The sequence below is a fragment of the Mesorhizobium qingshengii genome (assembly GCF_900103325.1).
In the GTDB taxonomy this organism is placed as follows: Bacteria; Pseudomonadota; Alphaproteobacteria; order Rhizobiales; family Rhizobiaceae; genus Mesorhizobium; species Mesorhizobium qingshengii.
The window spans coordinates 1-55167 of sequence record NZ_FMXM01000014.1 but is presented as its reverse complement, the minus strand read 5'-3'; the positions used below and the strand labels follow the sequence as shown (position 1 = coordinate 55167).

At 64.0% G+C, this 55167-nt stretch carries 56 protein-coding genes, 1 tRNA gene and 3 pseudogenes (1 of these 60 only partly in view); 19 read left to right on the top strand and 41 right to left on the bottom strand.

Going from position 1 to position 55167, the window contains the following annotated elements; all coding sequences use genetic code 11:
* From BLS48_RS21555 to BLS48_RS21535, 5 genes are all read right to left on the bottom strand, one after another.
* A protein-coding gene (locus BLS48_RS21555) for an FAD/NAD(P)-dependent oxidoreductase (protein WP_091581807.1) crosses the window boundary here: on the bottom strand, positions 1-531 show its start. The gene continues 837 nt to the left of window position 1, outside the view; only the first 531 of its 1368 coding nucleotides appear in the window; its start codon is at positions 529-531; its stop codon lies beyond the left edge, outside the window.
* Positions 528-830 (bottom strand): (2Fe-2S)-binding protein, encoded by a 303-nt coding sequence (locus BLS48_RS21550; protein WP_091581804.1) that lies wholly within the window; start codon positions 828-830, stop codon positions 528-530. Before BLS48_RS21550 ends, BLS48_RS21555 begins: the two co-directional genes overlap by 4 nt.
* Complete coding sequence (locus tag BLS48_RS21545; protein ID WP_091581801.1) at positions 827-2812, bottom strand: hydantoinase B/oxoprolinase family protein; 1986 nt, start codon at positions 2810-2812, stop codon at positions 827-829. The genes BLS48_RS21550 and BLS48_RS21545 overlap by 4 nt, the downstream gene beginning before the upstream one ends.
* A 4-nt stretch (positions 2813-2816) precedes the next feature.
* Positions 2817-4901 (bottom strand): hydantoinase/oxoprolinase family protein, encoded by a 2085-nt coding sequence (locus tag BLS48_RS21540; protein ID WP_091581798.1) that lies wholly within the window; start codon positions 4899-4901, stop codon positions 2817-2819.
* Between the two features lie 90 nt (positions 4902-4991).
* The gene (locus BLS48_RS21535) at positions 4992-5897 is read right to left on the bottom strand and encodes a LysR family transcriptional regulator (RefSeq protein WP_091581795.1); all 906 of its coding nucleotides are present in this window, start codon (positions 5895-5897) and stop codon (positions 4992-4994) included.
* A gap of 110 nt (positions 5898-6007) precedes the next feature.
* Here BLS48_RS21535 and BLS48_RS21530 point away from each other — a divergent pair, with 110 nt between their 5' ends.
* On the top strand, positions 6008-7126 hold the full coding sequence (locus tag BLS48_RS21530) for an NAD(P)/FAD-dependent oxidoreductase (protein ID WP_091581792.1): 1119 nt from the start codon (positions 6008-6010) through the stop codon (positions 7124-7126).
* Between the two features lie 591 nt (positions 7127-7717).
* Here the strand turns inward: BLS48_RS21530 and BLS48_RS21525 are convergent.
* Positions 7718-9787: an oxidoreductase gene (locus BLS48_RS21525; protein WP_091581789.1), complete on the bottom strand. Its 2070-nt coding sequence runs from the start codon at positions 9785-9787 to the stop codon at positions 7718-7720.
* Positions 9788-10059: 272 nt separating this feature from the next.
* Between BLS48_RS21525 and argE the strand changes: the two genes are divergently transcribed.
* On the top strand, positions 10060-11226 hold the full coding sequence (gene argE, locus BLS48_RS21520; protein WP_091581787.1) for an acetylornithine deacetylase: 1167 nt from the start codon (positions 10060-10062) through the stop codon (positions 11224-11226).
* A gap of 75 nt (positions 11227-11301) precedes the next feature.
* Here argE and BLS48_RS21515 read toward each other — a convergent pair whose 3' ends face one another.
* The 11 genes from BLS48_RS21515 to BLS48_RS21470 all read right to left on the bottom strand — a co-directional run bounded on the left by BLS48_RS21515 (position 11302) and on the right by BLS48_RS21470 (position 21748).
* Entirely contained in the window at positions 11302-12237 is a 936-nt protein-coding gene (locus BLS48_RS21515; protein ID WP_091581784.1) for a LysR family transcriptional regulator, read from the bottom strand.
* 50 nt (positions 12238-12287) lie between these two features.
* Complete coding sequence (locus BLS48_RS21510; RefSeq protein ID WP_091581781.1) at positions 12288-13778, bottom strand: aldehyde dehydrogenase; 1491 nt, start codon at positions 13776-13778, stop codon at positions 12288-12290.
* Between the two features lie 26 nt (positions 13779-13804).
* Positions 13805-14479, bottom strand: a complete 675-nt coding sequence (locus tag BLS48_RS21505) for a DUF1028 domain-containing protein (protein ID WP_091581778.1) — start codon at positions 14477-14479, stop codon at positions 13805-13807.
* Positions 14480-14484: 5 nt separating this feature from the next.
* Positions 14485-14901, bottom strand: a complete 417-nt coding sequence (locus tag BLS48_RS21500) for a RidA family protein (RefSeq protein WP_091582090.1) — start codon at positions 14899-14901, stop codon at positions 14485-14487.
* A gap of 44 nt (positions 14902-14945) precedes the next feature.
* Positions 14946-16220: a flavin-containing monooxygenase gene (locus tag BLS48_RS21495; RefSeq protein WP_091581776.1), complete on the bottom strand. Its 1275-nt coding sequence runs from the start codon at positions 16218-16220 to the stop codon at positions 14946-14948.
* A gap of 147 nt (positions 16221-16367) precedes the next feature.
* Positions 16368-17972, bottom strand: a complete 1605-nt coding sequence (locus BLS48_RS21490; RefSeq protein WP_091581773.1) for a GMC family oxidoreductase — start codon at positions 17970-17972, stop codon at positions 16368-16370.
* Positions 17973-17977: 5 nt separating this feature from the next.
* Entirely contained in the window at positions 17978-18781 is an 804-nt protein-coding gene (locus BLS48_RS21485) for an ABC transporter ATP-binding protein (protein ID WP_091581770.1), read from the bottom strand.
* A gap of 13 nt (positions 18782-18794) precedes the next feature.
* Positions 18795-19661 carry an ABC transporter permease gene (locus BLS48_RS21480; RefSeq protein WP_091581765.1) on the bottom strand — a complete coding sequence of 289 codons (867 nt, stop codon included), beginning with the start codon at positions 19659-19661 and terminating at the stop codon, positions 18795-18797.
* A gap of 74 nt (positions 19662-19735) precedes the next feature.
* On the bottom strand, positions 19736-20725 hold the full coding sequence (locus BLS48_RS21475) for an ABC transporter substrate-binding protein (protein WP_091581762.1): 990 nt from the start codon (positions 20723-20725) through the stop codon (positions 19736-19738).
* A 338-nt stretch (positions 20726-21063) separates the two neighbouring features.
* Complete coding sequence (locus tag BLS48_RS36595; RefSeq protein WP_280142536.1) at positions 21064-21186, bottom strand: hypothetical protein; 123 nt, start codon at positions 21184-21186, stop codon at positions 21064-21066.
* 322 nt (positions 21187-21508) lie between these two features.
* Positions 21509-21748 carry a VOC family protein gene (locus tag BLS48_RS21470; RefSeq protein ID WP_208604652.1) on the bottom strand — a complete coding sequence of 80 codons (240 nt, stop codon included), beginning with the start codon at positions 21746-21748 and terminating at the stop codon, positions 21509-21511.
* Positions 21749-21824: 76 nt separating this feature from the next.
* Here BLS48_RS21470 and BLS48_RS21465 point away from each other — a divergent pair.
* A pseudogene (locus BLS48_RS21465) lies at positions 21825-21962 on the top strand (enoyl-CoA hydratase-related protein); the annotation flags it as partial.
* 195 nt (positions 21963-22157) lie between these two features.
* Here the strand turns inward: BLS48_RS21465 and BLS48_RS21460 are convergent.
* From BLS48_RS21460 to BLS48_RS36255, 6 genes and pseudogenes are all read right to left on the bottom strand, one after another.
* Entirely contained in the window at positions 22158-22364 is a 207-nt protein-coding gene (locus BLS48_RS21460; RefSeq protein ID WP_091581760.1) for a hypothetical protein, read from the bottom strand.
* Between the two features lie 243 nt (positions 22365-22607).
* On the bottom strand, positions 22608-24062 hold the full coding sequence (locus BLS48_RS21455) for an aldehyde dehydrogenase family protein (protein WP_091581757.1): 1455 nt from the start codon (positions 24060-24062) through the stop codon (positions 22608-22610).
* Positions 24059-25333, bottom strand: a complete 1275-nt coding sequence (locus BLS48_RS21450) for an NAD(P)/FAD-dependent oxidoreductase (RefSeq protein ID WP_091582086.1) — start codon at positions 25331-25333, stop codon at positions 24059-24061. The genes BLS48_RS21455 and BLS48_RS21450 overlap by 4 nt, the downstream gene beginning before the upstream one ends.
* A gap of 60 nt (positions 25334-25393) precedes the next feature.
* Positions 25394-26563 (bottom strand): alanine racemase, encoded by a 1170-nt coding sequence (locus tag BLS48_RS21445; RefSeq protein WP_091581754.1) that lies wholly within the window; start codon positions 26561-26563, stop codon positions 25394-25396.
* Between the two features lie 132 nt (positions 26564-26695).
* Positions 26696-26923 (bottom strand): annotated as a pseudogene (locus BLS48_RS36260) (GNAT family N-acetyltransferase); the annotation flags it as partial.
* Between the two features lie 157 nt (positions 26924-27080).
* Positions 27081-27347: pseudogene (locus BLS48_RS36255) on the bottom strand (GNAT family N-acetyltransferase); the annotation flags it as partial.
* 328 nt (positions 27348-27675) lie between these two features.
* On the opposite strand from BLS48_RS36255, the gene BLS48_RS21435 reads away from it, so the two are divergent.
* Positions 27676-28611: an ornithine cyclodeaminase family protein gene (locus BLS48_RS21435; RefSeq protein ID WP_091581751.1), complete on the top strand. Its 936-nt coding sequence runs from the start codon at positions 27676-27678 to the stop codon at positions 28609-28611.
* A 910-nt stretch (positions 28612-29521) separates the two neighbouring features.
* Here the strand turns inward: BLS48_RS21435 and BLS48_RS21430 are convergent.
* Positions 29522-29597, bottom strand: a tRNA-Ile gene (locus BLS48_RS21430).
* A gap of 134 nt (positions 29598-29731) precedes the next feature.
* Between BLS48_RS21430 and BLS48_RS21425 the strand changes: the two genes are divergently transcribed.
* Positions 29732-30445 carry an SIMPL domain-containing protein gene (locus BLS48_RS21425; protein ID WP_091581748.1) on the top strand — a complete coding sequence of 238 codons (714 nt, stop codon included), beginning with the start codon at positions 29732-29734 and terminating at the stop codon, positions 30443-30445.
* Positions 30446-30726: 281 nt separating this feature from the next.
* Here the strand turns inward: BLS48_RS21425 and BLS48_RS21420 are convergent, their stop codons facing one another.
* Together BLS48_RS21420 and BLS48_RS21415 are read right to left on the bottom strand one after the other, a co-directional pair.
* The gene (locus BLS48_RS21420; protein WP_091582084.1) at positions 30727-31083 is read right to left on the bottom strand and encodes a hypothetical protein; all 357 of its coding nucleotides are present in this window, start codon (positions 31081-31083) and stop codon (positions 30727-30729) included.
* A gap of 263 nt (positions 31084-31346) precedes the next feature.
* On the bottom strand, positions 31347-31793 hold the full coding sequence (locus BLS48_RS21415) for a YcgN family cysteine cluster protein (RefSeq protein WP_091582080.1): 447 nt from the start codon (positions 31791-31793) through the stop codon (positions 31347-31349).
* A 198-nt stretch (positions 31794-31991) separates the two neighbouring features.
* Here BLS48_RS21415 and BLS48_RS21410 point away from each other — a divergent pair, with 198 nt between their 5' ends.
* Together BLS48_RS21410 and BLS48_RS21405 are read left to right on the top strand one after the other, a co-directional pair.
* The gene (locus BLS48_RS21410) at positions 31992-34241 is read left to right on the top strand and encodes an OmpA family protein (RefSeq protein WP_091581744.1); all 2250 of its coding nucleotides are present in this window, start codon (positions 31992-31994) and stop codon (positions 34239-34241) included.
* A gap of 323 nt (positions 34242-34564) precedes the next feature.
* Positions 34565-35080 (top strand): TIGR00645 family protein, encoded by a 516-nt coding sequence (locus BLS48_RS21405; RefSeq protein ID WP_091581741.1) that lies wholly within the window; start codon positions 34565-34567, stop codon positions 35078-35080.
* 108 nt (positions 35081-35188) lie between these two features.
* Here BLS48_RS21405 and BLS48_RS21400 read toward each other — a convergent pair whose 3' ends face one another.
* Positions 35189-36055: an SDR family oxidoreductase gene (locus BLS48_RS21400; RefSeq protein WP_091581739.1), complete on the bottom strand. Its 867-nt coding sequence runs from the start codon at positions 36053-36055 to the stop codon at positions 35189-35191.
* Positions 36056-36233: 178 nt separating this feature from the next.
* On the opposite strand from BLS48_RS21400, the gene BLS48_RS21395 reads away from it, so the two are divergent.
* The gene (locus BLS48_RS21395; protein WP_091581736.1) at positions 36234-36500 is read left to right on the top strand and encodes a type II toxin-antitoxin system VapB family antitoxin; all 267 of its coding nucleotides are present in this window, start codon (positions 36234-36236) and stop codon (positions 36498-36500) included.
* Positions 36497-36886, top strand: a complete 390-nt coding sequence (locus BLS48_RS21390; protein ID WP_091581734.1) for a type II toxin-antitoxin system VapC family toxin — start codon at positions 36497-36499, stop codon at positions 36884-36886. Before BLS48_RS21395 ends, BLS48_RS21390 begins: the two co-directional genes overlap by 4 nt.
* 6 nt (positions 36887-36892) lie before the next feature.
* On the opposite strand, the gene BLS48_RS21385 is transcribed toward BLS48_RS21390, so the two are convergent.
* Positions 36893-37522: a helix-turn-helix transcriptional regulator gene (locus BLS48_RS21385; protein WP_091581731.1), complete on the bottom strand. Its 630-nt coding sequence runs from the start codon at positions 37520-37522 to the stop codon at positions 36893-36895.
* 8 nt (positions 37523-37530) lie between these two features.
* Complete coding sequence (locus tag BLS48_RS21380; RefSeq protein WP_091581728.1) at positions 37531-38403, bottom strand: S1C family serine protease; 873 nt, start codon at positions 38401-38403, stop codon at positions 37531-37533.
* Between the two features lie 168 nt (positions 38404-38571).
* Here BLS48_RS21380 and BLS48_RS21375 point away from each other — a divergent pair, with 168 nt between their 5' ends.
* On the top strand, positions 38572-39522 hold the full coding sequence (locus tag BLS48_RS21375; protein ID WP_091581726.1) for a S1C family serine protease: 951 nt from the start codon (positions 38572-38574) through the stop codon (positions 39520-39522).
* Between the two features lie 9 nt (positions 39523-39531).
* On the opposite strand, the gene BLS48_RS21370 is transcribed toward BLS48_RS21375, so the two are convergent.
* Positions 39532-39957, bottom strand: a complete 426-nt coding sequence (locus BLS48_RS21370; RefSeq protein WP_091581723.1) for a VOC family protein — start codon at positions 39955-39957, stop codon at positions 39532-39534.
* Between the two features lie 66 nt (positions 39958-40023).
* Here BLS48_RS21370 and BLS48_RS21365 point away from each other — a divergent pair, with 66 nt between their 5' ends.
* Positions 40024-40650 carry a TetR/AcrR family transcriptional regulator gene (locus BLS48_RS21365; protein WP_091581720.1) on the top strand — a complete coding sequence of 209 codons (627 nt, stop codon included), beginning with the start codon at positions 40024-40026 and terminating at the stop codon, positions 40648-40650.
* On the opposite strand, the gene BLS48_RS21360 is transcribed toward BLS48_RS21365, so the two are convergent.
* The gene (locus tag BLS48_RS21360; protein WP_091581717.1) at positions 40583-41539 is read right to left on the bottom strand and encodes a LysR family transcriptional regulator; all 957 of its coding nucleotides are present in this window, start codon (positions 41537-41539) and stop codon (positions 40583-40585) included. The two genes, BLS48_RS21365 and BLS48_RS21360, sit on opposite strands and share 68 nt — an antisense overlap.
* A gap of 108 nt (positions 41540-41647) precedes the next feature.
* On the opposite strand from BLS48_RS21360, the gene BLS48_RS21355 reads away from it, so the two are divergent.
* From BLS48_RS21355 to BLS48_RS21345, 3 genes are all read left to right on the top strand, one after another.
* Complete coding sequence (locus BLS48_RS21355; protein ID WP_091581715.1) at positions 41648-42286, top strand: FMN-dependent NADH-azoreductase; 639 nt, start codon at positions 41648-41650, stop codon at positions 42284-42286.
* Positions 42287-42452: 166 nt separating this feature from the next.
* The gene (locus tag BLS48_RS21350) at positions 42453-42692 is read left to right on the top strand and encodes a CopG family ribbon-helix-helix protein (RefSeq protein WP_091581712.1); all 240 of its coding nucleotides are present in this window, start codon (positions 42453-42455) and stop codon (positions 42690-42692) included.
* A gap of 2 nt (positions 42693-42694) precedes the next feature.
* Positions 42695-42988, top strand: a complete 294-nt coding sequence (locus tag BLS48_RS21345) for a type II toxin-antitoxin system RelE/ParE family toxin (protein WP_091581709.1) — start codon at positions 42695-42697, stop codon at positions 42986-42988.
* Positions 42989-43008: 20 nt separating this feature from the next.
* Here BLS48_RS21345 and BLS48_RS21340 read toward each other — a convergent pair whose 3' ends face one another.
* A complete protein-coding gene (locus BLS48_RS21340) occupies positions 43009-43308 on the bottom strand; it encodes an AzlD family protein (protein ID WP_091581707.1) in 300 nt (99 codons plus the stop codon).
* Positions 43305-44039 (bottom strand): AzlC family ABC transporter permease, encoded by a 735-nt coding sequence (locus tag BLS48_RS21335; protein WP_091581704.1) that lies wholly within the window; start codon positions 44037-44039, stop codon positions 43305-43307. The genes BLS48_RS21340 and BLS48_RS21335 overlap by 4 nt, the downstream gene beginning before the upstream one ends.
* Positions 44040-44212: 173 nt before the next feature.
* On the opposite strand from BLS48_RS21335, the gene BLS48_RS21330 reads away from it, so the two are divergent.
* Together BLS48_RS21330 and BLS48_RS21325 are read left to right on the top strand one after the other, a co-directional pair.
* Entirely contained in the window at positions 44213-44671 is a 459-nt protein-coding gene (locus BLS48_RS21330; RefSeq protein ID WP_091581701.1) for an Lrp/AsnC family transcriptional regulator, read from the top strand.
* 191 nt (positions 44672-44862) lie between these two features.
* Positions 44863-46065, top strand: coding sequence for an MFS transporter (locus BLS48_RS21325; protein WP_091581698.1), 1203 nt, complete (start codon positions 44863-44865; stop codon positions 46063-46065).
* Between the two features lie 127 nt (positions 46066-46192).
* Here the strand turns inward: BLS48_RS21325 and BLS48_RS21320 are convergent, their stop codons facing one another.
* Together BLS48_RS21320 and BLS48_RS21315 are read right to left on the bottom strand one after the other, a co-directional pair.
* On the bottom strand, positions 46193-47326 hold the full coding sequence (locus BLS48_RS21320; RefSeq protein WP_091581696.1) for an NAD(P)/FAD-dependent oxidoreductase: 1134 nt from the start codon (positions 47324-47326) through the stop codon (positions 46193-46195).
* 39 nt (positions 47327-47365) lie between these two features.
* Positions 47366-48034 (bottom strand): peroxiredoxin, encoded by a 669-nt coding sequence (locus BLS48_RS21315; protein WP_091581693.1) that lies wholly within the window; start codon positions 48032-48034, stop codon positions 47366-47368.
* A gap of 143 nt (positions 48035-48177) precedes the next feature.
* On the opposite strand from BLS48_RS21315, the gene BLS48_RS21310 reads away from it, so the two are divergent.
* Positions 48178-49884: an AfsR/SARP family transcriptional regulator gene (locus tag BLS48_RS21310; protein WP_091582078.1), complete on the top strand. Its 1707-nt coding sequence runs from the start codon at positions 48178-48180 to the stop codon at positions 49882-49884.
* Positions 49885-50103: 219 nt separating this feature from the next.
* Positions 50104-50577, top strand: coding sequence for a VOC family protein (locus tag BLS48_RS21305; protein ID WP_208604654.1), 474 nt, complete (start codon positions 50104-50106; stop codon positions 50575-50577).
* A 26-nt stretch (positions 50578-50603) separates the two neighbouring features.
* Here BLS48_RS21305 and BLS48_RS21300 read toward each other — a convergent pair whose 3' ends face one another.
* Both BLS48_RS21300 and BLS48_RS21295 read right to left on the bottom strand, forming a co-directional pair.
* Complete coding sequence (locus BLS48_RS21300; RefSeq protein ID WP_091582075.1) at positions 50604-50903, bottom strand: HlyU family transcriptional regulator; 300 nt, start codon at positions 50901-50903, stop codon at positions 50604-50606.
* 113 nt (positions 50904-51016) lie between these two features.
* A complete protein-coding gene (locus BLS48_RS21295) occupies positions 51017-51721 on the bottom strand; it encodes a PadR family transcriptional regulator (RefSeq protein WP_091581687.1) in 705 nt (234 codons plus the stop codon).
* Between the two features lie 271 nt (positions 51722-51992).
* Between BLS48_RS21295 and BLS48_RS21290 the strand changes: the two genes are divergently transcribed.
* Positions 51993-52250: a DUF2798 domain-containing protein gene (locus BLS48_RS21290; protein ID WP_091581684.1), complete on the top strand. Its 258-nt coding sequence runs from the start codon at positions 51993-51995 to the stop codon at positions 52248-52250.
* A gap of 61 nt (positions 52251-52311) precedes the next feature.
* Here the strand turns inward: BLS48_RS21290 and BLS48_RS21285 are convergent, their stop codons facing one another.
* The 4 genes from BLS48_RS21285 to BLS48_RS21270 form a co-directional block, all read right to left on the bottom strand.
* Complete coding sequence (locus BLS48_RS21285; RefSeq protein WP_091581681.1) at positions 52312-52926, bottom strand: GyrI-like domain-containing protein; 615 nt, start codon at positions 52924-52926, stop codon at positions 52312-52314.
* Between the two features lie 101 nt (positions 52927-53027).
* Complete coding sequence (locus BLS48_RS21280; RefSeq protein WP_091582072.1) at positions 53028-53420, bottom strand: thiol-disulfide oxidoreductase DCC family protein; 393 nt, start codon at positions 53418-53420, stop codon at positions 53028-53030.
* A 5-nt stretch (positions 53421-53425) separates the two neighbouring features.
* Positions 53426-54484: a DMT family transporter gene (locus BLS48_RS21275; RefSeq protein WP_091581679.1), complete on the bottom strand. Its 1059-nt coding sequence runs from the start codon at positions 54482-54484 to the stop codon at positions 53426-53428.
* Positions 54485-54633: 149 nt separating this feature from the next.
* Entirely contained in the window at positions 54634-54927 is a 294-nt protein-coding gene (locus tag BLS48_RS21270) for a GYD domain-containing protein (RefSeq protein WP_091581675.1), read from the bottom strand.
* Between the last annotated feature and the right edge of the window lie 240 nt (positions 54928-55167).

The window sequence follows — 55167 nt, the reverse complement described above, 5'->3', positions numbered from 1 at the left end:
AGCCTTTACAAGTTGGGCGCCGACCAGCGTCAGCAAGGGCCCAGATCCGATGAGGACGATCCGCCGCCCAAGGGCCACGCCCTGCGCCTTGAGCGCGATCTGCGCCGCACCAAGGCTGTAGACACCGGCGCTCTGCCAGCCAGGGACCGGAGCGACACGGTCGGATGCGCCGGTGGCAAGGATCAGGCGATCGTAGCTGACCACCTGCACGCCGCTCTCCCCCAGCACGTGCAGACGCCCCTCATGGATGGCGATGACCGAACTCGCCGCGCAATGGCTAAGACGCCCCTCTTCGGCCAGCCGGTCGAAGAGCGCATGCAATGCGCCCGCCTTCGCCGCCTCCGGCCCGTAGAGTTGCTCCGCTGTGCGGGTAAAACCGGCAGGCGGGCGGCGATAGATCTGGCCGCCCGCGCGCTGCCCTTCGTCGATCACCACCGGATGGAGCCCGGCCTCGACCAGCGTCGCGACGGCCCTTATGCCGGCTGGACCGGCGCCCACGATCACGATCCGCGGCGACAAGGCCTCGCTCACGGCCAGTTCTCCAGTGGCGTCGTGCGCAACCGCATGCCTTCAGTGATCAGGGTCGAACACGCCCGGATGCGCGGTCCCTCGTCCTGCCACACCCAGCAATCCTGGCAAGCTCCCATCAGGCAGAACCCGGCTCGCGGCTCCGGTCCGAACTCGGACTTTCGCAACGCATGCCCTGAAGCGAGCATCGCGGTCAGCACGGTGTCGCCCGCAAGCGCGCCACGCATCTGCCCATCAAGAAAGAAATGCACCTCTGCCCGGTCGCTCTCCGCCAGCCGGACGATGCGGCCGGCCGTGATCATTCCGCTGCCTCTCGCACCGGGTCAGGACGAGGCAGTTCGGGGAACCGTTCGCACACAGCGTCGAACGCAGCCTGGACGCCTTCCGCCCCCGAGCGCCCCTTCATGCGACGGAAGATTTCCGTCTTGGTGAAGAACCGCCAGTGGATCGGCAAGTCCCTTAGTATGGCGGTGAGACGGTTATAAGCGGCCGGCGTCCACTGCGCTTCGTAGCCCTCGCGCTCCGGACCGAAATGGAAATGGCCGCCGGCCGGCACTTGCCGCGCGCGCAGCCTGTCCGTCGCCTGTTCGTCGACCTGGCCGCCGTGGATGACGACCCCATAGTCGCGTTCGGCAGCAGTCGTCGAGACATAGCCGCGCCGCACATCCTGCGCGACCCGCCAGGATTCGCGTTGATGCGGATCGCCGCGCCCGCCGCCTCCGGCGGAGCGGATCTCGAGCACGTCGCCGGGCTGCAGCACAGTGGTGTCAATGTTGCCCAGCCGCCGCTCGTGCTCGGTCGCCGGATTGACGACCATGTCCGACAGGCCGGCCGCCTTGCCGCCCAGCACGCCCCAGGGACGAAAGAAGCTGCGGTCGCGGTTGCGCGCCGTGATCCTGGAATCAGGGGCAAAGACGCGGAACGCCATCTCGGTCGCCAACCCGCCGCGCCAGCGACCCGCCCCACCGCTGTCCCTGGCGAGCCCGTATTTCACGAATTCGACCGGGGTCTCGGTCTCGGTGATCTCGATCGGCGTGTTCTTGAGATAGGCGGCATCCGCGCCCGATCCGTTGGTTCCGTCACGATGCGGCATCGCGCCGCCGCCCCCCACCACGGGGTTCACCGCTGTGATGACGGTCCGGCTGGTGCGCTCGTCCGTGGTCATGACGTTGACGATGCAGTTGTTGCCGGCCGGAGCCGCGGGAAGGCGCCCCGGAACCGCTTGCGAGAATGCACCGAAGATAACCGACCGCAACCGGGCGCAGGTGAGCGAGCGCATGCCCACGGCGGCGGGGTGTACCGGGTTCAGCACGGAGCCCCGGGGCGTGATGCAGGTAAACGGCCGGGTGAGGCCCGTGTTGAGCAGGATCTTCGGGTTGAGCGTGTAGAGCACGTAGTAGACACCCACCAAAAGCATGGTGTGTCGCGGGTCGCCACCCGAAGGCACGTTGAGCGAGGAGCCGAGCTGCGGATCCGAGCCGGTGAAGTCGAGCACCGCCTCGTCGCCCTTGATCGTCAGCGTCAGCTTCAGCCGGCACGGATTGGCCTCGACCGAATCCTCGTCGGCATAGTCGGCAAACTCCCATCTGCCGTCGGGCATGGAGCGCAGCACGTCACGCGCCTGTGCCTCTGCATGGTCGAGAAGCGCGGAAACGCCCTCGATGAAGCCGGCCTTGCCGAACTTCCGCACCATCGCCTGGATCTTGCGCTCGCCGGTGTTGAGCGCGCCGACCAGCGCCTTGATGTCACCGATGTTGAGGTCGGGCTTGCGCACATTGGTGCTCATGATCCGCAGGATCGTCTCATCCAGCACGCCTTCCCTCACCAGCTTCATCGGGGGAAAGCGGATGCCTTCCTGATGGATTTCGGTCAGCGCCCGGCTGAGCGAGGCCGGCACCGCCCCGCCCATGTCGGTGTTGTGGATGTGCCCTCCGGTCCAGGCGACGATCTCGCCGTCGACAAAGACCGGCTTCCACAGATGCGTGTCGGGTGCGTGCGTGGCGACGTGGCCGGAATAGGGATCGTTGGTGAAGGCAACGTCTCCCGGCCGGTAATCGTCGACCATCGCGATGGCGCGGTGATACGAAAGCCCCGGATACCAGGTGGCGCCGAGTTCCATCGGCACGGCGAATGTCGCGCCTGAACGGTCCATCAGCATCACCGTGAAATCCTGCGTCTCCTTGACGAAGGCGGAGTGCGCGGTGCGGTGCAGCGTGTGGGCCATGTTCTCGGCGGCCGCGCGGGCGTGGTTCGCCAGTACCTGAAGGTTTGTCCGGTCAAACAAGGCATCACTCCGGGAAGGTCAGCAAAAGGTTGAGATGGCGGTCGACCCGTGCCTGCGCTCCAGCGGGAATGGCGAAGGTGGTGTCTTCCTGAACGACCACGGCGGGCCCGTGGAACGTGCTGCCGGGTAGGAGCGTCTGCCGGTCGTGAAGGTCGACGGTTTCGACGCTCAGGCCCGTATAGACCGGGAGCCGGCGCGCCGGGATAGCCGGGGCATCGATCTCGTCGATCTCCGGGAAGGAGAGTTTCGGCCCCGCGCCTACGGCCGATAGCCGAACATTCACAAGTTCGATCTCGCCCTGCGGGTCGTGGAAATCGTAGAGCCGCTCATGGGTAAGATGGAAGGCCTGCTCGATGGCAGCCACATTGCCGTCCGTCAGCCATTCCGGAAGAAGGACGACCTCGATTTCATAACTCTGCCCGATATAACGCATGTCGCAGGAGAGACTGAGCTCCGCCGCCGCATCGTGCCCCTGCGCCGCAAGCCAGTCGCGGCCCTCACGCGCGAGCGCTTCGAAGGCCTCGCGAATTGCGAGGAGCGTCGCCCCCGTCAGCGGGCTGAAGATGGTGCGAATAAAGTCCCCGCGCAGGTCCGCCACCAGTCCGCCCAGCGCCGACACCACGCCGGGACGGCGCGGCGCCATGACACGCTTCATCCCGAGCTCGCGGGCAAGGAAAGCGCCAAGCATCGGGCCGCCGCCGCCGAAAGGCATCAGTGTGAAATCGCGCAAGTCCACGCCGGCGCGTGAAGCGAGTTTCTCAACCTCGACGAACATCTCCGACACCGCGATGTCGAGGATCGCCTGCGCGGCCTGCTGGACTGGGCGGCCAAGCCGGGCGGCAAGGTCGCCGATCACGCGATGCGCCAGTTTGGTATCGATGCTGAGCTGGCCGTAGGCCATTTCGCTGTGACCGAGCCATCCGCACACCACCATGGCGTCCGTCACCGTCGCCCGTTCGCCGCCACGACCGTAGCATGCAGGTCCTGGCGTCGAACCGGCCGACTCCGGCCCGACCCGCAGCACCCCCTGCGCGTCGACACTGGCGATCGAGCCACCGCCGACACCGATCGAGCTCACCGATACGGAGGGGATATGCAGCGGAAATTCCCCGATCAGCTCGCCGGTGCCGAACTGCGCCTCGCCGCCGATGATAAGCGCGAAATCGGCCGAGGTGCCGCCGATGTCGAGGGTAAGAACCTTGTCTTCGCCTGCCTGACGCGCCAGCCACGAGGCGCCGATGACGCCCGAGGCCGTTCCCGACAAAAGCATGTTGACGCAGGCGCGCTTGCCTTCGGCGGCGTTCATCAGCCCGCCATTCGACTTCGTCAGCATCGGGCGGGCCGGCACGCCGTGCTCCTTCAGCCGCTCTTCCAGCGCCGTCAGATAGCCGGAGACGCGCGGATGGACATAGCCATTGAGGATGGCGGTCGAGCTGCGTTCGTATTCGCGGATGACCGGCCAGACCTCGGCCGAGGAGAAGATGAAGAGATCGGGTGCAAGACGCGCGATCGTCGCCTTCACGGAAGTTTCCTGCGCGGCATTGCGCCAGGAATGGAGGAACGACACGATGATCCCTTGCGCCCCGTTCGCTTTCGCCACTGCCACCGCCCTTTCCACCGCCGCCATGTCCGGCGCCTGGGATTCGCTCCCATCGGCACGCATGCGGGCCGGAATGCCGAACACCATGTCACGCGAGATCAGCGGGTCCGGCCGCGAGCAGAACAGCGAATACATGTCCGGCATGCGAAGCCGCGCCAGTTCGATGACGTCCTCGAAGCCGGCATTGGTGAACAGCGCCAGCGGTGCGCCTTTGCGCTGGATGATCGTGTTGATGCCAACAGTCGTGCCGTGCACGAAGCGCGTCATACGGGTAGGATCAAAGCCTTCACGTTCAGCAAGAAGCCTGAGACCCGTCATGAGCTCGGCGCCTGGATCCTCCGGCGTCGTCAGCACTTTCAGCGAGGCTACCCGTCCGGAACGGGCTTCCAGCGCGCAGAAATCGATGAATGTCCCGCCGATATCGACGCCGACCTTCCAGTCGGCTTCGTTTTGCGCCTCATCCGCCGTGCAAGCGATGGCACCGTCCATGACGCGTCCCTTCCTGTCTGCCTGCAGGAAGTTGGCATGGCCGGGTGGGAGAGGTCCAAGACGTATGATGGGCAAGGATATAAGTCTTGCTTATGCCTTTGCCTTGTCACCGCCCAGCACGGTGGAGCAAGCCGCACGGATCTGGTCGCGCATCATCTCATCGACCCGAGAAAGGGCCCGTGTGCGCGAGGTCAGCAGCGCGATCGGAAATTCCGGCCCCGCTGCGAGTGGCCTGACGGCAAGCCCGGCAAACTGATGCCAGGGCAGCAGTGCGTCGACGAGCGCGATGCCCAGGCCAGCCTGGACGAAGCCAACGGCCGAGATGGAGACATCGATCTCGAGCGACGGCGAAAGCGTCACACCTTGCGCGCGCGCGGCATGGGCCAGTTCGTCGGCGGGTCGGGTGTTTCCGCGATAGGATATCAAGTCCTCGCCGACGAGATCAGCGAGCGCCAGCTCGGTCTTCCCGGCCAACGCATGCCCGGTGGGCAGCAAGCAAGCAAAGCCGACGCTGCCGACCACTTCCGCCTCGATGTCGGGAGGCAGGCGGTCGTCCATGGCCACGCCGAGGCTGACATCACCGGCGCGCAGCATGTCGATGATTGCAGCGATCGGCGCGCTATGAGCACGCAACATTATGTTGGGATGCTGGGCCCGGAATTTGGTGAACGCACGCGGCAAGATAGCCATGGCTGGCGGCGGTGAGGCAGCGACCCGCACAAGTCCTGCCCGACCAAGGCGTAGATCGGTGGTCTTGCGGCGCAAGCCTTCAAGCCCCGCCGACAACCGCTCGGCATCGGCGAAAATCTCGAGCGCCTCCGGGGTCGGCCGCAGCCGGCCCTTGACCCGCTCGAACAACGTGAAGCCGAGTTCGTCCTCGGTGTGGATCACGATCTGGCTCAAAGCGGGCTGGGAGATGTTCAGCATCCGGGCCGCGGCGGTCACGGTGCCCGCGCGCATGACGGCGATGAACACTTCGAGTTGCCGGGCCCGCATTGCCACTCCATAGGTAAAGCTTATGGCTCTTGTCCAAACCCATCTTTGACGCAATGCCGCGGCGCGGACAAGATCGAGTAGGAGAAGGCTGCTTTTCGCAAGGAACCGCTATGGATGTGATCGTGCTGGGCGGCGGGCTTATGGGGACGGCTTCGGCCTATTTCCTGGCCCGGCGCGGGGCGCGCGTAACGCTGGTCGATCGCAACCGGATCGGTACCGGAGCGACCGTCGCCTCCTTCGGCAACATCCGGCGCACGGGGCGCCATCTGTCCCAGCTTCCGCTGGCCCATCGCTCGCTCAGGCTGTGGGCCGAGGCCGAAAAAATGCTTGGCCGCGACGTGGAATTCCGCGCCACCGGTCATATCCGGCTGATCTTCGATGAAGATAGCCTCACCGACATGCGGGCCTATGCCGAGGCAGCGCGGCCCTGGGGGCTTGAACTGGAGGAGCTCGGCCCGCGCGAGATTCGCGCCCATTTTCCTGGTCTCGGTCCTGATGCAATCGCGGCGTCGTTCTCGCCGCACGATGGCAGCGGCAATCCGCGGCTGATCGCCCCCGCCTTTGCCGAGGCCGCCCGCAAGCTGGGTGCACAAATCGTTGAGGGAACTGAGGTTGAGAAGATCACCCATACGGGCTCCGGTTTCCTTGTCGCCAGTTCGAAAGGCGCATTCGCCGCCGACTGCTTGCTCAACACCGCCGGCGCCTGGGGCGCGCGCATCGCCGCGCAGTTCGGCGAAGCGGTACCGCTCGACGCCCATGGCCCGCAGATGGGCGTGACGGAGCCGCTGCCGCATCGGATCCTGCCGGTGGTCGGCATCTGGACACGCGACAAGAACCATGGCGCCTATCTGCGTCAGGTCGAGCGGGGCAACATCGTCTTCGGCGGCGCAGCCGAAAGGGTGTCGGTGAACCTCGATCCAGGCCATGCGGTCGCCGATCCCATGCGCCTTCCGTTGCAATTGCGCGCCGTCGCGCGGCTGTTGCCGGCAATCGCGCAGGTCGCGGTCATCCGCACATGGTCCGGCTGCGAGGGCTATGTACGGGACATGCTGCCGGTCATCGGACGCTCGGCGACGACGCCGGGCCTGTTCCACGCCTTCGGCTTCAGCGGACACGGCTTCCAGCTCGGTCCGGGCGTGGGCGACGCAATGGCCGAGTTCATCACGACCGGCCGTTGCGAAACGCCGCTCGACGATTTCAGGGTCGATCGCTTCGGCCGCGCCGCCTGAAGGTCAGCTGCCGACATTCACGCAGTTTGGCTCCTTTTCCGCAAAAAAGAAGGCGGGATGATTACTCTCGCGCCCTCGGGTATGACATCTCAAGCGGGCGTGGCACTCCAGGCACGAAGATTTCCTCGATGGTTCTGCCGACCGGCGATCAGCCCTGGCTCCGGAGGGCATGCACGATCGAAATCACGACCGCCCAATTGTACATCGTTGCCGCCGATTGCCGCCGCATCGTTGCAGCATCTTTCGAAGCCTAGAGCGTTGAGCTACCTGTGACGGGGGCCATCAACGAGACGGAGAAAACTGACGAACGGGCCCAAAACCATTTTACCGAGAAGCCACAGACTTACCCGATAGAACTCGATTCAGCCTTTAGGATTAAGCATAACGTATTGATATATAATAATATGGTGGGCCCGGAGGATGTACGAAAACTGTTGATTCTATTGCGTTTTTCGTGGGCCAAAATAAGAAAGTTTCCCGTATCGTTGCGTATTGTCTTGCGATTGATCCCGACATCAGATTTCGACACGCTAGCGCGAAACAGTATCGGCTTGTGGCGACGTCATTTCCCTATCAAGCCATGCCATCGGCCTACCCCGCCGCCAAAGCCGTCACTTCACGGCGGAACGGCAGCGCATCACCAATATCGTCTTCGTCCAGTTCGCGCGCGAAGCGGTGTCCGGCATAGGTCGCCCAGGCGATCGGACCTGGCGCCTCCGCATCGCCTATGACCTTGATCGAGCGAATGCCATTGTCGGCCCATTCGTCGCGCCGGGCTTTCAGGTCGCACCAGACCTGGTCGTCCTGTTGGCGCGACGTCACCAGCACCACAGCGTCGGCGGCAATGTCGCGTTCGGCACCGGTGTAGGCGCAGGCGGTGGCAACGCCTCCCGGCACGACGCGCGTCACGGTCCGGTTCAGCACGATCTCGACGCCGAGCCCGGCCAGACGGCGGTGGATGGCGCCCTGCTCCAGCGTGTTGCGGGTCCAGTCCGACACATAGGCGGACGGCGTCACTAGCGTCACCCTAGCGCCATTGCGCGCCATCAGCTCGGCCAGAACGCCACCCATATAGTAGTGGTCGTCGTCGAAGATCACGACGGTGCCAGTCGGCACATTGCCGCCCATCAAATCGTCCGGCGTGTAGACCGGCATGGCCAGATCCATCGGCATCGGCACGACATGCGCGCGCGCCACGCCGTCGCGGCGCCATGTCGAGCCGGTGGCGATGGCGATGTTTTGAAAGCCGAAGGCCAGGATCTCGTCGGCAGACAACCGGCTTTCGAAATAGATGTCGACATTGGCCATCTGGCTGAGCTGATACTGGCGATAGTCGCGCACGCGGCCCCAGGCGGAAAGGCCAGGCAAGAGGCACTCGCGCGCCACGCGGCCGCCGAGCTCGGCCCCGGCCTCGGCGAGGGCCACCTGATAGCCGCGCAGGCCGAGCGCGCGTGCAGCCTCCAGCCCGGCAGGACCGGCACCGACGATCAGCACGCTGTCGCTGTCGCCCTTGGCCTGCATGCGTTCGGGATGCCAGCCCTTGCGCCACTCCTCCATGAAGGTCGGATTCTGCGTGCAGCGCGAGATCGACATGGTCATGTCGCCGGTAATGCAGATGTTGCAGCCGATGCACTCGCGAATGTCCCCGATCCGCCCCTCTTCAACCTTCTTCGGCAGGAAGGGATCGGCGATCGACGGCCGCGCGCAGCCGATGAAATCAAGCGTACCGGACTTGATCATCTTCACCATCACATCGGGCGACGTGAAGCGCCCGACGCCAACCACCGGCTTCGAGGTCAGCTTCTTGATGCCGGACACCAGGCTCTCCTGGGCGCCCTCCTCCTTGAACCGCGACGGCCCGGAGCAGTCCTCCCAAGCGCCATGCGCCAGATCCCAGAGATCGGGTAGGTCCGCATGCATCTCGATCATGTCGCGCACTTCCGAATTGGCAAAGCCAAGTTCGCCGATCATCTCGTCCAGCGACAGCCGCAGCGTCAGGCCACAGGTGTCGCCGATGGCGTCCCGCCCTTCTTCGATCAGCTCCCGCATCAGCCGCGAGCGGTTTTCCAGCGAACCGCCATACTCGTCGCTGCGCTGGTTGGTGGCGGTGGACAGGAAATGCTGGATGATGCCGAAGCCATGCGCACCGTAGAGGCAAACCAGGTCAAAGCCCGCCAGCCTCGCCCGTTTGAAGGCATTGCGGTGCCAGCGGCGCAGGTCGCGAATATCCTGCTTGTCCATGGCGCGCGCCTGCACCGGATCGTTGGTGAAGGTCCGGATCGGCAAGGCCGACGGTCCTCGCGGCACTTCCTTGGTGTAGAGGTTGGGACCGTTGATGCCTGAATAGGCGAGCTGGATGCCGGCCAGCGCGCCATGCTGGTGCATTGCCTTGGCCATCTTTGCCAAGGCCGGGATATCGGCGTCATCCCAGAGCCTGAGTTCGATGAAGGGCGTGATCTCCGAAGTGTGGTGCATCTCGGTCTGCTCGGTGAAGATGACGCCCCAGCCGCCTTCCGACTTGATACGCCGCATCTCGGCCGCGGCCGAAGGATCGCGATAGCCGCCGCCATTGCAATGCGGCACCTGATAGAAGCGGTTCTTGGCGGTCACCGGACCGATCTTCACGGGCTCGAACAGAATGTCGTAGCGTGGATCGCGCATGGAACTTGCCTTCCTGCCAGCGTCGCCTTGCAACCTGCCCGATCATGGTTCGAGCCGAGGCGCAAGCCGGCCAGCCAGTGGGTTGATGCCGTGAGACCATTCATAAGTTGCGGCAGGCTCCGGGAAACTAGAGATTTCTTCTGTGCCGGTTAGGACGCGCCTAATCGCACCCCGGGATTAGCGTGCACTGAATCCCGGCTGAGCCAAATGCGACTTCAAGCCCGCGGCCACGCGATGCTAGAAGTGCCGACGGCAAACGAGACACAATACGCATGGACAGCATCCATATCCTTGAAAAGCTGATCGCCTTCCCGACGGTGAGCCGCGACTCGAATCTCGCCCTCATCGGCTACGTGGCGGACCTGCTGGACGCGCATGGCGTGCCTTGCCAGATCATCCACAGCGAGGACGGCCACAAGGCCAATTTGTTTGCCACCATCGGACCGGCCGACGCTTCCGGCATCATGCTGTCCGGTCACACCGACGTCGTTCCCATCGACGGTCAGAACTGGACGCTGCCGCCCTTCGAGATGACGAAACGCGACGGCAAGCTTTATGGGCGCGGCGCAGCCGACATGAAGGGCTTCGTCGCCTGCGCGCTCTCGGCCTGCCTCAAGGCCTCGAGAATGACGCTGCGCACGCCGCTGCACCTGGCACTCTCCTACGACGAGGAGATCGGCTGCATCGGTGTGCGCAGCCTGATCGACATGCTGCAGGCGGCCCCGCAACGGCCCTTGCTATGCATCGTCGGCGAGCCGACCAGCATGCAGGTTGCGACCGGCCACAAGGGCAAGCTTGCGGCGCGCGCCATCTGCAGGGGACGGGAAGGCCATTCGGCGCTGGCCCCCTTGGCACTCAATGCCATTCATCTGGGCTGCGACTTCGTCTCCGCACTGCGCCAAGAACAGGATCGGCTGGCGCGCGATGGCGCACGCGACGGCGACTACGACATTCCCTACACTACCATCCACGTGGGCAAGATGAATGCCGGCGTGGCGCTCAACATCGTGCCGAACCTCTGCCAGCTCGACTTCGAGATCCGCAATGTCGCGGCCGACAATCCCGACCAAATCCTCGATGGGTTGCGCGCGGCGGCAGCGCACATTGCCGCTGCGGCTTCAACGATCGCGCCAGCGGCGGCCATCGACATCGATATCACCAACACCTATCCAGGGCTGGACACGCCGGCGAACTCGCAGGCCGTAGCCTTCGTCAAATCGTTGACCGGCGCCAACGATACCATCAAGGTTGCCTTCGGCACCGAAGGCGGATTGTTCAGCCGCGACCTCGGCACGCCGACCATCGTGTGCGGACCGGGCTCGATGGCGCAAGGGCACAGACCGGACGAATTCGTCAGCGTCGAACAGATGCGCCGCTGCGACGACATGCTGGACAATCTGCTGCGGCGGCTTGCCGGTCACCGGCTTCAGACTGCCTGATAGGCCGTCGCGGGATCTCTTCGTTTTGACGCAATTCCTGTGGGAAAACCGTTCCACACTTTTCCTGGAATTGCTCTATTCCACGACCCGCCCGCTGCCGAACACGCCCTGTTCGACGACGAAACGGCGGCAATGATCGATGAATGCCTGCACCGTCTGGGTGCGGTGCTCGGCGTTGGGCAATGCAACCCCCATGGTCAGAGGCCGCAAATCCCCCTCCAGAGGCACGAAGACCAGCGGCTTGCCGTCTGGCGCCAGCGTGTTGAGCGGCCGCATGTTGGCGATGCCATAGCCGAAGCCGTTCGCAACCATCGAACGCATTACCGCGATGTCGCCGGTGCGCTCGGCAATGTTCGGCCGGATTCCCCGCGAATGAAAGGCCGAGAGGAAATATTCGCGGCTATATGGCAGGTCGAGCAGCACCATCGGCTCGTCGGCCAGCTCTTCCGGCGTGATGGAAGCCTTGCCGGCGAAGCGGTGCCCCTGTGGCAGCATCACATAGGCCGGCACCAGCATCAGCGGTTCGAACGTCGTGTCCTGCGACAGTTCTAGATCGTAGGTCAGCGCCGCGTCGATCTCGCCCCGTTGCAACATTTCGAGCAGCTGACCCTGGTTGCGTTCGAACTGCCTGAACCGCACCTCGGGATAGGCGCGCTCGAACTTCATGCGCAGGGTCGGCATGACGATCTGCGCGAAGGTTAGCAGGCATCCGACCGCCAGCGGCCCACGCACCTTCTCGGCGATGTCGCCCGCAATATCGTGCAGAGCGTCGGCGTCGGCTAGCAGCCTGGCGGCCTCCTTGAGGAAAACGCGCCCGCCAGCCGTAAGCGACAGGCCATGCGAATGCTTGCGCACAAAAAGCTGGACGCCGAATTCGGCCTCGAGCTGCGCGATCGACGCCGAGATCGAAGGCGGCGAAACATTGACCTGCTCGGCCGCCTTGGTAATGGAACCGGCTTCGCCGACGGCGACGAAATATTCCAATTGTCTCAGGGTGAAGCGTAGCGGCATGGGCTTCTATGTTGCCGGTTTGGGCGCCGCGATCAAGCGCCCGCGCGGCTTCAGTACTTGATCCATGTCGTTTTCAGCGCGGTGTACTTGTCCAGCGCATGCAGCGACAGGTCGCGGCCGAAGCCCGATTGCTTGACGCCGCCGAACGGCGTCATCGGGCTCAGCGCATCGACCGTGTTGACGGAAACCGTGCCGGCGCGCAGCCGCCCGGCAACGCGGTGCGCCCGCGAAAGGCTGTCGGTCCACAGCGAGGCGGCGAGCCCGTACGGGCTGTCATTGGCGACGCGGATGGCCTCCTCCTCATCGTCGAAGGCAATGACCGAAAGCACAGGCCCGAATATCTCATCCCTGGCAATCGGGTCGTCATGGGCGACATTGTCGAAGATGGTGGGCTGTATGAAGCTGCCGCGGCCGTCGACCGTGACCCGGTCGCCGCCGGCAACCAGACGCGCGGTCTTCTTGCCGGCCTCGACGAAGCGCATAACGTTGGCGGCGTGGCGGGCATCGACCATGGCGCCCATTTTCGAGGCCGGGTCGAGTGGATCGCCGGGCTGAGTGGCCGCCGCGCGCTCAGCCAGTTTCTCCACGAAGGCATCCTTGATGGAGCGTTCAACGAGCAGGCGCGAATTGGCCGAACACACCTCGCCCTGGTTGAAGAAGATGCCGAACGCCGCCATGTCGGCCGCCGCATCGAGATCACCGCAATCGGCGAAGACGAGGTTCGGGCTCTTGCCGCCGGTCTCGAGCCAGACCTGCTTCATGTTCGACTGACCCGAATATTGCAGGAACATCTTGCCGACCGCGGTCGATCCGGTGAAGGCAAGGCAATCGACATCCATGTGGCGGCCGAGCGACTGTCCGGCCGTTTCGCCAAGGCCGGGCACGACATTGAGCACACCGGCGGGCAGGCCCGCCTCCATGGCGAGTTCCGCCAGCCTGAGCGCCGAGAAAGGCGACTGCTCCGCCGGCTTCAGCACCACGGAATTGCCCGCCGCCAGCGCCGGCGCGCATTTCCAGGTCGCCATGTCGAGCGGGAAATTCCACGGCACCACGGCGCCGATCACGCCGAGCGGCTCGCGCCGCACCAGCACCAGATCGTTGCCGCCGGTCGGCGCCACTTCGTCGTAGATCTTGTCGATGGCCTCGCCATACCACTGGAAGATCGCCGCCGAGCCCGGCACATCAACTGTGGCGGCATCCGTGACGAGCTTGCCCATATCGAGCGATTCGAGCAGGGCAAGCTCCTGCAGGTTTTCGCGCAACAGCCTCGCCAGCCGCAGCAGCACCTCCTTGCGGTGCGCCGGGCTCGCGCGCGACCACACACCGGCCTCGAAACTGCGGCGTGCCGCGGCAACGGCCAGATCGACATCTTCCTCGCCGCACGACGCCACCTCGGCCAGCGTTTCGCCGGTGGCCGGATTGATGCTGGCGAAGGTGCGGCCCGAACGCGCGGGCACCGTCTTGCCGTCGATGAACGCCTTGTCGCGAAAGCGGATCGCGGATGCCTTGCCGATCCAGTCCTTGTGACTGGGTTCGCTCATGCGGACGCCTTCCCCCTGCGTACTGGCTACTCGTCGCCCGGCACGCCATAGCTCGGCGCGTCGGACGGATTGATCGCGCGGGTCACATAGGCATCGAGCTGCGGCTTGTAGCGATCCCACAAGGCCGCCAGCTCGTCGATCGGGCAGGCCTCGCTCCAGTCGCAGCGCAGGTCCGCGACCGGCCATGCGACCTCGCGCACCAGCTTCATTCCGGCCGAATGGACCGGGCCCGCCTCGCCCCCCCCCTTCAGCGCAGCGCGCATGGTCGCGATCAGGCGGTCGCCGAGATGGCCTTCCGAGGCCAGGAAAGCCTCGACCATGGCTTGCGGCACGCCATCATGGGCCAGCATGTTGCCGCCGCAGGCGACATTGTCCGCACGCGCTTCCGCCCAGATACCGAGCGCCTTGGGCCCAGAATGGATCGCCGTGGTCCCGGCGGCATCGACAGCCAGCACCTGCCGGTAGTCGCTCCAGGCGCCGGTGCGCTTCAGGATGGCAACCGCCTCGGCGGCCGAAGCACCGCGCGCCAGCAGTTCGAGCCCTCTTGTGCCGAGCGTCGGATCGGTGACGTTCTGGCTGGCGACCGCGCCGACGCCCGCTTGCGCATAGGCGCAGCGCGCCGCCACCGCCGGAGAGGAGGACGACACCGCGACGCCGAACATGCCGGTGCGGCTGCATCGCGCGACAATGGAAAAGGTCATTGGGATCAGTCCGGGATGACGGCGGTGCCGTCGATCTCGACCAGCCAGTCCGGCCGCGCCAGGGCCTGCACGACGAGGCCGGTCGAAACCGGATGCACGCCTTTGATGTACTCGCCCATGGTGCGGTAGACCGCCTCGCGATGGCGCACGTCGGTGATGTAGACGACTACCTTGACCAGATGCTCCATGGTGCCGCCGCACTCCTCGATGAGCTGCCTGATGTTCTGCATCACCTTGTGCGTCTGCTCAGCCGGATCGTGGCTGCCGATATTCTCAGCGGTGTCGAGATCCTGCGGACACTGGCCACGCAGATAAACCGTCCGGCCGCCCCGCGTGACGACCGCCTGGCACAGATCATTGTCGAGCTTCTGCTCGGGATAGGTGTCCTTGGTGTTGAACTTGCGAATTCTCGTATGCGCCATCCTGGTCTCCATCAGATCGGGCTCGTGGCTGTTGTCAGCGGCGGTCAGGCGTCCACTGTCTCGCGCCGTGCTGCAGCGTGATAGGCCAGATATTTGCGCTGCGTCGAAATCCGGTCCGCGAGGTGCTTGGCATCATGCCAGACACCCCAGATGAAACTCGATCCTCTTCGCGACTGCCAAGGCAGGCCTAGAAAATAGATTCCAGGCTCGGTCGAGACGCCGCGCTGATGCCTTGGCCGGCCCTTCTCGTCAAAGGCATCGACCTTCAACCAGCTGTAATCGACGGCAAAGCCAGTCGCCCAGATGATCGCCGCTATCCCGGCGCCAGCCAGATCGAGCTCACGAAGCGGGTTGGTCAAGCAGTCGGGATCCGGGTCGATCCGCCGGGCCGTGGGCTCCTCCGGGAGGTCGAGACCGTTGCGCGCGACATAGGCGTCGGCCTCGTCCAGCAGCGACATCAGGTTGGCGTCACCGCGGGCAATGTTCTTCGCCAGATCGGGCGCAAAGGTCAGCACGCCATCCTGATATGTTTTGGTCATGCCGACCAGGGTAAGCCCCTGCGCGGCCAGCCGACGGAAATCGATCGTTTCGCCGCCACGCGCGCCGCTCACCGCGATCGTGACATGTTCCGTGCCAGGCCCTGGAGTTTCAAGATCCCATTTGCCGAGAACGCCAAGCCACCAGCAGAAATCACGGCCGCGATAGGCTCGCGGCGGGCGATCGTGCGGGCCGACCGAGAGGTAGACGCGCCTGCCAGCGCGCTGGAGTTCATCGGCGATCTGCACGCCTGACGATCCCGCCCCGACCACCAGCACCGCGCCCTTCGGCAACTGTCTGGGGTTGCGGTACACGCTGGAATGAATCTGCAGAATGCCGGCATCGCCGGGGACAAGGGCGGGGATGACGGGGATCTGGAAAGGTCCGGTCGCGGCGACGATGCTGTTGGCTTCGATCAGCCCATCCGACGTTTCGACGCGGAAGCCGGGTCGACCGACATTTCTTTGCGCGAGCTTGACCTCGACGCCGCAGCGGATCGGCGCATTAATCTGCCGTGCATAGGCGGCGAAATAGTCCGCAACCTCCTCCTTGGAAGGAAAACCGTCGGGACCCGTCACGGGAAATTCCATGCCCGGGAAACGGTCATGCCAGGCCGGGCCATTGGCAACGAGCGAGTCCCATCGCTGCGAACGCCAGCGCTCGGCGATCCGGCCACGCTCGAGAACGAGATGCGGCACGCCGCATTTGCCCAGATGCTCAGACATAGCCACCCCCGCCTGGCCACCGCCGACGACAAGCGTGTCTATTTTTTCCACCGACATTTCTGCGTCCTTTCCCCCCAAGAGTTTCTGCGGATGCGAGGAGGTCAGATCGCTGGTGTACTGGAGGGACTGATTAGCGAAAATTACGATTTCACGTGGCAGTGGTTAGCTTGTCCCTAAATGCCAGGAGAGTCGGCCAACGCGAGACTACGACAACATCGCCCTGGCCGCTTTTTCGCCGATCATCATGGATGGCGCGTTGGTGTTGCCGCCGATCAGCGTCGGCATGATCGAGGCGTCCGCCACGCGCAGATTGCCGAAACCGCTCACCATGAGGCCGGTGGGATCGACCACGGCCATGGCATCATTGCCCATCTTGGCCGTGCCGACCGGGTGATAGACGGTGAGCGCTTCGGCACGCAGATAGGCGAGGATCTCGTCGTCGGTGACGACATCGGGTCCCGGCAGGATTTCCGGTCCGCGAATGTCGGCAAAGACCGGCGAAGCCAGGATCGAGCGCGCCAGCTTGATGCCTTCGACAAGGGTCAGGGCATCCTGCCCGTCACTGAAGAAGCGGTGATCGATCAGCACGTTGCGGCGGGTACCGTCGCGCTCGAGCGTGATTTCACCGACGCTTCCGGGTCTGAGCACGCAGGTGTGCACGGCGTAGCCGTGGCCATATTCGACAAGCCGGCCGCGATGGCTGCGATAGCCGGGTACAAAGTGGAATTGGACATCGGGAATATCGCCGGCATATTTCGTCTTGGCGAAGCCGCCGGCCTCGACGTAATTGGTCGTCAGCATGCCCTTACGCCGGACGAAATACTGAAAGGGTGCGGCCAGCATCGCCGGCAGATTGGCGAGCGACAGGCCGAGCGTCCTGGTGCTGTTCGATCGCACGGTGATCATGCCGTCGACATGGTCGCGCAAATTCTTGCCGACGCCCGGCACGTTCATGACCGGCTCTACCCCCGCCGCCTTCAGCTCGTCGGCCGGGCCGATGCCAGAAGCAAGCAGGATGCGCGGCGATCCGATCGCGCCTGCGCTGAGCACGATTTCGGCGCGGCATGTCAGCCTTTGGGTCGCGCCGTCCTTGATCACATTGACGCCGGTGACGCGCCCGCTTTCGACTGCCAGATCGAGCACCTCGACGCCTGACATGACCTGGAGGTTCGGGCGGCCGAGAACCGGCCGGACGAAGGCTGAATAAGCTGAGAAGCGCTGGCCCTTGTCCTGGGTGACATTGTAGATGCCGAGGCCGAGTTGGCCATCGGCGTTGAAGTCGCGGTTTTCAGGCAGGCCGATGCTCCGGCCGGCCTCCACCCACAGGCTGGATACGGCGTTGGGATCACGCGGATTGTCGACCAGCAGTTCGCCGTCGAAGCCGTGATAGGCCGGGTTCTGTGACAGGAGGTTCCGCTCCAGCGTCTTGAACACCGGCAGCACATCGGCATAGGACCACCCTGCGCAGCCAAGCGCTGCCCACTCATCGTAGTCCTGCGCGGCGCCGCGAATGTAGACCATGGAATTGATCGAACTCGACCCGCCGAGAAGCTTGCCCCGGTTGACCGGTATGCGGCGGTTGTTGAGCAGCGGCTGCGGCACGCCCTTGTAGCCGTAGTCGAAAGTCGGATTGCCGTAGAGCGAGAGAATGCCGGCCGGCACGCGCACCCTTGGGCGGTCGTCGCTGCCGCCGGCCTCAATGAGGCAGACGCGGCTGGCTGGGTTCGCGCTCAGCCTGTTGGCCAGGACACAACCGGCCGAGCCCGCGCCGATGACGATATAGTCGAATTCCGCGGTCGCGATGCGCATGCCTGCTAATGCTCTTCGTCTTCGTCGTTCTTCAAGAGCTCGAGGATTTCCCGCTTCATGGCGATGAAGTTCGGCTCCATGACCAGGTCCATGCTGCGTGGGCGCGGCAGGCTGACGCGGATTTCCTTCTTGATCTGGCCGGGCCGGCCGGACATGACGAGCACCCGGTCCGCCAGCAGGATCGCCTCGTCAATGTCATGGGTGACGAACAGGACTGTTTTCTTGGAATGGTCCCAGATCCTCAAGAGAAGCTTCTGCATTGAGTGGCGGGTCTGGCTGTCGAGCGCTCCGAACGGTTCGTCCATCAGCAGCACCTGCGGATCATTGGCGAGCGCACGGGCAATCGCCACGCGCTGCTTCATGCCACCGGACAGCTGCGAGGGATAGTGGTTGGCGAATTTCGCCAGGCCGACTTCATGGAGAAAATGCTCGACGATGGCCCGGCGCTCGGCCGCCGACATGCCTTTCCGCTTCGGGCCGTATTCGACGTTCTGCGCCACGGTCAGCCAGGGAAACAGCGTATAGGCCTGAAACACCATGCCGCGATCCGGGCCCGGTTCGGTGACCGGCTTGCCGCCGACGGAGATCATGCCGCCGGTGCGCTCTTCGAGCCCGGCAATGAGGTAGAGCAGGCTCGACTTGCCGCAACCAGATGGGCCGACGATCACGCAGAACTCATTGGGCACAACATGGAATGAGATGCCGTCCAGCGCCAGCACGGCGTTGTCGCCCTTGCCGTAGCGCAGGACAACATTGTCGATGGCGATGTCGGCGCTCTTCGGTTTCGTGGCGAGTGTCAGGGCGTCCATGTCGGCGAACTCCTCAATTGGCCCAGGGGGCGACGAGGCGGCGGATGCCCCGGAACAATTGGTCGGTGCAAAGGCCAAGGATGCCGATCAGGGCGATGGCCATGAAGATGACGTCGACCTGGAAGCCGCGCATCGCCTTCAGCGAGATGTAGCCAAGTCCGCTGCGCGCGGCGACGAGTTCGGCGACGACGAGATAGGTCCAGGCCCAGCCCATGGTGACGCGCAGCACGTCGAGCACGTTCGGAAGCGTGGCCGGAAAGACGATGTGGAAGACCGTGTCGCTGCGTTTCGTGCCAAGCGTGTAAGCTGCATTGACGAGGTCGCGCTGAACGCCGCGGGCGCTATCGGCGATCATCACCAGTTGCTGGAAGAAGATGCCGAAGATGATGACGGCCACGCGCTGCTCGATGCCGATGCCGATCCACAGGATGAAAAGCGGCACGAAGGACGTCACCGGCAGATAGCGGATGAAATTGACGAGTGGGTCGAGCGCGGCCTGGACGATGCGGTAGGTGCCCATCGTCAAGCCGAGCGGCACCGCCACGATGCTCGAAATGACGAAACCGATCAGCACCACCTGAACGCTGGCGAGGACATGCTCCCACAAGGAGCCGTCAAGCGCCATGTTGATGGTGGTGAACAAGACGGATTCGGGTCGCGGCAGGAACATTTCCTTGACCGCTCCGGAATAGGTCAAGGCGAACCAGCCGCCGATGACCGCGCCCCAGACCAGGACGCTGAGCGTGATGGAGAGAGGGCGCGACACGGCCTGGAACGGCGTGGCGACGCCTTTCCAGGCGGATCGACCGGGCTGATTTTTGTCCTCGCTCGTGGTCACGATATGGCTGATCGGAGACGTCGCATTCGGTGCCAGTGTCACAGGGAAACCCTTTGGGCTGGACCGCAGGCGAGAGGCTCGGCCTGCGGTCCAGCGAGGTCAATTACAAGGATAGGTTACTTCGCAAGGAAGGACGGATCGACGAGATCGTCGAATTTGATGTCCATCTTGAGCTTGCCGAAGCCGCCCCAGACATCGCCGCCGAGCTTGATCAGCTTGCCGGCTTCACCGCTCTCGCCACCGGTGAAGAATTGGGCATTGCGGTCCTTGCCGTAGAAGTTGACGCCCGCGGCGGACGAGGCGAAGTCCTTCGGGTCCTTCAGCCAGCCGCCGACGCCCTTGGCCATCACCTCATAAGCCTTCGCAGGATTCTCCTTGATGAACTCGTTGGCCTTGTAGAGACCCTTCACCAGCGCCTCGACATCCGCGGGGTTCTTGGTGATGTAGTCGCAGTTCAGCGCCACCACGTCGACGATCAGGCCGGGCGTCTTCGAGGAATCGATCAGCACCTGGCCCTTGTTTTCCTTTTTGGCCAGCGTCAGATGCGGTTCCCAGGTGACGGCAACGGGAATGCGGTCAGCCATGAAGGCGGCGGCGGCATCATCCGCGGTCATGTTGGTGATCTTCACATCGGCCTGACTGAGGCCGGCCTGCTTGAGCAGAATGTTGAACCAGAACTGAGACACCGAGCCTTCGTTCAGCCCGACCTCCATGCCCTTGAGGTCGGCGATGCTCTTGACGCTGCTCGGCGCCAGGACGCCGTCGCCGCCATGGCTGTCGTCCAGGGCATAGACCGATTTGAAGCAGACATCCTTCGAACGGTATTTCATGATTTCGTCGATGGTCGAGGCGCTACCGTCGAGCTCGCCCGCGGCGACGGCCGCCATGTACATCGATGCTTCCTCGATAATTTCGAGCGAGACATCGAGACCGCCTTCCTTGAAGTAGCCCATGTCACGCGCAAGGAAGAGCGGGCCGTATCCGACCCAGGTCGTCATGCCCAGCTTCAAGCTGCCGGCTTCGGCGTGGAGGCTCACCGAAAGGGCGCTCAGGGCAATGCCGGCCGCCAATGCGGCGCGGCGAAACTTCGAGATTATTGTGGTCATCACGTTCCCCTGTCTTTTTCTGAGGTCAGGCGCTGTCCGCGCCAAAACAACCCGCTTCGGACGCATCGCCGAAGGCCGCCGCCTAGCGTTCTTTTTGTTGTCTTTCAGCCGGCGGATGGAGCAAAGCACGCTGTGTGCGATGCACAAATAATGATTTTCGATAATTCTGCTTAGGCTGGGCCTAACCAGGCCAGCGCTGCCGCGTCTGCGCCACCCACAGACTTTGGCATGAGACGGGTTGACGATCCCGATGACCTCATCGTTGCTTTCGGAGAGGTCAACGACGGTCGCCTCCTGTGTATGACCGGAACTGGCGAAGCTAGCTATTGACCTAGCTTCTAGGCCGCGACCTGCCCTCTCGCATCAATGGCGACTTCAACACCAACGCCTTCTTCCGTGTGCTCGCGGATGAAGGCCGGCACACCGTCCTTTGTGGCATCGAGGCAGATCGCATCCAGCACTAGCTATGCCAGACTGCGGCGATAGGTATTTTGGCTCGCTCACGAAGATCACCGCGGCACCAGCCGCGCGGACGGCTAGCAATGTCAGTGCGCCAATGGGGCCGAGGCCGGAAATCATGGCCATCCGAATGGAGAATCGTCTCGAAGCAATGACAATCCTGGCGTGCAACGATCCCGCTTGCTGCCCCACGGGCATCAGTGATGCGCACGGCCCCGTAACGGGGGAGTTGCACTGCAACGACTTAGGCGCGCCGGGCAAATACCGTGCTCTGAGTGGGATGATCAAACACCGGGCCAATTGCTGCATTCGTCTGACGCAGCTTCAGTCCGTGGCCTCCTCGTAGTTCACCGTGAAGTCGTCAGGAGGCGTCGGGCCCCAGATGTAAAAGGCATCCTCCGCAGCATGATCACCCGCATCCCAGTCATGGTCCGCTGACACATAGTCGATGTCCGAGGAGTACTCGGAATAGCTGCCCCATGGGTCGCGCACATAATGGAAAAAGTTTGATCCGAGCACGTGGCGCCCGAGGCCCCAGCCCTTCGAAAACCCCTTGTCAGCCATTTGCATGGCGCCGAGTCCGATCTCCTCGACCGAGCCAACGTCCCAACTGCAATGATGCAGGCCGGGCCCAACCGACTTGGCGAAGGCGATCGGGTGCCACTATCGGCTGGCCGCTGCAAATGCACGGCTTGGCCTGCCAGAGGTCAATCTTGGTTTCATTCCAGGCGCTGGAGGCACGCAGCGATTGCCAAGGCTAATCGGGATCGGCGCCGCTCGCGTCAGGGTTCTCCTGCGCAGGTGCGCGAGATCATCAAGGAGGTCGCCACCGTAACGTCGACCTGGCGCGACGTTGCCAGAGCGGCAGGCGCCTGGTCTGCTGATAAAAACCTCATGGCGAGCGCCTTCGGAGCATGATGATCTCAAGCGGGCGCCGGCGCTCTAAGCCCATTCCAATTTCGAGATTGTCCCCTCAAGAGACGATGCCAGCCTGCTTGGCGCGTCCCTGAGCCTGACTTGCCGCCGCCATGCTCTTGGCGAGCCCGATCAGACGCAGGACCGGTCGCTTTGGATTCGATCCGAGCCAGAGACCCCTGATTGAGCTGACGCTGTTTTGACCATCGAGCGGCTTCCAGATGGCAGAATCGGTGGCGACTGTCCTGGCATAGCTCTCTTCCAAATCGCTTCATGAGCTATGTTGAGCGGCGAGGTGGCCGCAGGCCCTCGAAGCGTTCATCCCGGGTGCTGCTCCCGGAACGGGCGTGCGTAGAGCAACAGGCGACTGCTCGCCGGTTGGAGCTCAGTGACACAACTGGCGGTGCAATAATGAGAAGACGGTTGCCGAACAAGCTGAGGCGCCCTTTGAAGGCAGCCTACTGGCACATGGGCAGGCACGGTACCTCAGCGCTTGGCGAAATTCACGTCAGAAATAGCCCAGGATGGATTTGACCTCGAGATACTCCAACATGCCCTCGATGCCGTATTCGCGTCCGTTTCCGGATTGCTTAAAGCCGCCAAAGGGCGCGTGTGGATCCCAGGCCGGATAGTTGAGATGCACTTGGCCGGCGCGGATCTGCGACGCGACCTGCTTGACGACGTTCGTGTCCCTGCCCTGCACATGCGCCCCAAGGCCATAGACGGTGTCGTTGGCGATGGTGACGGCCTCCTCTAGGGTGTCGTAGGGGATGATGCAGAGAACCGGCCCGAAGATCTCCTCCTGGGCAATGCGCATGCCCGTACGCACCTCGGAAAAGATCGTCGGTTTGACGTAGAGCCCCACGTTCAAACCGCCCGGACGACCCTGTCCGCCGATGACGAGCTTGGCGCCTTCCGAAATGCCGACGCCGATCATGGTTTGGATCCGGTCAAACTGGGCACGATTGGCGATCGCACCGTGGGTGGTGGTCTCCGCGAGAGGATCGCCGAGGACGATCTCATCCGCGGCCCGCTTGGCAATTGACTCGATCTCGGAAAGCAGCCCGCGCGGCACGATCATGCGCGTCGGCGCACTGCATGATTGGCCCAGGTTGCGGAATCCAGCGGCTATGCCGAGAGAAACGGCGCGATCGAGATCGGCGTCCGGCAGGAACACGTTCGGCGACTTGCCGCCGAGCTCCTGCGCGACGTGCTTGATCGTCGGCGCGGCCGCCTGGGCCACCGCGACGCCCGCACGGGTGGAGCCGGTAATGGAGATCATGTCGACATCCGCATGCGACGCGAGACCCGCTCCCACTCCCGAACCGTCGCCCTGCACCAGGTTGAAGACCCCGGCCGGGAAGCCAGCTTCCTCGATCGCCTCGGCGAACAGAAGGGCGTCCAAAGGAGAGAGCTCGCTTGGTTTCAGCACGACCGTGCAGCCTGCGGCGAGCGCCGGCGCAACCTTGGCGGTGATCTGGTAGAGTGGCCAGTTCCACGGAGTGATCAGCGCGCAGACACCGATCGGTTCGCGGGTGACGGCAGTGTGGCCGCGCTGCTCGACGAAGGGGAAGGCTGTCAGGACATCGCGGGCGGTCTTCACATGGGCGATCGCCAGCGGCACCTGCGCGGTGCGAGCATATCCGATCGCCGCGCCCATCTCGAGGGTCAGGCATTGTGCAAGCAGTTCGCGGCGCGCTTCGAGCAGTGCCTGCAGGCGATCGAGCAGACCCGCGCGGTATTGCGGCTTGGTACGGCTCCAGGTGGCGAATGCCCGGCGCGCCGCTGAAACGGCCGCGTCCACGTCCTCCCCGTTTCCGAGCGGAAACCGGGTCACGGCGTCTTCCGTGGCCGGATTAACCACGACGCCCTTGGTGGTGCCCCTCGGCTCGCGCCATTCGCCGCCGATGAAGAACCTGTCCAGGCGGCCGTTGCGGGACAGGTGCTCGAGTGGCGTTGTCATGTCACAAGGTCCTTCATGCGGTAATAGGCACCGAGGATCGGCAGGAACCAGGGACTCCCGAAATGTCCGGGGATCGCTGGCCAGTCGAAATCCTTCCAGGGGTTCAGGTCGGGGTGCCCGTCCATGACCTCGGCCATGATGCTGCCCATCAGCGTCGACATCTGCGTGCCGTGTCCGCTGTAGCCCATGGAATAGTAGATGCCGTTCCGCTCTCCGGCGCGAGGCAGGCGGTCGCGGGTCATGTCGACCAGCCCGCCCCAGCAATAGTCGATGCGGGCGCCGGCCAGTTCGGGGTAGACATCGACCATAGCCGCTTTCAGGATTCGGCCGCTTTTCTCGTCGGACTGAGGGTTGGACCCCGCAAACCGAGCCCGCCCGCCGAACAGCAGGCGATTGTCCGGGGTCAGCCGCCAGTAGACGACGAGGTTGCGCGTGTCGACCACATTGCGACGGGTCGGCATGAGGCGCTCGATCTGCGCAGGCGACAGCGGTTCCGTCACGATCAGGAAGGCGCCGACCGGCACGATGCGGCGGCGAATCCATCCGAGCGGACCGACCTGGGAAATGCCGCTCGCCAGCAGGACCTGCCGCGCGACGATTTTGCCGCGTGGGGTCTCTACTTCATGCCCGGCGGGGACCTTGCGCATTGCCATGACGGGAGTCCGTTCATGCACCTCGGCGCCACCACGTGCGGCGGCGGTCGCCAGCCCGCGGACGAAACGGCCGACGTGCATGCCGGCGCTCTTGGGATAAAGCAGCCCGCCGTGGTAACGGTCGGTCCCGACCTCACTGCGCAGGTCGCTGCGGGGAATCATCCGCGTTTCGGGATCGACATTGGCCGCCAGAAGCTCCTGGCTGCGCGCCAGCACGTCGTAGTGCTCGGGCTTGGCCGCAAGCTTGAGCTTGCCGACACGGGCGAAACTGCAGTCGATCCGTTCTTCCTGCACCAGCCGCTCGACCAGGTCGACGCCAGCGTCGTATGCCTTGTAGAGGGCGTTCGCGGCATCCTTGCCATACTTGCCGGCAATGACCGTGTAGTTCTGGGCAAAGCCGTTGTTGCACATACCACCATTGCGCCCGGACGCGGCGTTGCCGATCGTTTCGGCCTCGAGCACGGCGACCCGGGCGCCCTTCCTGGCTAGAGCCAGAGCGGCGGATGATCCGGTCAGGCCACCGCCAACCACGGCAACGTCGTAGCGGCCTTCGAGGGGTCTGGACGAGCCGTGGTCGAACGGCTGAGACGTGTCGAGCCAGTAGGAGGTAAGTTTCATCTTGCACCACCAGGGCATCAGTTTGCATGGGCGCCATGCAAAGCGTGGAGATCTGAGTTCCTACCAGCCGCGGATTCGCTCCCACCGCGCTTCGATCACGGGGCTTTCGCCGTCGACCACGCTGTAGAAGTCATGCTGGCCGGCCATCGCGCAGGCATGGTTGGGCAGGATCCGGACGCGCGAGCCGATCGGAAGCTCCGGCATGCTCTTGCCGGAACCGCTGCGGATCGTAAGGATGCCGTGCTCCTGGCTGGCCTGGGACACGATCACATCTTCGAGCACCCGCCCCTTCTCGTCGCAAACCACACCGTAACCCTGGTCGACCTGCTGGTTCGCGGTTCCACGGTCGCGCGAAAGCGCCATCCATCCCGCATCCACCAGCACCCATCGTTTTTCCGGCTTGGCGCCGATCACGGTGGCCAGCACGGAAACCGCGATATCGTCGATGTCGCAGACCCCGACACCGTGCTGGACGAGGTCGAAGAACATATAGGCCCCGGCGCGCAACTCCGTAATGCCTTCCAGATTCTCGGCGAAATGTGCGGTCGGCGTGGAGCCGAGGCTGACGATCGGGCAGGCATGACCGCGAGCGCGCAGAATCTCGGCGGCGCGCACGGTGGCCAAACGCTCATTCTCGGCCGCCGTCACCAGCGCGTCGAGCGTGCTCAAGCCATAGGACTCGCCCGCATGGGCGAGGACGCCGACGAGGTTGGCGCCCGCTGTGACGATCCTGCCGGCGACCTCGACCAGCTTCGGGTCGTCCGGCTTCAATCCGCCGCGATGGTCGTCGCAGTCCAGTTCGATGAAGACGGACGGGGTCACGCCGGTGGCCGCGCGGACGTCGGCCAGGGCATCGGCCTGCTCCACGGTATCGAGCAGTAGTTTCACGTCGACGCCCGTGCGGCGGCAAAGCGCCATGGCACGGATCGCCGAAGCGGTCGACATGCCGACCGCGTAGGTCATGTCTCGGAAGCCGTGGCCTGCGAAGTATTCCGCCTCGGCGACGGTCGAGACCGTGATCGGGCCAGGCCCATGGGGGAACACGTGTCGGGCAACGTCGATGCTCTTGGCCGTCTTCATGTGCGGGCGCAGCACGACGCCTAGCTTCTTGGCGTGCTCGGCGAGACGCTGGATGTTGCGCTCGAGCCGTCCCCTGTCCAGAAGCAGCGACGGAGTGACGAGAACATCAATCGCTTTGACCGCTCCACATGTTTTTTCGTTCCTCTCCATCGCTCCCGTGTCCTCATTCCTAGCCGAACGACTGATCCGCCAAGGCATACATCCGGGCTGCCCGTCGGAGACGGGCCGCCGTCCATTGACCATCGCGATCGCATGACCAACCCTTGCGAGGCCCAGGCTCTCCAGCCAGTCGCCCAATCCGTGTTCGGCATAGACGTCGACGCGTACGAACTGCCCGTGAAGCGTCGCAAGTTGGGCCAGGATCAGGCGTTTCGCGTCCTGAAGGCTTTCGGCTGCAACAGGGCCGACCACAAAGCCGCGCCCGAACCTCCTGGTGATCGCATAGCCCGCAAATCGCTCCCCTCGGTCGATGACCGTTACGTCGCCCACGTCGGCAAGCGCAGCCACCATCGACGGCCGGGGCATGCCCGTGGCCAGCTCGTCGAAAGCCTGGATCGCCGCCATGTCGGAGGCGGTCGCCGGACGGATGTCGCAGGCATTCGGCGTCACGGCGGCGGTCAGCGGACCCTGGCGCTGGAGCACGGTACCCCAAGCCAGTGAAGCCGCGCCGCCTATAGAGCGTGAGCCCTTCCTCTGTCGAATTGAGCAGCACATTGCGCCCGTCCGTCGCCTCGAGCAGCCCGTTGAAGAGTCGCGAGCCGTAGCCACCGCCTTGTACGGAAGCGGCAACGATGATCATCCCGGCCGAGGCGTGGGCTTGTCCGTAGTTCCACCACATGGCCGTGCCGATCACGTCGCCTGCCCGCTCCAGGACCAGACCCTGGCCCAACGCCGCGGCAAATTCCCAATCCTCGCGGCGATAAGGCCAAACCATCTCTTGCGACAGCTTCAGCGCGCGCGACACGTGGCGGGGCTCGAATTCTATCAGCTCGATCAGGGCGCCGAAGGTTTCTCTCGCGTATTCGAAGGCCATGAGTAAAACGCTGTCTCTTGGTGCGAGGTCGGGTCGAAGTCGGATTTCAGAGTCGCCTCCGGCAGGCGGATTTCCCTGCTGTTTTGCCCTTTCGATCCGGCGGAATCATTCGTTCTGAGCCGCCCTTCGGCATACCGGATGGCGCAAGAGGGGCGAGAAACTTTTCGCCGCCTTGCGCCGTGCGCCATGGCTGCAGCGGCGAAGCGCATGATGCGTACGAGGGATTCGGATGATCTACCTCAGCGAAGAGGAGTCTGCAGACCTCGTCACCCATGAACTCGCCTTCGGGGCGGCGCGGCAAGCTCTCGTGGCCGCTGCCTCCAAGCAGAGCGGGGTCTTTCCCGCGGTTCTCGGGCGTGCGCGGGAGGAAACCAACACCTTCTCGATCAAGTCCGGTTGGTCGGACGAACTGACCGGAGTGAAGATCGGCTCCTTCTGGTCGGACAACCCGTCACTTGGCGTTCCCCGCCACAACTCCACCATCGTGCTGCTCAATCAGCAGACGGGTCGACTCGGCGCCGTCATCGAGGCCGGAAAGGTCAACGCCTACAGGACGGCCGCCGCCGACGCGGTCGCGACCGATCTTCTTGCGCGAAAGCAGTCCAGGGTTCTGGCGATATTCGGCGCCGGCAACCAGGCGGGCTTCGAAGTTATGGCGCTGGCACGCATCCGCCCAATCGAAACCGTGCTGGTCGTGGCCCGGTCTTCGCCGCGACGTGACGTGCTTGTGGACCAGATCGGCGAAAGGGGCCTGGAGGCGCGGTCCGCTTTGCCCGAAGAAGCCGTGCGCGCCGCCGACATCGCGGTGACGGTGACGCCCTCAAACGAACCGCTGTTCGATGCTGCCTGGGTGGAACCCGGAACCCATATCGTCAGCATGGGGTCGGACGCGCCCGGCAAGCACGAATTGCCGAGTGAAATGTTCCACAGGGCAAGACTGTTTTGTGATCTGCCTTCCCAGTCCGTACAGATCGGCGAGTTCCAACACGTGCGAGGCGCGATCGACACCGGCGTGCTCGCCGTAACAGCTATCGGGGACGTCATTGAAAAGCGAGCACCCGGACGCCGGTTCGATGAAGAGATCACCGTCTTCGACAGTTCCGGCATCTCTCTGCAGGACCTCTACATGGCCGACGCACTGATCAGCGCAAAGCTCCGCCGCTGATCTTAGGTAGCTGTGGAGCCTCAGCAGGTTGCTGCGATCGAAGCCGAGACGGGTCGATACAGCGATGGTATTTCAGAGTATCGTAGGGCCGGCGCCAGACCTTTACGATCTTGCCATCCCGTTCCGCTCCCAACGACAATCATGTCGGGGCTGTGAAAGGTGGCGTTATCCGCGGCTTTCGGCGCGCCGGATGCGAGCCTAGGAACGAGCCGCAGCACGGCCAGCGTCAGATTTATGGAGCTCATGGGGAATCCTCCGGACAGCGGCCATTTTCCGGCCGCGAGCCACTGTTCCAGTGTCGCGCGGACTTCGTCCATCGCCGACCCAGCGTTTTCGGGTGACTAAGTAAAATACCCATCCAGCGATCGCCAGCATCGCGATCGAAGAGCTTTGCCCAGGCGGATTCAAGGCATCTTTGCAACCATTGCAGAGGATCTCGCCGTAGCTAAGCATCGGCCCTCCGACTCTTGGCAAAAGACATCTGCAGTACCGCAGGGCACCTCTCAGATATGCAGAAATCTTTGATCGTCGGGCTGAAATTTGCGCCAGACAAATGGCTGCTTTCAGGAGACAACTAAATCAAGATGAAGGTCTTCAATGCGGCGCAAAGCAGCCGACGCTCCACGTATCAACGCTCGACCTGCCCCAACTATGAGCTAGCAGTCTTTTGGGTCCGGCCGGCGCTAATTCGCCGCCCGTCGTCGATATCGCGAGAGCGATCAATCTGCGTGAAGAAAAGCGCGATCAGATGAAGCGGCGGGCGAATTTGCGGATCGTAAGGTGAGCAAGGAATCGCGAAATGGCTAAGCGGGGCGCCTTCGGTCGTATTCAGGCAATTCGCGCGACCCGTGGGCAAGGCGTGGGCAAGCCGTGGGCAAAGCCACATTTTTACCAATAAAATCAATGGTCATGGTGGGCCCGGAGGGACTCGAACCCCCAACCAAGCGGTTATGAGCCGCCGGCTCTAACCATTGAGCTACAGGCCCCACGCGGGCTGGATTAATGTTTTTCCCGTCGCGGCACAAGGCTTTCCCGACGGGCTTTCCGAGATCGCCCAAATCACCCCATAATCGCGCTCTACGCGAGCCGTGCGACTTGATCGCGGACCAAGGAGATTTTCATGACCAGACACCTTTTGCCCCTCGCGCTCGCCGCCGCGATCGCTTTTCCGGCGATGGCTGGAGCCGCCGACTTGCAGACGCCGCCCCGCATCATTGTCAGCGGCGAAGGCGAAGCAACCGTGGCCCCCGATCTGGCGGTCCTGACGCTCAGCGTCATGCGCGAAGCCAAGACCGCGCGCGCCGCGCTGGACGCCAACAACGACGCCATGGCCGCCGTGATCGCGGCGATGAAGTCGGCCGGCATCAAGGACCGCGACCTGCAGACCGCCGGCATCCAGATCAATCCGCGCTACAACTACACCAACAAGCCGGACGGCAGCCAGGAAGCCGAACTCGTCGCCTATCAGGTGACCAACACACTGTCGGTGCGCGTGCGCGACGTCGACAAGACCGGCGAGATTCTCGACAAGGCGGTGTCGCTCGGCGTCAACCAGGGCGGCGGCATCGCCTTCACCAACGACAACCCGGCGGCCACCGTCACCGAGGCCCGCAAGAAGGCGGTCGCCAACGCCATGGCCAAGGCCAAGACGCTGGCCGAAGCCGCCGGCGTCAGCCTCGGCCGGGTGCTCGAGATCACCGACCAGAACATCGCGCCGACGCCGATGCCGATCAACGCCAAGGCCTTCGACGCCGCGGCCGGCGCGGCAGCCCCGGTGCAGGCCGGCGAGAACTCCTACAACGTCCAGGTCACCGTCACCTTCGAACTGAAATAACCCGCTCGGACAACCCGTGGCTGGGCTTTGTTCGGCCACGGGCGGGGTCATCGACCAATGTGCATGAAAAACCCCGCGGGATTGCTCCCGCGGGGTTTTTCGAGCCACACCCTTCAAGTGGAAAGGGGCTCCGCTAGTCCAAGCTCATCTTCGCAGAAGATGATGCTTCCGGGCTGATCTTCGAAGAAGATCATGCCTCCAAACTCCAGGCTGGCCCTCGTAGAGGGTCATGCCTCTGGCTGATCTCTAGAGAAGATCATGCCTACCAAGCCGAACCGGCCTTACCGATAAATAACCGGGCAGCCACGCTCGTTGGCGAACACGATGACGACGCGGTCACCATCCTGGCGGCCCATCACCTTGACCGTGCGGCGGTTCACGTCGACGATGCGGGCCCGGTAGAGGCCCATGCGCTCGGCCTTGTCGAGGGCGCGCTCCGGCGAACAGCCACGGCGCCAGTAGTCACGGCGTTCATCACGGCGATGGCGGTAGCCATCCTCACCGGCATAGACGCCGAAACGCGGGTCGTTGTTGTTGCCGAAGCCGAGATAGAGGCTGTCGGCATGAGCGGGCATGGCCGCCAGCGTGCCGAGGCCGATCAGGGCCGAGAGGGCCGCCGTCTTTATCGTATTGAACATGGTCTTCTCTCCTTGTTGCGGGCTTTCGCCCGTCCTCGTGAAATCGATGGGGGGAGAATGCACCAGCCTGTCTGAACCATTTACGAACTCGCCGTTCATCCGCGGTTCATGTGGCGGGAAAAGGGAAATCGCTGGCCGCTTCTCAATCTTCGCCGGTTTTCGAACAATGGCCGCCAACGCTTTTTCCCCGCGCCCGGTTCCCGACTTACGACGGTCTCCTGCGTCGACGGCGCACGATCAGGCCAATCGTCTAAACGCCGGCCCTACGGTTCCTCGTCCAGCATATAGTCGAAATAATCTTCCGGCTCGGCAAGGTCGGTCTCGCTCGCCTTGACCCGGCCGCGCATCGAGATGCCGGCCTCATGCACGGTCTCGGCACTGCCCGACACCAGCCGGTGCCACCAGTAGAGATCGCGGCCCTCGGCCACCAGCCGGTAGGCGCAGGTGCTGGGCAGCCAGCTGATGGTGCGCACATTGTGTGGCGTCAGCCCGACGCAGTCGCTAACGCGCGCCAGCCGGTTGGCATAATCCGAGCAGCGGCAGCTCCGCGCATCGAACAACCGGCAACCGACGCTGGTCCAGTAGATTTCGCCGGTATCCTCGTCCTCGAGCTTCGACAGGCAGCATTTGCCGCAGCCGTCGCACAGCGACTCCCACTCGGCCGGGCTCATCGCCTCCAGCGCCTTGGTCTTCCAGAATGGTGTTTCCATTTGCGGGATGTGGCCCCGGCCGCCGGCAAGGTCAAGCGCCGCAACAGCCAGAATGCGGCGGTCGCCAGCCAAATGACACGAAGTTGCCTTCAAAAGGCCGGCCAATCGCCCCGTACGGCCTCTAATCCCAGCGAAACCGGAACCAATCGGCACAAGATCGGTTACGGCAAGGATGGGACCCCACAAGGAGAATTCTCGATGAAACGCCAACCACGGATTCTGGCAGGCACAGCGCTTGGCCTGTTGATGGCATCCGCGCCGTTGGGCGCGTACCCGCTGCAAGGCAATGCCGCATTCGGTCCGGCCCAGCGAACGTCAGCCCCATTCATTTTGGCGCAGGCCGCGTGCGCCGAGGGCGAATCAGCCGAAGCCTGCGCGCAGAGGCAAGGGGCCCCCAAGAAAAAGCAGGAACAGGCCCAGCCCGCCCAGGCGGAGCAGCCCGCGCAAGGCGAGCAGCCCCCGCGCAAGAAGCGTGACCAGCAGCAGCAGACCGAGCAGGCACCCGCCGATCAGCAGGCGCAGCCCGAGCAGCAGCCGCGCAAGAAGAAGCGTGATCAGCAGCAGCAGACTGAACAGGCGCCAGCCGAAGCAGCGCCAGCGCAACAGGCTGCTCCCGCCGTCGATGAACAGCAGTTGAAGCCACGCAAGAAGCGCGACCAGCAGCAGCAGATCGAGCAGGCACCCGCCGATCAGCAGGCGCAGCCCGAGCAGCAGCCGCGCAAGAAAAAGCGTGATCAGCAGCAGCAGACTGAACAGGCGCCAGCCGAAGCAGCGCCAGCGCAACAGGCTGCTCCCGCTATCGATGAACAGCAGTTGAAGCCGCGCAAGAAGAAGCGCGATCAGCAACAGCAGATCGAAACCGCTCCGGCTGGAGAGGCCCCCGCCGCCCAGGTGGCGCCCGCCAATGACAACCAGCCGGCCGATCAGGCCAATCCGCGCAAGAAGCGCAAGCAGGACCAGCAGGCCCAGCCGGCCGAACCGGCCGTCGCGCCGACGCCGACCCAGAAGGCAGCTCCTGCCGGGGAAGCCACGCCCAAGGTCGAACCGGCTCCTGCCGGCGAACAGCCCGCGCTCCAGGGTGACCAGCCCCAGGACAAGAGGAAGAAGCGCGGCAAGAAACCGGTTGGCGAACAGCCCGCCACGGGTGAACAGCCCGCTACCGGTGAGCAACCTGCCACGGGTGAGCAGCCGGTAACCGGAGAACAGCCAGCCATCGGCAGGCAACCGGCCAATGGCGACAAGGCAGCACCCGTGCAGGGTGAAAACCCGGTGCAGGGCGAAGCCCCCACCGATCCCAATGCGGCCCCCATTCTGGACAGCCAGAAGGATGCCGTGCGTAAGGGCGGCAGGAAGCAGAACGCCCAGCAGAATGGCGAGCAGCAGAATGGCGGGCAGGACGCCCAGCAAGGTGGCACTCAGGGCCGCAAGCCGGCGGTCGCTCCCGTCGACCAGGGACCGCCGCCAGCCGACGACAAGGCCGCTCAGCAGGAGATCAAGCCCGAGAAGATCGTCCCGGTGACGGAGGAAAAGGGCACGCGCCTCGATCGCGCGCCCGACGAGAACATCCGCGACCGCCGCCGCCCGAAGGGCGTCGACGTACTCAAGGAGATCGGCGACCGCGTCATCATCCAGCTCGGCGGCCAGACAATGGTCCAGAGCAACGATGCCCCGCGCATGAACCGCGGCGCCAAGGATGTCTATTACGAGGATCTGCCGCAGGGCCGGACGCGCGAGACCGTCGAGCGCGGCAATGGCGTGCGGATCGTCACCATCCGCAACCGTTACGGCGACGTTATCCAGCGTTCGCGCATCACGCCCGATGGCCGCGAATATGTGCTGAGCTATGTCGACGAGCGGAGCTATCAGGATGATGGCGACTGGCGCGATCCCGGCGACGATCTGCCGCCGATGCGGCTGACCATCCCACGCCGTGACTACATCCTCAATTCCGAGGACGTCGAGAGCCCGGACGACTACTACACCTTCCTCGACCAGCCTCCGGTCGAGAGGGTCCAGCGTCTCTACTCGATCGACGAGGTCAAGCGTTCGGCCCGCGTTCGCGACATTGCGCGCCGCGTGGATCTCGACACGCTGAACTTCGAGTTCGGTTCGTCCTCGATCTCCGACACCGAAGTGCAGAAGCTCGAAGGCGTTGCCAGCGCCATGGACAAGCTGTTGAAGAAGAACCCGGCCGAGACCTTCCTGATCGAAGGCCATACCGACGCCGTCGGCACGCCCGAAGCGAACCTTGCTCTGTCCGACCGTCGCGCCGAAGCGGTGGCGGAGGCGCTCACCAACGCCTTCGGCATCCCGCCGGAGAACCTGACGACACAGGGCTACGGCGAGGAGTATCTGAAGGTCAACACGCCCGCGCCTAACCGTGAGAACCGGCGCGTCGCCATCCGCCGCATCACCTCGCTGGTGGCGCCTGTCGCCAGCAACAATTAAGGCTTTTTTTTCCAAAGGCTTGAAGCAGCTTCTGGAATCAGACCACCAGAGAAAAGTCCATCCCGGCTTGCCGGGATGGACAGGACTACGAACGCAATCCGCGGTTCAACAGGAATTGTACCCGGGCATTGAATCGCGGACTTGCCTACCCCAGATTCAGGACTGGGCGTTCCCTGCCCCGTCCCGACTCCAGCGGGACGCATTGAGCCCCGCCGGTCCCTCTCCGGCGGGGCTTTTTTGCCTGGCAAACTTTGTCTTGCAAACAGGGGCGACCTGACCGAAATACGGCCCGCACCCCTGGGGAAAGTCGACCGGAACCACTCATGAAGCGTCTCGAACTGGCCATCGAATCGATCATTCTTGCCTCGCGCTGGCTGCTGGTCGTCTTCTATCTCGGCCTTGGCGTGGCGCTGGCCATCTACGCGCTGTCGTTCGGCAAGAAGCTCTATGAGTTCGTCACCGTGGCCTTCACGCTCGGCGACACCGACACCATCCTGAAGATGCTCGGCCTGATCGATGCCGCACTCGTCGCTTCGCTGGTGGTGATGGTCATCATCTCGGGCTACGAGAATTTCGTCAGCCGCTTCGACGAGAATGACGGCAAGGTCCACTGGCTGGGCACGATCGACGTCGGCTCGCTGAAGGTCAAGGTCGCCTCGACCATCGTGGCGATCTCGTCGATCCATTTGCTTCAGGTGTTCCTGAACTCGGTCTCCTATACGACCGACCAGTTGATGTGGCTGACCATCATCCACCTCACCTTCGTCGTCTCGGCGCTGATGCTCGCCTATATCGACCGGCTGATGGGCCTGGGCAAGGCCAAGAAGGACGAGGGCTGAGCGCCTGCCGGATATTGAATCATTCCGGCAGGATCGACGCCCTATCGCCTTGTATGAGCAAGGCTTTCCCTCGGCTCAGCGACTTGCAGGTGGCAAGCCGGCCTGGCTTTAATAGATGCTCTTGATCTTGCTGTCCGTCCGGGCGAACACCTCGTCCGGCACGAAAAAGTCACCGGCCAGCGGCCCAGTCGCGCCCGGCGCATAGATCGAAAAATCCATGACGCCCTCGGCGCGCAGCACCTCCTCGTCGATGTAGAAATTGCCGGTCGTTTCGCGCGACGGCCGCATGAAGATGGCATGCGCGGCGTCGGCCATGATGTCGGGTGAACGGCTCATCGCCGCGACCGTCGCGCCACCCAGCAGATTGCGTACCGCCGCCGTGTCGATGGTCGAGATCGGCCACAGCGAATTGACCGCGATACCGTCCTTGGCGAACTCCGCGCTCATGCCCAGCGTGCACATCGACATGCCGAACTTGGCCATGGTGTAGGCAACGTGGTTCTTGAACCACTTGGCCTTCATGTCGAGCGGCGGCGCCAGATTCAGGATGTGAGGATTCTTTGCCAACTTCAGGTGCGGAATGCACATTTTGGACACCAGGAACGTGCCGCGCGTGTTGATCTGGTGCATCAGGTCATAGCGCTTCATGTCGGTCTCCAGCGTGCCGGTAAGCTGGATGGCGCTGGCATTGTTGACGCAGATGTCGATGCCGCCGAATTTTTCGACGGTCCTTGAAACCGCTTCGGCGACCTGTGGCTCCTCGCGGATGTCGCACAGCACCGGGAGCGCCTTGCCGCCGGCCTGCTCGATCTCCTGCGCCGCCGTATAGATCGTGCCCGGCAGCTTCGGATGCGGCTCGGCGGTCTTGGCGGCGATCGTCACATTGGCGCCGTCCCGCGCGGCGCGCAACGCGATCGCCAGCCCGATGCCGCGCGACCCGCCGGAGATGAACACCGTCTTTCCCTTGAGCGACATTTTTCCTCCGCCTCCCTGTGCCTCTGTCACGCGATCCTTGCCCGCGCCGCTGCCGGATACAAGAGCTTGCGGCGGGAAGCCATGGTGACGCTGCGGAGGCTGGCGGGGCCTCCGCTTGAAACCTGTTGGATTTACCTGATGCTCGGTATATATTCTATACGAACAGGTAGAATATAGAATGGCGCTGTCGATCAAGAACCCGGAAGTCGAGCTACTGGCGCGCGAACTCGCGCGTCGTCGCCGCGTATCGGTGACGGAGGCGATCCGCCAGAGTCTCGCGCGCGAGGTAGCGCGCGAGCGGCTGGTGCCGCGCGACGAAACCAGCGACCTTTTTCAACGGTTGATGGCGATCTCCGACAGGGCCGGAAAAGTCCCCAAACGTGAAGGCGCCATGACCGATGAGGAGATTCTCGGCTACGACGAGTTCGGAATCCCGACGAAATGATCATCGATTCCTCGGCCCTGGTTGCGGTCCTGCGCGCCGAGCCCGGCCATGAGGGTTTCGTGCTGGCTATCGCACAGGCAAAACGGCGATTACTGGCGGCGCCAACACTTCTTGAAACGACCATGGTGCTCGCTGGCGGCAGGCAGGATGAAATCCTTGATCGCCTCGACGATTTCCTGCGCGCGGCCTCGATCGAAACCATCGCCTTCACCGCCGACCATGCCGCTGTCGCCCGCCAGGCCTTCCTGCGCTACGGCAAGGGCCGGCATCCGGCAGCGCTGAACTACGGCGACTGCATCGCCTATGCGACGGCGCGTCTTGAAGCCATGCCATTGCTGTTCAAGGGCGACGATTTTCGGCTGACCGACATCGAAGCGGCGGTGTGATCGATATCAGACCAGCACTAGGCCCTGCCGCATGGCGATGGCGATCGCGTCGGTGCGGTTGGCGGCACCGAGCTTGATCAGGATCGCGGCGACGTGGAACTTCGCCGTGTGCACGGAAATGTTGAGCCGCCGCGCGATCACCTTGTTGGGCGCGCCTTCGGCCAGCAGCGCCAGCACTTCCGCCTCGCGCGGCGACAGCGTCGGTCGGATGGCGTGCTCGTCGGAGGTCTCATCCTCGAACGGCTCGCCCTCGCCGGCACGGAAATCCTCATGGCGCCCGCTTCCGCCATCGCCCGAGACGCGATAGCCGGCCGCCGCCAGCCGCGCCGCCGCGGCGATCAGCAGATCATCCGTGCCTGCAGGCAGGATGGCCATCACCTCGCCAGCAGGCCGCTCCACGTTGGCACGCCCCGACAACAGCACCCGTGGCGTGGAGGCCGGCACGGCATCACCGCTCCTGTCGTCAACGATGGCGACGTCGGCGGCGCCGGCCACGACCGGCAACAGGTCATCGCTGGCGGCAAGCGAGCCGGCCAGGCGCTCGGCGCGGCCCGCGTCGCCAAGCGCAATCAGCACCACCAGCCGCCGCGAGGCGGCACCGTTACCCATGATCCGGTCGCTGGCGAGCCTGTCCATCGATCCTCTCAGCTCAGCGGCTTTTCGCCGATGGTCAGCGCGACATCGCGTTGTTCGCCGCCGCGCACCACGCCAAGCGCCACCGAAGCGCCGGCGCTGTCGGGGCCGAGCCTGCGGATCAAGTCGCGCGGGCCATGCACGGCCTCGCCGTTCCACGCCACGATGATGTCGCCGAGAGAGAGGCCGGCAGCCTTGGCCGGGCCATCGTCGTCGAGGCTCATCACCATCGCGCCATGCGCGTCACGGTCGCGCACCGGGTGCAGGCCGGCGCCGAGATAGCCGCGCGCGACATGGCCCTTCTCACGCAGCGTTGCCACCGCCCGCTCGATCGTCTCGTAGGGCATGACCAGCGCGCGGCCGCGCGGCCCGAACAAGAGCATGCCGATCAGCGCGCCCTTGGCGTCGAGCACCGGACCGCCCTCGAAGCGGCCGCCGGCGCCGATGGCAAGATTGAGCCGCCGGTCGATGGTGCCGCCGCGCATCGAGCGCCAGGCCGGACCGACCTCGCCGACCGAGCCCGACACAGCCAGGGCGGAACCGTCGCTGTTGCCGATGGCGATGGCGATGTTGCCGGGCCGCACCGCGTCCGCCTTGGCGAGCGTGGGCACAGTGGCCGTAGCGGCAGGCTTCAGCAAGGCGACACCGGTCGAGGGATCGCGGCCGACCAGCTCGGCCTTCACCATCTCGCCCGAAGCCAGCGTCAGCTCGGTCTCCTCGCCGGCTTCGACGGCTTCCTCGGCGGTGACGAAATAGCCGTCGCGCCAGTGGAAGGCGGTGGCCGTGCGGTGATGATGCGTGGACAGGCTCGCTGTAACCGGAGCCGCCTTCGCGGCAAGATCGGCGATGGCTTGGGAAAACGCACTCAGATTGAAATCGCTCATATTGGTCTCCTGGGTTCTGTCATGCCCCAGATATCGCTCGGCGGCGTGTTCAGAGGTACTCGCCTGACGGCTAGTTGCTGGTTTGACTGGCCATCTGGTCAGGTCGCGGCCGATTGGACTGCTCCGCACATATAGTCACGATCAAGCCTGAAAACACGGAGCCCTTCCATGGCCCTCGCCGCAGCCAAATTCGAATCCGACGACACGTTGCTCGACGCCTATTCGACGACGGTGACCGACGCCGTCGACCGCATCGGCCCGGCCGTCTGCCGCATCGAGCGCCTTGGCGGTCAGGGCGGCCATGGCTCCGGCTTCGTCATCGCGCCGGACGGATTGGTCGTGACCAATTTCCACGTCGTCGGCGACGCCAAGACGGTGCGCGTGTCGATGCCGGACGGTGCTTCCAGCGAAGGCCGCGTGCTTGGCCGCGATCCCGACACCGATATCGCGCTGGTGCGCGCCGACGGCAGCTTTGCCGATGTCGCACCGCTTGGCGATTCCAAGCGCCTGCGGCGCGGCCAGATCGCCATTGCCATCGGCAACCCGCTCGGCTTCGAATGGACCGTCACCTCCGGCGTCGTCTCGGCGCTCGGCCGCTCGATGCGCGCCTCGACCGGCCGGCTGATCGACGACGTCATCCAGACTGACGCGGCACTCAACCCCGGCAACTCCGGCGGGCCGCTGGTGTCGTCGGCCGGCGAGGTCATTGGCGTCAACACCGCCATGATCCATGGCGCACAAGGCATTGCCTTCGCGGTCGCCTCCAACACCGCCAATTTCGTCATCTCGGAGATCATCCGCTTCGGCCGCGTGCGCCGCGCCTTCATCGGCGTCTCGGCCGACACCACCAATTTGCCACGCCGCGCCGCCCTTCTGTCGCAAGTGTCGACCAGCACGGCCGTGCGGTTGCGCAGCGTCGAGAAGAACGGCCCGGCGGCCAAGGCCGGCCTGAAAGAAGGCGACATCATCGCCGCCATCGACGGGCGCCCGGTGACCGGCGTCGACGACCTCGTGCGCATGCTCGACGCCGAACGCATCGGCCGCGAGACGCTGTGCACGGTGGTGCGCCGCACCGGTGTCAGCGCAGTGACGGTGACGCCGGTGGCAAGGGCCAGTTGAGGCCACTGCTCAGGCCCCCGCAGCACCCTCCGCATATTGCGCCAGGAACTCCTCGCTCGGCGGGATTGGCTTGATGACGTCGATCAGCACGCCATTGGGATCCCTGGTGATGAAATGGCGCTGGCCGAAGGGCTCGTCCCGCAGGGAACGCAGGATCGGCAGGCCGGCGGCCAGGACCCGTTGATAGACCGCGTCGGGGTCGCGGACCTCGAAATTGATCAGCAGGCCCGATGCGCGGCCCCGCCCCTCTTCCGGGATGGTTTCGTGGTCGCCCTGGACGATGCCGAGATTGACGCGCTTGCTCTCAGCCGATTGCAGATGCACGTACCAGTCGCTTTCAAACAGCGGCTGGAAGCCAAAATGCTCGACATAGAAGGCCGCCGTGCCGGCGACGTCGCCGGTCATCAGCACCGGATAGTAGCTGGTGGTCTTCATCTTTCCTTCTCCCGTCAATTAACATACAGTCTGCATGTGAATCGAATTAACATACAGGCTGCATGTATGCAACAGGAATCCGCGCGCCGCTCCAACCGTGACCGCACCGAGGCGACGCGTGCCGACCTGATCGCCGCCGCGCGAAAACTGTTCACCGAAAAATCCTATGCCGAGACCGGAACGCCCGAGATCGTCGCCGCCGCCGGCGTGACGCGCGGCGCGCTCTACCACCATTTTGCCGACAAGCAGGCGCTGTTCGCCGCCGTGGTCGAGCAGGAAGCGGCGGCGGTGGCGGACGAGATCGAGCGCGCCTCGCCGTCCTCGCTCGATGCCCGCGACGCGCTGATTGCCGGCTCCGATGCCTATCTCGCCGCCATGCGCGCGCCCGGCCGCACGCGGCTGTTGCTGCTCGATGGTCCGGCCGTGCTGGGGCGCGCCGCCATGGACGCGATCGACAACCGCCACGGCAACCGCTCGCTGCGCGAGGGTCTTGTCGCGGCGATGCGGACCCACACGATGACGAGACTGCCGGCGGAGGCGCTGACCGCGCTGCTTGCTTCCGCCTTCGACCGTGCGGCACTGGCCATCGAGGCCGGCGCCTCAGCCGAGGACTACCGCGCCGTTCTCATGGCGCTGATTGATGGATTGTCTCCGGCTCTTCGTCAGGCACCTGGTCCGGCTCGAACTCGTTGAAACAGCCGAGCTGGCGCTTGAACTGGTCGATAAGCCAGGCAGCCGCCGGTTTCGGGCTGCGGTCAGCGCGGTGCATGGCAAACAGCGGCGAGCGCACCTCGCTGTAGGGCTCCAGATCCAACTCGACCAGCCGGCCGCTCGCCAGGTCGTCGGCGACCAGCCATCGCGGCAGCCCGCCCCAGCCCAGCCCCTCGCGCATCAGCGCATGCTTGGTGCGCACATCGGTCAGCCGCCAGGTGCGATAGGCGAACACGCCGTAGTCGTGTCCCTTGGTGCGCTCCGACTGGTCGGAGACGACCAACTGCGTGTATTCGCGCACATCCTCCAGTGGCACCGGTTTGGGCAGCAGCGCCAGCGGGTGGCTGGGTGCCGCAACCGGCACCATCGAGGTGAAGCCAATGCGCAGAAGGTGCACGTCGGCGTCGCCCGGAATGCCGCCGACGCCAAGATCGGCCTCGCCGTTGACGACATGATCGATGATCAGCCCGAGCGAGCCGATATGCAGCCGCAGCATGACCGTTGGAAACTGCGCCTCGAACGCCTTCAGCACCCGCACCAGCACCGGCGACGGCAGCGACATGTCGACCGATATCGCGACTTCCGCCTCCAGACCTTGCCTGTGACCATCGACGCGCGAGCGGATGCGCTGCAGCACGCCGACCATGCGGCGTGCATCCTCCAGCATCGCCCGGCCGATCTCGGTCAGTTGTGGCTCGCGCGTACCCTCGCGTTCGAACAGCTTCAGCCCAAGCTGAACCTCGAGATTGGCGATGCCATAGCTGATCACGGATTGCGCCCGGTTGAGCTTGCGGCCGGCGGCCGAGAAACTGCCGGTATCGGCGACGGCAACGAATATCTGAAGCTGGTCGAGTGTCGGATTGGGTTGCATATATATCTGTTTTATAGATGGATCGTATAGAAAATATACCAGTTTTTCAGATGAGATGGTAGCCCCATATCTGGCGGGACAATTCAATTTCCACTGGAGAGACCCGCTATGTCCATTCTTCTTGTAACCTCGAGCCCGCGTGGCGCCGCCTCGCACTCGACTCGCATCGCCACCGAATTCGCCGAGAAGCTGCTTGCCGTCGATCCGTCGAACACGCTTGTCGTGCGCGATCTCGTCGCCAACCCGCTGCCGCATATCGATGCCGACTATGCGACCGGCATCTACACACCGGCCGAATCCCGCACCGCGCGCCAGGCCGAAGTGGTCGGCGTTTCCGACGTCGCGCTCGACGAGCTGTTCGCCGCCGACACGGTGATCCTCGCCACCGGCTTCATCAACTTCAACATCTCCTCGACGCTGAAGTCGTGGGTCGATCACGTCGCCCGCTCCGGCAAGAGCTTTGCCTATGGCGAGAACGGCCCCAAGGGCCTCGTCACCGGCAAGAAGGTCTATATCGTGCTGGCTTCCGGCGGCATCTACTCCGAAGGTGCGGCCGTGCAGATGGATCACGCCATTCCTTACCTGCGCAGCGTGCTCGGCTTCATCGGCATGACCGATGTCGACGTCATCCGCATCGAAGGCGTCGGCATGGGCCCTGACGCGGTGACCGCCGCGCTTGCCAAGGCGACCGCCAAGGTCGATGCCGTGGTCGCCGCCAGCCAGCAGGTTGCCGCGGCTGCGGCCTAAGCGGAAACAGCTTCGAATTGAAAGGGCAGGCGCTTTCGCGTCTGCCTTTTTCTTGCTGTCTCTTGAAAGCGTGGGCAGCCCCTCGCCGCTTGCTTCCCGATATGGCAGCCTTGACGATTCACCTTGGTTCACCAATAATCATAGTGAACCAACGTGAATTGTAACTATGACCGCTTTTACCGTACGGCTCCCAGACGACACGACAGACAGGCTCGACCAGCTTGCCGAAAAGCTTGACCGCTCGCGCTCTTATGTGGCCGCCCAGGCCATTGAGGACTTTGTAGCCCGCCAGGAATGGCAGCTCGCGGAGATAGAGGCAGGGTTGGCCGAGGCCGATCGTGGTGAATTTGCCAATGAGCAAGAGTTGGCCGCCGTGATCGGGAAATACGTCAAGTCCGCCGGCTGATTGTGAGCCGAAGGACAATCCGCTGGACCAAGCGGGCATTGCGTCGGCTTGACGAAATCGGCGCGCATATCGAGGAAGACAGTCCCGAGGCGGCCGCTCGTGTCATTGCGCGTATCTTGTCGGCGGCGGAGTTGCTCACCGAGCAGCCAGCCATGGGTCGCGTTGGGCGCATCAAAGCGACGCGAGAGCTCGTTTTGGTCGATATTCCCTATATCCTCCCTTACCGTGTAAACGGAGATACCATCGAAATACTCACCGTCATACACGCCGCCCAACAGTGGCCGCAGACCCTGTGAGCCCAACCGGAGCTGCTTTTCTATCCGATGAAATGCCGCAGCAGCCCCGCCGAGGCGACCCCAATCAGAACGGTCGGCAGCATGGACAGCCTTGTCGCGGCGGCGAAAGTGATCGCCAGCGCCAGGAGGTCGGCAGGGTGCCTCGACACGAAGGCCGGTGCGATGACCGAGATCAGCACGCAACCGGGCGCCGCTTCCATCACCGCCGTGGCGCGGGCGCTGAGCACGCGGTTGCGCAGCACGACATAGCCGCCGATCCGCGTCAGATAGGTGATGCCGGCCATCAGCACGATGGTGAGAAGGGTCGCGGGATCGATCATGCATCACCTGCCATCAGCCAAGCCGAGACCAGCCCCGACACGGCGCCGGCGGCGACATACCAGGCGCCCGGAATGAAGAGATAGGCAAGTGCGGCGACGACCAGGCTGGCGAGCCAGGGCCGCGCCGCCGCCACGCCCTTCCACATGCCACGCATCAGCACCAGGAAGACAGCTGGAAACGCCATGTCGAAACCATAGGTCTCGACATCGCCCAGCATCGGGCCGAGCAAGGCCCCTGTCGTGGTGAAGGCCACCCAGGTGAGATACATCGCAAGTGCCGCGCCCATGTAATAACGCGGGCTGAAGGCAGGCGTTACGCCTGCGGCGGCACGCTGCCTGGCGTCGGCAAGGCCGAGCGCCCAGCTCTCGTCGCATAGGAAGAACAGCGCCGGAAACATCTTGCGTCGCGGCAGATGACGCAGGAACGGCGCCAGGGCCGCGCCCATCAGCAGATGCCGGCTGTTGACCAGGAACGTGATGGCGACGACGAGCACGATGTGCGGCGGCGATGTCCACAACTGGATTGCGGCGAATTCCGAGCCGCCGGCGAAATTCAGCCCTGTCATGACAGGCAGTTCGACGACGCTCAAGCCCTTCTGCGTGGCCTGGGCTCCAAGCACCAGCGCATAGGGGATGGTGCCGAACAGCACCGGCGCGCATGACGCCACGCCACGGCGGAACTCGGATCTCGAACCATCGCCAGTCGTCTCGACTGCCTGTGAAATGCTCATGGCTATCCATGGGCTGGCCTCGCGGCCGCCGCTTCCGGTTGAGTTTGAAGTCTCGTGATGTCGGCGGCAAGCATACCCAAGCCTGTCCGCAATTTGATTGCGAAGATGCGTTTCATCTGCCAAAAATTGGCATCACACATCACAATTCTGATAAATGATGGAATCCGCAGCCAATGAAGCTGGACGAGATCGACAAGCGGATCCTGCGGGCGCTGCAGCGCGACGGTCGCATGGCCAACACCGATCTGGCCAATGAAGTCGGCCTGTCGCCCTCGCCATGCCTGCGGCGCGTGAAACTGCTGGAGGAGGCCGGCGTCATCGACCGCTATGTCGCGGTGCTCAACCCGGCCAGCATCGGCAAGGGCCTCACCTTCTTCACCCGCATCTGGCTGAAGACGCAGGACGAGGACACGATCGAGCACTTCGCCACCGAAGTGGCCAAGCTGCCGCAAGTGATGGAATGCTACCTGATGCTCGGCGACTGCGATGCCATGGTGCGCGTGGTGGCGGCCGACATCGACGACTATCGCCGCTTCCAGTCGGAGCATCTGAGCCGTATCAAGGGCGTGCAGAACGTCAAGACCGACGTTCCGAGCTGGACGATCAAGTACACGTCGGAGCTGCCGATCTGACGGCAGTCGTCCAAAAGTGCGAAGCGGTTTTGGGGCAGCGACCAATACAGAAAGCGACCAGAAACGGCCGGGAAAACGGGGCCATTCCAGACTGGATAAAAAATGCAACCGGATTGTAGGATCGGCCTCGGCGCCAGCGTCCTTCGGATGCAAGCAGCGCGCGGCGCTGCGCTCTGGCATGGGAGATTTGAATGAGCCTTTCCTATCGTTGGGTCATCGTCGCCGCTGGCGCGCTGATGTCCTGTGTCGCCATCGGCACGATGTTTTCGCTGGCGATCTTCCTCGAACCGATGGCGATCGACACCGGCTGGTCGCGCGCCGGCATTTCGAGCGCCATGACGCTCAATTTCCTGGTGATGGGCCTTGGCGGCTTCGCCTGGGGCGCCCTGTCGGACCGCTTTGGCGCCCGCATCGTCGTGATGATCGGCGCTGTGCTGCTCGGGCTGGCGCTGGTGCTGGCCAGCCGCGCCGGCTCACTCGTCACCTTCCAGGTCACCTATGGCGTGCTGGTCGGCCTTGCCGCCAGCGCCTTCTTCGCGCCGATGATCGCGCTGACCACCGGCTGGTTCGACACCCATCGCGGCCTTGCGGTGTCGCTGGTCTCGGCCGGCATGGGCGTGGCACCGATGACGATCTCGCCCTTCGCCCGCTGGCTGATCTCGGCCTATGACTGGCGCACCGCCATGTTCGACATCGGCATCACGGCCTGGGTGCTGCTGTTGCCGGCGGTGCTTCTGGTGCGCCAACCGCCACAGCCAGTTGGGCCCGGGACCAGTTCCGCGCCTGTTGCCGAAGGCGCCGGCATGACGGTCGGCCAAGCGCTGCGCTCGCCGCAGTTCATCGTGCTGGGACTAACCTTCTTTGCCTGCTGCGCCGCGCATTCCGGGCCGATCTTCCACATGGTGAGCTATGCCATGCTGTGCGGCGTCGCCCCCATGGCGGCGGTCTCGATCTACAGCGTCGAGGGTCTCGCGGGCCTCGGTGGCCGGCTTCTCTATGGCGTGCTGGCCGACCGGCTGGGCGTCAAGCCGGTGCTGATCGCGGGCCTCGCTATCCAGTCGGTCGTGATTGCCGCCTATCTCTCGATCAGCCAGCTCGAGCAGTTCTATATGCTCGCCGTCATCTTCGGTGCCACCTATGGCGGCGTGATGCCGCTCTATGCGGTGCTGGCGCGCGAATATTTCGGGCAGCGCATCCTCGGCACCGTGTTCGGCGCCGCCACCATGCTGTCCAGCCTCGGCATGGCGCTCGGACCGCTCGCCGGCGGCATGGTGTTCGATGCCTACGCCAGCTATTCCTGGCTGTTCATCGGCTCGGCCATCATCGGACTTGGCGCGGCGGGCATCGCCATCGCCTTCCCGCCACTGCCGCGCAGGCAACTGCAGATGGCCTGAAGCAATTCCAGGAAAAGTGTGAAGCGGTTTTCCCGGGAAAGCGTAGCGCTTTCCCCAGCGAATTGCGTCAAACAAACCTGCTCTATCGGATGGGACGGGCGCCGTCGGCGCCCGCCTTTGCCGAAGCTCAGTGCCCGAACCAGCGGGCCTTGCGGCTGGAACCGAAGTTCACCTTGTCGACTCGCAACGCCTCCGACGGTTCATAGAAAGCACCGGTGGGTTTTGGGCCGGAAAAGAAATCCACATCCACCCTGGCGATCCTGTTGGCGCCGAATTCGATGTAGCAGGATCCCGCACCTGGGTTCTTTGCCGTCTGCTCCTCATGGCGCAGCCTGGCGATCAGGTTCGCTGCAACGGTGCGCGCGGCGCCCTCGGCAAAGACCCCCGCCTTCGGCGCACCCGTATTGGCCAGATCGCCCAGCGCGTAGACGCCAGCAAAGCGGGTTTCGAGTGTGCGGGGATCGATGGTCACCCAGCCGCCCTCGGTCATGCCGGCCTCGACGACGACATCCGGAGCGCGGTTCCTGGGCACGCCAAGGAACAGATCGCAGGGCAGTTCGCTGCCGTTGTCGAGCGTCACGACCTTGCGGCCCTCGTCCACGGAAACCACGCGGGTGCTCGCAATGAAGGCGATATCGCGTTCGGCGAAAGCCGCGAGCAGCGCCTTCGAGGTTTCGGGAGAAGGCGGCACCGGGCTCGACATCGCGTTCACATAGGTGATCTGGCAGTTGTCACGGACACCTCTATCGGTCAGGTAGTCGTGCAGCATCAGGGCACACTCGCTGGGTGCTGGCGGGCATTTATAGGGCGCGCCGCAGACGCCGATCACGGCATGGCCGCGGGTGAAGCCGGGCAGCACCTTCGCCATGTGGGCGGCGCCCGGTACGGAGTAAAATTCGTTGCGGCCGAGCGTAATGCCGGGCGTGGCCGAAACGTCGTAATCCGCGCCGAGGGCGACTACCAGTATGTCCGCCTCGTGCACACCCTTGTCGGTCGTCACGCGCCGCCGTTCCGGGTCGATGGCGGTGACGGTCTCGCGCTTCATCGTGACGCCGGATTTGGCGTAGTCGGCGTAGGGTAGCCGCACAGCCGTCTCGGTTGCGCGGCCGAACATCAGATCGAGCTTGGCAAACCCGAACACGAAGGCATCCGACTTGTCGATCAGGGTGACAGCAATGCTGTCACCCAGAGCTTCGGACAAGGACGTGCTGAGCTCAAGCCCGCCAAAACCGGCGCCAAGGATAAGGATACGGGGTTTCATACTGTCACCTCTTGTTGCCGGGTTGCCTGGAAAGAAGGCTCAGGCGTTGCTGTGCGGTTGCGGGACGATGCGGATGTAGGGCTTGGGCTGCTTCCAGCCTTCGGGGTAAAGGACCTTGGCTTCGTCGTTCGACACCGAACCCGCGATGATCACCTCGTCGCCCTGCCGCCAGTTCACCGGCGTAGCCACGCGGTGCTTGGCGGTCAGCTGCATGGAGTCCACCACGCGCAGGATCTCGTCGAAGTTCCGGCCGGTGGTCATCGGATAGGCGATCATCAGCTTGATCTTCTTGTCGGGACCGATGACGTAGACATGGCGAACCGTCTGGTTGTCGGCTGCCGTGCGCCCCTCGGCACTGTCGCCGGCCGTGGCGGGCAGCATATCGTAGAGCTTGGCAATGGCCAGCATCGGGTCGCCGATCATCGGGAAATTCGGTGCAAGGCCCTGGGTCTCGGCGATGTCATCAGCCCATCCGGCATGACGCTCGACCGGGTCGACGGAGAGCCCGATGATCTTGACGCCGCGCTTGTCGAACTCGGGCTTCAGCTTGGCCATGTAGCCAAGCTCGGTCGTGCAGACGGGGGTAAAATCCTTGGGATGGGAAAACAGGATGCCCCATGAGTTGCCCAGCCAGTCATGGAAGTTGATCGGACCGTGTGTGGTTTCGGCGGTGAAGTCGGGCGCCATGTCGGCGATACGAAGAGACATTTGGTTCTCCTGGCAGAGGGTTGGAATTGACTACCAGGGCAGACTAGGCAACCTATGTTCCGCCAGCGTTCCCCGCCGCACAGGTGCTTGTGACGGCCGTATTTTTGGCGGCAACGGCGGATCGCATGCTGAAGGGGCTTCGAGTGCGCGTTCAAATTCAATTGCTCGGCGGGTTCAGTGTCGGTCTTGACGGTCAAGTCATTCCGGCCGCGGCGTGGCGCCGTGACCGTGGAGCGGCGCTGGTGAAGCTGCTTGCCGTCACCCGTTCGCACCGCATTCACCGCGAACAGCTCATGGAAGCCTTCTGGCCCGATCTTGATCCGGAGGCCGCCGGGGCGAACCTGCGCAAGGCCATCCACTTCGCCCGCCGTGCGCTGGGCGCTCATGATCTGATCGAGCAGACGGCCGATGTCATCACCCTTGCCCCGGCGGCCGATCTTGAAATTGACCTTGAAGCTTTCGAGGCCGCCGCCAAGCTTGCCTTGCGCGGCTCCGATCCCGCCGCCTGCGAAATGGCCGCCGATCTCTACGCCGGTGACCTGCTGCCGGACGACCCCTATGTCGATTGGTTCGAGACGCCCCGCCAGGCCCTGCGCCAGCGCTATGCCGATGTGCTGCGGGCGGGCAGGCTCTGGCAACGTCTGATCGCGTTGGACCCCGCCGATGAGCAGGCCCAATGCGCGCTGATGCAGGCGGCGCTGGACGCCGGCAACAGGGCCGAAGCGATCAGGTTGTTCAATCAGCTCAGCGAGAGCCTGCGCATCGACCTTGGGGTCGGCCCGGGTGCTGAAACCGTGAAGCTCTACGAAAAGGCGTTGGCCGTGCCCTCGATTGACCCGGTCGGGTTGAGCGACCGCATCCGCGCCTCGCTGGCCTGGGGCCTGCTGCATCTGCAAAGCGGCGATTTCGCCAAGGCCGCCCAGGTCGGCAGGGAAACCCGTGAGCTGGCGATGGGCGCCGGACTTGCCCGCGAGGTTGGCGAGGCCAGTGCCTTGATCGGGCTGGTGGCCCATATGCAGGGGCAATGGCGCGAATTGTTCCGGGCGGAGTTCATCGAGTGGGTGCGGGCCAAACCAGCCTTCGTCTCCAACGTTTTTGACGGGCATCTGTGCCTGGCCGAATTCTGCCTTTGCAGTGCCAAGGGCCATCACGACATCGCCGCTTCGGCACGCGAACTGCTATCGGTCGCCGAGGGCGCCGGCTCGCTTGCCGGGCGCGGCCTTGCCTCCCTGGTGCTGGGCGAAGCTGCCTTGTTTTCGGGTCAGTTGGGCGAGGCCGAACGCATGCTGACGGAAGCTGAGAAACTCTATACGCAGGTTGGCGCCGTAGCCGGCCGCGTGCTGGCGCTCCAGCGTCTGACGGAACTTGCCCTGGCGCGTGGCCAGAAATGGCAGGCGGGACGGCTGATCCGGCGCGCCACGACCCTTGCCCAATCTTCCTGGCTTGCACCGCATCTGCTGATCAGCCTGAAGGGCCTCGAGGTGCGGGCCGCCTCCGCGCCCGAAAAGATCGCCGCGACCATCCAGGAAGGCGACCGCATGTTGTCCACCGGCCACAGCTGCCAACCTTGCTCGATGACCTTCCGCACCGCCGCGGCGGTTGCACTGGCCGAGGCGGGCGAAGTCGAACAGGTCAACCGGCGGCTCGATGAGGCTGAGCGGGTGGCCGGCATGTGGAATGGCGGACCCTGGGTGGCGGCCGTCTGGGAAGCGCGTGGCGTGCAGCGCCGCGCCGAGCGCAGCGAAAACCGCGCCATGGCGGCATTTGAAGAAGCGGCCTCGCGCTTCGCCGCTCTCGGCAGGCCCATCGATGAGGCCCGTTGTCTGGAGCGAATGACGACACCGGGCTAAAATGCGCTGAAAATTCGGGTCCGCTTTATCCGAAGATCCGTTCGCCGGTCGCCCTGATTTGAGTTCCGGCATGGCTTTTGGGCGCCTTGCCGCCGGAACATCAGATCGCATGAACGCATTCTAGCTTCGCGTGCAACCCGTGAGGCTGGCCGCGAACGGTCTGGAGTGCGTGGGAAACCCGCCGGAATGGCTTCAAAAGCGAAAGGACAAGCAATGGCAATCGCCAAGAACACAATCTGCGTTTGGTATGACAAGGACGCCGAGGCCGCGGCCCGGTTCTACGCCGAGACTTTTCCCGACAGCTCGGTGAGTGCCGTCCACCGCGCTCCCAGCGACTACCCGTCCGGCAAGGCGGGCGACGTGTTGACGGTCGAGTTCACGGTCGCCGGCATCCCCTGTCTCGGCCTCAATGGCGGGCCCATGTTCAAACACAACGAAGCCTTCTCATTCCAGATCGCCACCGACGATCAGGAGGAGACGGATCGCTACTGGAACGCCATCGTCGGCAATGGTGGCCAGGAAAGTGCCTGCGGTTGGTGCAAGGACAAATGGGGCGTGTCCTGGCAGATCACGCCGCGCGTGCTGACCGAGGCGATGGCTGCCGGCGGCGATGAAGCAAAACGCGCGTTTGATGCGATGATGGATATGAAGAAGATCGACGTCGCCGCGATCGAGGCGGCGCGGCGCGGCTGACGGTCCTGGGTTGACCCCGGCCTTGCCTATCCGAAAATCCGCTCGCCCTGCTCGTCGACCAGTTGCATGCCCTTCTTGATCGAGATGTCGACGGCGTCGTCGAGCCCGGCGAAGCGGTCGGCGCGGATGAATTTGTGTTCCTTGATGACGCCGTCGATCTCCTTGGAGACGACGCCGCAGGTCTGGTACTGGCCGTCCGTCTTGTAGGGCGTGGCGCTGATCAGGAATCCCTTGTGCTCGACCTGCTTGGCCGGCGCGGCGCTCTTTGGCTCGCCCGCCTCACCGCTGCCGCCGCCACCGCCGAAAAGACGCTTCAGAAAAGACATCGGTGTTCCTCCAACAGCATTCATCCCGCACCATGTAGCGTGGCGCGGGATGAATTTCACTATCGGTCCTTGGCCTGGCGGGCAAGGGCTGCGTCCGGCTGAGCCGGAAGGCCTCACTTGCGCGACAGCGCTTCCAGTGCCTCGGCGGCGCCTTCGAGGATGGCGATCGCCTCGGCCTGCTTCTCGGCCGGGGCATCGACGAAGTCGCCGAGAGCCGCACGCAAGCGGTGGCGCACGGAGCGGAATTCGTCACGCGCGTCCGAACGCTCCCCGCGACCGCCACGACCGCCGCGACGCCCGCCCTCTTCGCTCTCGTCGTTCCAGCCGAACCAGTCGCGCGCCTTGGCCATCTTGCGGCCGAAGCGCTCGAGATGGTCTAGCACGGCGTCGATCATCTCGCGGTTGTCGGCAAGATGCGCCTGCCCGGCCTCGGTGATCGAGAACACCTTCTTGTTGCCGTCGGCGGCGGAAGCGGCGTAGCCGGCCTCTTCGAGGAAGGTCAGCGTCGGATAGACCACGCCCGGGCTCGGGCTGTAGATGCCGCTGGTGCGCTCTTCCAGCGCCTTGATGATGTCGTAGCCATGGCGCGGCGCCTCGGCCAGCAGCGACAGCGTGATCAGCTTGAGATCGCCGTCGGCCAGCATGCGGCCGGCGCGGAACATGTCACCCGGGCCGCCGCGTCCGCCGCCGCGTCCGCCGCCACGTCCGCCATGGCCGAACGGTCCGAAACCGCCGCCGCGGCCACCGAATTTGCTGGCCATATGCATGAACATGCGCTCGCCGAAATGTTTGTGCCCGAAATTGTCGTGCTTATGCATTGATTGCTCCTTGAGTTATATCTTACGATATATCTCAATTAGGCGCGTGCCGCTGTCGAGTCAAGATATATCTTACGATGTATCTGAATGGTGCCGCAAGGGGCTTGCCCTCGCCGCGACACGTGGCTAGAAGGCGCTTGAGGGTCAAAGACCGCTCCGTAAGCGTCTGACGTCAAGCAACGCATCCACCCCGGTCTTTCCGGGCAGTTACGCCGAAATGGGCGAACGGATGCCGAATGCGATGGACCGGACACTTCAGGGAAATTCCCAAATGACTGCAGGAAATCGGCGCAGGAAGCTGCCTGCGCGCTATGCCGCGATTCTCAGCCCGCTGGTGCTGTCGCTGTTGATGACCTTCATCGTCTCGCTCATCTCGACGTTGAAAAGCCTTGGATTCCAGCCCAGCCTGGCCGCCATCTGGATGACCGCATGGGCCCTGTCCTGGCTGGTGGCGTTTCCGACGCTGCTTCTGGTTCTGCCGCTGGTGCGCCGCATTGTCGGTTGGCTGTGCGAGCCCTCGACTCGGTAGGCCGCTACGCGGAAAGGCCCGAAGGCAACTTCGGGCCCTTCGGCCTGTAATAGCGCCAAGTCTATCGTTTCTTGACCGGCTGGCGGATCACCGTTCTCAGTTTTTCTGGTGCCGCCTTGCGAGGATCACCCAGGTAGATCTCGTGGTGCTTGCCGTTTTCCACGAGACCGTTGGCCGGCAGGAATTCCTCGTGCAGGCGCAGGATCGTCGGTCCTTCGGCGCTATAGGGTCCGATATGCATGATCTGCACCGCCAGCCTTTCGTGGAAGGACTGCAATCTGAGGCTTTCGGGCGACTCGCCGAGCTTCGCCCGCGCTTTGTCGAGGGCCGCCTGGAACATCTCACCGCTGATCCAGTCCGGCTGCATGATCATCATGGTCCACGACCAGAGATGCTTGTCGCCCGTCAGGAAGCTCGACATGTCCTCAGCCCACCACAGTCCTTCCAGCGGAGCGACGCCATAGTCCTTGCCAAGCTCCTTTTTCGACATGAACTTCAGGGGATAGCTCACCGAGTAGAGCCATTCGATCGCGTGCCGGTACTCTTCGGAGGTGTTCGGATCGCCCTTGCCATCGATCATGGCAAACTGCAGCTTGGGAACATCGACCAGGGAAAACACACCCGCCGGAGGCTGCCAGAACGCCTTCATGATTTTTTTGAAGTCGACCTTCTCCATCACATGCCTCTCATCAAAACGATGGTTCCACAATCGAGACTACCGACAAGGGCGGCATTGATTGAGGTCAATACGACGCTAGGCGACCGGCAAGGCAAGGATTACCAGCGGCCCTTGCGCCGGTTCCAGGCGTAGAGCAGGTCGGCGAAACGGTCGTAGGCAAAGCGGGTCAGCGGCAAGGCGATCGGATTGCCGAACAGCGTTGCCAGCCAGCCCTCGCCCGGCGTTGCCTTCCAGACGGCAATGACCACATCGGCGCCGACCAGCAGTTGGCCCTGTGCATCGGTGGCGTGCAACCGGCGGCGGATATCCTCCAGCGAGGCTCTATATCCGGCAAGTGCTGCTGGTTCAAAGTCGATGTCGCGAAATTCGATGCGGCCGGCCTTGACCGCCTCGATCAGCCGTCGCTTCTGCCTGCCGATGCCGACGTTACAGACCGGGCAGCGCTTGTTGTACCAGACAGTCAGTTCAGGCTTGGTCCCTTGCCCGAGCATCATGCTCAGCCATGGCCGTGACGGTGGTGCAGGTCGGGATAATGCGGATGCCGGTGGCGCATCGGCGCATGCCGGTGCCAGTGTGAATGCGGCTCGCTCACCGGCCCGTCATGGTGATGCTGGTGGTGCTCGTCATGGACATGGCTGTGCTCATGCTCGAGCTCCTCGTGGTCGTGCTCGTGCTCATGGCGCTCGGACAGATGCAGCCAGAGGCCGAAGCCCATCAGAAGCCCGGCGACAGCCAGCTTGAGCGTGATGGCGTCGCCGAGGATGGCGATCGCCAGCAACGCGCCGATAAAGGGGGCGAGCGAGTAATAGGCCCCAGTCCGTGCCGTGCCGAGATGGCGCAGCGCCACGATGAACATCACCAGGCTGACGCCGATGCCGAAGAAACCGACGGCCGCGGTGATGGCGACGATTGACGCGGGGGGAAACGAAGCCCCGGCGGCAAGCGCCAGCCCGACATTGACGACACCCGCCACCAGCCCCTTGAGCATGGCGATCACCACCGGGTCGGTGGCCGAGATCCTGCGCGTGAAATTGTTGTCCAGCCCCCACGCCAAGCACGCTCCGGCGACGAGCACGGCACCGAGGTTGAAGGCGACGCCCTCGCCTTGCCATGACAACAGAACGGCGCCGGCAAGGATGGCGAAGGCACCCAGAAGCAAGCGCCGGTCGACATTCTCGCGATAGACGAGCCAGGCGATCGCCATCGTCGCCAATCCTTCGAGATTGAGCAGCAGCGCTGAACTGGACGCTGTGTTGAGGCTGAGGCCGAACATCAGGAGCACCGGGGCGACGATGCCGCCGGCACCGATCGCCAGCGCCAGCCATGGCATGTCCCTGGCGGTCAGTTGCGCCTCGCCGGCGCCGGTGCCGCGAGCCAGGCGATAGAGGGCCAGCCCGACACCGGCGCCGAGATAGAGCAGGCCGGCCAGCATGAAGGGGTTGACGCTGTCGAGCAGCAGCTTGCAGAGCGGCGGCGCCGCGCCGAACAGGGCGGCGGAGCCCAGGGCAAGCGGCACGCCGGGCCACAGATGGGCATGGGAATTCGGTTCAGACATGGCCACATCCTAACGCATGTCGCTGAGGCGCGCAGCGGTTTTGGGACAGAGACACGCACAAAACAAGGCCTGCAGCGTCGACTGAACCCGTGGATCAGGCGCCGTCAAGACAGCGCCTGATCGTCAGCCTCCGCGCTGTTTTCAGGGCTTTATCCGAGCGAGGTGATGATCTCGCGGTAGGCGAGTTCGGGGAAGGCTTTCAGCGTCCGCGTCCTGACATTGCCGCCCGCCGCCAGCATCAGCGAGAAACGAGCCAGGACCGCATCGTCGGGCGCTTCGACCACCGCCACCATGTCGTATTCGCCCATGGTCAGGTAGAACGCCTTGAACGATCCGCCCATGTCCCCCAACTGCTTCCTGGCGGCGTCGAGCCGCTTCGGTGACTCGCGCACACTTCTGGCGCCCTGCTCCGTCCAGTTCATCAGCACGATGTAGCTTGTCATGGCACACCTCCCTCCGGGGCCACGGAGCACGGCGGCTTCGCCGGGGCGGGCATCCGGGTTTGTCGCCCAGAAAATGCATCCGACATGGAAATTATCCTCCCGAAGTGCATGCGCCGCAAGAGCGCGCGCCACGAACGAAGAAGGGCGGGTGGGTTCAATAGGTCGCCGCAACACTCTTAATCTGAGAGGATGAGGAGGTGTTGCATGGTGACGTCACGGATCTGGTTTACGTCAGCGCAG

What these genes read in the sequence shown, in the direction of transcription:
- BLS48_RS21550 (WP_091581804.1), bottom strand. Translation starts at nt 830, where the DNA reads ATGATCACGGCCGGCCGCATCGTCCGGCTGGCGGAGAGCGACCGGGCA.
- BLS48_RS21540 (WP_091581798.1), bottom strand. Translation starts at nt 4,901, where the DNA reads ATGGACGGTGCCATCGCTTGCACGGCGGATGAGGCGCAAAACGAAGCC.
- BLS48_RS21535 (WP_091581795.1), bottom strand. Translation starts at nt 5,897, where the DNA reads ATGCGGGCCCGGCAACTCGAAGTGTTCATCGCCGTCATGCGCGCGGGC.
- BLS48_RS21530 (WP_091581792.1), top strand. Translation starts at nt 6,008, where the DNA reads ATGGATGTGATCGTGCTGGGCGGCGGGCTTATGGGGACGGCTTCGGCC.
- BLS48_RS21525 (WP_091581789.1), bottom strand. Translation starts at nt 9,787, where the DNA reads ATGCGCGATCCACGCTACGACATTCTGTTCGAGCCCGTGAAGATCGGT.
- argE (WP_091581787.1), top strand. Translation starts at nt 10,060, where the DNA reads ATGGACAGCATCCATATCCTTGAAAAGCTGATCGCCTTCCCGACGGTG.
- BLS48_RS21515 (WP_091581784.1), bottom strand. Translation starts at nt 12,237, where the DNA reads ATGCCGCTACGCTTCACCCTGAGACAATTGGAATATTTCGTCGCCGTC.
- BLS48_RS21510 (WP_091581781.1), bottom strand. Translation starts at nt 13,778, where the DNA reads ATGAGCGAACCCAGTCACAAGGACTGGATCGGCAAGGCATCCGCGATC.
- BLS48_RS21505 (WP_091581778.1), bottom strand. Translation starts at nt 14,479, where the DNA reads ATGACCTTTTCCATTGTCGCGCGATGCAGCCGCACCGGCATGTTCGGC.
- BLS48_RS21500 (WP_091582090.1), bottom strand. Translation starts at nt 14,901, where the DNA reads ATGGCGCATACGAGAATTCGCAAGTTCAACACCAAGGACACCTATCCC.
- BLS48_RS21495 (WP_091581776.1), bottom strand. Translation starts at nt 16,220, where the DNA reads ATGTCGGTGGAAAAAATAGACACGCTTGTCGTCGGCGGTGGCCAGGCG.
- BLS48_RS21490 (WP_091581773.1), bottom strand. Translation starts at nt 17,972, where the DNA reads ATGCGCATCGCGACCGCGGAATTCGACTATATCGTCATCGGCGCGGGC.
- BLS48_RS21485 (WP_091581770.1), bottom strand. Translation starts at nt 18,781, where the DNA reads ATGGACGCCCTGACACTCGCCACGAAACCGAAGAGCGCCGACATCGCC.
- BLS48_RS21475 (WP_091581762.1), bottom strand. Translation starts at nt 20,725, where the DNA reads ATGACCACAATAATCTCGAAGTTTCGCCGCGCCGCATTGGCGGCCGGC.
- BLS48_RS21470 (WP_208604652.1), bottom strand. Translation starts at nt 21,748, where the DNA reads ATGGCTGACAAGGGGTTTTCGAAGGGCTGGGGCCTCGGGCGCCACGTG.
- BLS48_RS21455 (WP_091581757.1), bottom strand. Translation starts at nt 24,062, where the DNA reads ATGACAACGCCACTCGAGCACCTGTCCCGCAACGGCCGCCTGGACAGG.
- BLS48_RS21450 (WP_091582086.1), bottom strand. Translation starts at nt 25,333, where the DNA reads ATGAAACTTACCTCCTACTGGCTCGACACGTCTCAGCCGTTCGACCAC.
- BLS48_RS21445 (WP_091581754.1), bottom strand. Translation starts at nt 26,563, where the DNA reads ATGGAGAGGAACGAAAAAACATGTGGAGCGGTCAAAGCGATTGATGTT.
- BLS48_RS21435 (WP_091581751.1), top strand. Translation starts at nt 27,676, where the DNA reads ATGATCTACCTCAGCGAAGAGGAGTCTGCAGACCTCGTCACCCATGAA.
- BLS48_RS21425 (WP_091581748.1), top strand. Translation starts at nt 29,732, where the DNA reads ATGACCAGACACCTTTTGCCCCTCGCGCTCGCCGCCGCGATCGCTTTT.
- BLS48_RS21420 (WP_091582084.1), bottom strand. Translation starts at nt 31,083, where the DNA reads ATGTTCAATACGATAAAGACGGCGGCCCTCTCGGCCCTGATCGGCCTC.
- BLS48_RS21415 (WP_091582080.1), bottom strand. Translation starts at nt 31,793, where the DNA reads ATGGAAACACCATTCTGGAAGACCAAGGCGCTGGAGGCGATGAGCCCG.
- BLS48_RS21410 (WP_091581744.1), top strand. Translation starts at nt 31,992, where the DNA reads ATGAAACGCCAACCACGGATTCTGGCAGGCACAGCGCTTGGCCTGTTG.
- BLS48_RS21405 (WP_091581741.1), top strand. Translation starts at nt 34,565, where the DNA reads ATGAAGCGTCTCGAACTGGCCATCGAATCGATCATTCTTGCCTCGCGC.
- BLS48_RS21400 (WP_091581739.1), bottom strand. Translation starts at nt 36,055, where the DNA reads ATGTCGCTCAAGGGAAAGACGGTGTTCATCTCCGGCGGGTCGCGCGGC.
- BLS48_RS21395 (WP_091581736.1), top strand. Translation starts at nt 36,234, where the DNA reads ATGGCGCTGTCGATCAAGAACCCGGAAGTCGAGCTACTGGCGCGCGAA.
- BLS48_RS21390 (WP_091581734.1), top strand. Translation starts at nt 36,497, where the DNA reads ATGATCATCGATTCCTCGGCCCTGGTTGCGGTCCTGCGCGCCGAGCCC.
- BLS48_RS21385 (WP_091581731.1), bottom strand. Translation starts at nt 37,522, where the DNA reads ATGGACAGGCTCGCCAGCGACCGGATCATGGGTAACGGTGCCGCCTCG.
- BLS48_RS21380 (WP_091581728.1), bottom strand. Translation starts at nt 38,403, where the DNA reads ATGAGCGATTTCAATCTGAGTGCGTTTTCCCAAGCCATCGCCGATCTT.
- BLS48_RS21375 (WP_091581726.1), top strand. Translation starts at nt 38,572, where the DNA reads ATGGCCCTCGCCGCAGCCAAATTCGAATCCGACGACACGTTGCTCGAC.
- BLS48_RS21370 (WP_091581723.1), bottom strand. Translation starts at nt 39,957, where the DNA reads ATGAAGACCACCAGCTACTATCCGGTGCTGATGACCGGCGACGTCGCC.
- BLS48_RS21365 (WP_091581720.1), top strand. Translation starts at nt 40,024, where the DNA reads ATGCAACAGGAATCCGCGCGCCGCTCCAACCGTGACCGCACCGAGGCG.
- BLS48_RS21360 (WP_091581717.1), bottom strand. Translation starts at nt 41,539, where the DNA reads ATGCAACCCAATCCGACACTCGACCAGCTTCAGATATTCGTTGCCGTC.
- BLS48_RS21355 (WP_091581715.1), top strand. Translation starts at nt 41,648, where the DNA reads ATGTCCATTCTTCTTGTAACCTCGAGCCCGCGTGGCGCCGCCTCGCAC.
- BLS48_RS21350 (WP_091581712.1), top strand. Translation starts at nt 42,453, where the DNA reads ATGACCGCTTTTACCGTACGGCTCCCAGACGACACGACAGACAGGCTC.
- BLS48_RS21340 (WP_091581707.1), bottom strand. Translation starts at nt 43,308, where the DNA reads ATGATCGATCCCGCGACCCTTCTCACCATCGTGCTGATGGCCGGCATC.
- BLS48_RS21335 (WP_091581704.1), bottom strand. Translation starts at nt 44,039, where the DNA reads ATGAGCATTTCACAGGCAGTCGAGACGACTGGCGATGGTTCGAGATCC.
- BLS48_RS21330 (WP_091581701.1), top strand. Translation starts at nt 44,213, where the DNA reads ATGAAGCTGGACGAGATCGACAAGCGGATCCTGCGGGCGCTGCAGCGC.
- BLS48_RS21325 (WP_091581698.1), top strand. Translation starts at nt 44,863, where the DNA reads ATGAGCCTTTCCTATCGTTGGGTCATCGTCGCCGCTGGCGCGCTGATG.
- BLS48_RS21320 (WP_091581696.1), bottom strand. Translation starts at nt 47,326, where the DNA reads ATGAAACCCCGTATCCTTATCCTTGGCGCCGGTTTTGGCGGGCTTGAG.
- BLS48_RS21315 (WP_091581693.1), bottom strand. Translation starts at nt 48,034, where the DNA reads ATGTCTCTTCGTATCGCCGACATGGCGCCCGACTTCACCGCCGAAACC.
- BLS48_RS21300 (WP_091582075.1), bottom strand. Translation starts at nt 50,903, where the DNA reads ATGTCTTTTCTGAAGCGTCTTTTCGGCGGTGGCGGCGGCAGCGGTGAG.
- BLS48_RS21295 (WP_091581687.1), bottom strand. Translation starts at nt 51,721, where the DNA reads ATGCATAAGCACGACAATTTCGGGCACAAACATTTCGGCGAGCGCATG.
- BLS48_RS21290 (WP_091581684.1), top strand. Translation starts at nt 51,993, where the DNA reads ATGACTGCAGGAAATCGGCGCAGGAAGCTGCCTGCGCGCTATGCCGCG.
- BLS48_RS21285 (WP_091581681.1), bottom strand. Translation starts at nt 52,926, where the DNA reads ATGGAGAAGGTCGACTTCAAAAAAATCATGAAGGCGTTCTGGCAGCCT.
- BLS48_RS21280 (WP_091582072.1), bottom strand. Translation starts at nt 53,420, where the DNA reads ATGCTCGGGCAAGGGACCAAGCCTGAACTGACTGTCTGGTACAACAAG.
- BLS48_RS21275 (WP_091581679.1), bottom strand. Translation starts at nt 54,484, where the DNA reads ATGTCTGAACCGAATTCCCATGCCCATCTGTGGCCCGGCGTGCCGCTT.
- BLS48_RS21270 (WP_091581675.1), bottom strand. Translation starts at nt 54,927, where the DNA reads ATGACAAGCTACATCGTGCTGATGAACTGGACGGAGCAGGGCGCCAGA.